This is a genomic window from Fictibacillus barbaricus, from assembly GCF_031457135.1.
Taxonomy (GTDB): Bacteria; Bacillota; Bacilli; order Bacillales; family Fictibacillaceae; genus Fictibacillus; species Fictibacillus barbaricus_A.
Map to the genome: position 1 here is coordinate 346,029 of NZ_JAVDWA010000003.1, position 57,671 is coordinate 403,699.

48 protein-coding genes (2 of these 48 cut by a window edge) are annotated in these 57,671 nt (G+C 41.4%); 14 read left to right on the forward strand and 34 right to left on the reverse strand.

Features of this window, described 5'->3' with window-relative positions; translation table 11 throughout:
* Positions 1 to 1,192, reverse strand: partial view of a peptidoglycan-binding protein gene (locus tag J2X07_RS10770; protein ID WP_310258711.1) — the 5' portion only. Its footprint begins 77 nt before the window's first position; only the first 1,192 of its 1,269 coding nucleotides appear in the window; it begins with the start codon at positions 1,190 to 1,192; the stop codon falls past the left edge of the window.
* Between the two features lie 196 nt (positions 1,193 to 1,388).
* On the opposite strand from J2X07_RS10770, the gene J2X07_RS10775 reads away from it, so the two are divergent.
* A complete protein-coding gene (locus J2X07_RS10775; RefSeq protein ID WP_310258712.1) occupies positions 1,389 to 2,153 on the forward strand; it encodes a C39 family peptidase in 765 nt (254 codons plus the stop codon).
* A 14-nt stretch (positions 2,154 to 2,167) separates the two neighbouring features.
* A complete protein-coding gene (locus J2X07_RS10780) occupies positions 2,168 to 2,341 on the forward strand; it encodes a hypothetical protein (RefSeq protein WP_310258713.1) in 174 nt (57 codons plus the stop codon).
* Positions 2,342 to 2,364: 23 nt separating this feature from the next.
* On the opposite strand, the gene J2X07_RS10785 is transcribed toward J2X07_RS10780, so the two are convergent.
* From J2X07_RS10785 to J2X07_RS10800, 4 genes are all read right to left on the reverse strand, one after another.
* Positions 2,365 to 2,538 (reverse strand): hypothetical protein, encoded by a 174-nt coding sequence (locus J2X07_RS10785; protein WP_310258714.1) that lies wholly within the window; start codon positions 2,536 to 2,538, stop codon positions 2,365 to 2,367.
* Entirely contained in the window at positions 2,538 to 2,780 is a 243-nt protein-coding gene (locus tag J2X07_RS10790; RefSeq protein WP_310258715.1) for a DUF2584 family protein, read from the reverse strand. Before J2X07_RS10790 ends, J2X07_RS10785 begins: the two co-directional genes overlap by 1 nt.
* A gap of 257 nt (positions 2,781 to 3,037) precedes the next feature.
* Positions 3,038 to 3,550, reverse strand: coding sequence for a VanZ family protein (locus tag J2X07_RS10795; RefSeq protein ID WP_310258716.1), 513 nt, complete (start codon positions 3,548 to 3,550; stop codon positions 3,038 to 3,040).
* Positions 3,551 to 3,640: 90 nt separating this feature from the next.
* Positions 3,641 to 4,423, reverse strand: a complete 783-nt coding sequence (locus tag J2X07_RS10800) for an SGNH/GDSL hydrolase family protein (protein ID WP_310258717.1) — start codon at positions 4,421 to 4,423, stop codon at positions 3,641 to 3,643.
* A gap of 181 nt (positions 4,424 to 4,604) precedes the next feature.
* Here J2X07_RS10800 and J2X07_RS10805 point away from each other — a divergent pair, with 181 nt between their 5' ends.
* On the forward strand, positions 4,605 to 5,024 hold the full coding sequence (locus tag J2X07_RS10805) for an organic hydroperoxide resistance protein (RefSeq protein ID WP_310258718.1): 420 nt from the start codon (positions 4,605 to 4,607) through the stop codon (positions 5,022 to 5,024).
* Positions 5,025 to 5,060: 36 nt separating this feature from the next.
* On the opposite strand, the gene argH is transcribed toward J2X07_RS10805, so the two are convergent.
* From argH to mtnK, 7 genes are all read right to left on the reverse strand, one after another.
* Complete coding sequence (gene argH, locus J2X07_RS10810) at positions 5,061 to 6,575, reverse strand: argininosuccinate lyase (RefSeq protein WP_310259033.1); 1,515 nt, start codon at positions 6,573 to 6,575, stop codon at positions 5,061 to 5,063.
* A 168-nt stretch (positions 6,576 to 6,743) separates the two neighbouring features.
* On the reverse strand, positions 6,744 to 7,166 hold the full coding sequence (locus tag J2X07_RS10815) for a YxiG family protein (protein WP_310258719.1): 423 nt from the start codon (positions 7,164 to 7,166) through the stop codon (positions 6,744 to 6,746).
* A 311-nt stretch (positions 7,167 to 7,477) separates the two neighbouring features.
* Complete coding sequence (locus J2X07_RS10820) at positions 7,478 to 8,002, reverse strand: type 1 glutamine amidotransferase domain-containing protein (RefSeq protein ID WP_310258720.1); 525 nt, start codon at positions 8,000 to 8,002, stop codon at positions 7,478 to 7,480.
* 240 nt (positions 8,003 to 8,242) lie between these two features.
* Positions 8,243 to 8,503 (reverse strand): hypothetical protein, encoded by a 261-nt coding sequence (locus J2X07_RS10825; protein ID WP_310258721.1) that lies wholly within the window; start codon positions 8,501 to 8,503, stop codon positions 8,243 to 8,245.
* 88 nt (positions 8,504 to 8,591) lie between these two features.
* On the reverse strand, positions 8,592 to 9,242 hold the full coding sequence (locus J2X07_RS10830; RefSeq protein WP_310258722.1) for an L-fuculose-phosphate aldolase: 651 nt from the start codon (positions 9,240 to 9,242) through the stop codon (positions 8,592 to 8,594).
* On the reverse strand, positions 9,226 to 10,293 hold the full coding sequence (gene mtnA, locus J2X07_RS10835; RefSeq protein WP_310258723.1) for an S-methyl-5-thioribose-1-phosphate isomerase: 1,068 nt from the start codon (positions 10,291 to 10,293) through the stop codon (positions 9,226 to 9,228). The genes J2X07_RS10830 and mtnA overlap by 17 nt, the downstream gene beginning before the upstream one ends.
* Positions 10,294 to 11,520 (reverse strand): S-methyl-5-thioribose kinase, encoded by a 1,227-nt coding sequence (mtnK, locus tag J2X07_RS10840; RefSeq protein ID WP_310258724.1) that lies wholly within the window; start codon positions 11,518 to 11,520, stop codon positions 10,294 to 10,296. It abuts the gene before it with no gap.
* Between the two features lie 229 nt (positions 11,521 to 11,749).
* Here mtnK and J2X07_RS10845 point away from each other — a divergent pair, with 229 nt between their 5' ends.
* Both J2X07_RS10845 and J2X07_RS10850 read left to right on the forward strand, forming a co-directional pair.
* The gene (locus tag J2X07_RS10845; RefSeq protein ID WP_310258725.1) at positions 11,750 to 12,955 is read left to right on the forward strand and encodes an MFS transporter; all 1,206 of its coding nucleotides are present in this window, start codon (positions 11,750 to 11,752) and stop codon (positions 12,953 to 12,955) included.
* Positions 12,956 to 12,978: 23 nt separating this feature from the next.
* Positions 12,979 to 13,203, forward strand: coding sequence for a hypothetical protein (locus J2X07_RS10850; protein WP_310258726.1), 225 nt, complete (start codon positions 12,979 to 12,981; stop codon positions 13,201 to 13,203).
* Positions 13,204 to 14,295: 1,092 nt separating this feature from the next.
* On the opposite strand, the gene J2X07_RS10855 is transcribed toward J2X07_RS10850, so the two are convergent.
* A complete protein-coding gene (locus J2X07_RS10855; RefSeq protein WP_310258727.1) occupies positions 14,296 to 21,066 on the reverse strand; it encodes an OmpL47-type beta-barrel domain-containing protein in 6,771 nt (2,256 codons plus the stop codon).
* 186 nt (positions 21,067 to 21,252) lie between these two features.
* On the opposite strand from J2X07_RS10855, the gene J2X07_RS10860 reads away from it, so the two are divergent.
* Positions 21,253 to 22,413, forward strand: coding sequence for a HupE/UreJ family protein (locus tag J2X07_RS10860; protein ID WP_310258728.1), 1,161 nt, complete (start codon positions 21,253 to 21,255; stop codon positions 22,411 to 22,413).
* Positions 22,414 to 22,659: 246 nt separating this feature from the next.
* Here J2X07_RS10860 and J2X07_RS10865 read toward each other — a convergent pair whose 3' ends face one another.
* From J2X07_RS10865 to J2X07_RS10915, 11 genes are all read right to left on the reverse strand, one after another.
* A complete protein-coding gene (locus tag J2X07_RS10865) occupies positions 22,660 to 25,086 on the reverse strand; it encodes a beta-galactosidase (protein ID WP_310258729.1) in 2,427 nt (808 codons plus the stop codon).
* A complete protein-coding gene (locus J2X07_RS10870; protein ID WP_310258730.1) occupies positions 25,086 to 26,303 on the reverse strand; it encodes a glucoamylase family protein in 1,218 nt (405 codons plus the stop codon). Before J2X07_RS10870 ends, J2X07_RS10865 begins: the two co-directional genes overlap by 1 nt.
* Before the next feature lie 24 nt (positions 26,304 to 26,327).
* The gene (locus J2X07_RS10875; protein ID WP_310258731.1) at positions 26,328 to 27,275 is read right to left on the reverse strand and encodes a carbohydrate ABC transporter permease; all 948 of its coding nucleotides are present in this window, start codon (positions 27,273 to 27,275) and stop codon (positions 26,328 to 26,330) included.
* 16 nt (positions 27,276 to 27,291) lie between these two features.
* Positions 27,292 to 28,152: a carbohydrate ABC transporter permease gene (locus tag J2X07_RS10880; protein WP_310258732.1), complete on the reverse strand. Its 861-nt coding sequence runs from the start codon at positions 28,150 to 28,152 to the stop codon at positions 27,292 to 27,294.
* Between the two features lie 3 nt (positions 28,153 to 28,155).
* Complete coding sequence (locus tag J2X07_RS10885) at positions 28,156 to 30,423, reverse strand: DUF5696 domain-containing protein (RefSeq protein WP_310258733.1); 2,268 nt, start codon at positions 30,421 to 30,423, stop codon at positions 28,156 to 28,158.
* Positions 30,416 to 32,437 (reverse strand): YIP1 family protein, encoded by a 2,022-nt coding sequence (locus J2X07_RS10890; protein ID WP_310258734.1) that lies wholly within the window; start codon positions 32,435 to 32,437, stop codon positions 30,416 to 30,418. Before J2X07_RS10890 ends, J2X07_RS10885 begins: the two co-directional genes overlap by 8 nt.
* Before the next feature lie 21 nt (positions 32,438 to 32,458).
* Positions 32,459 to 33,337 carry a carbohydrate ABC transporter permease gene (locus tag J2X07_RS10895; protein WP_310258735.1) on the reverse strand — a complete coding sequence of 293 codons (879 nt, stop codon included), beginning with the start codon at positions 33,335 to 33,337 and terminating at the stop codon, positions 32,459 to 32,461.
* An 18-nt stretch (positions 33,338 to 33,355) separates the two neighbouring features.
* The gene (locus tag J2X07_RS10900) at positions 33,356 to 34,246 is read right to left on the reverse strand and encodes a carbohydrate ABC transporter permease (protein ID WP_310258736.1); all 891 of its coding nucleotides are present in this window, start codon (positions 34,244 to 34,246) and stop codon (positions 33,356 to 33,358) included.
* A complete protein-coding gene (locus J2X07_RS10905) occupies positions 34,236 to 37,187 on the reverse strand; it encodes an extracellular solute-binding protein (RefSeq protein ID WP_310258738.1) in 2,952 nt (983 codons plus the stop codon). The genes J2X07_RS10900 and J2X07_RS10905 overlap by 11 nt, the downstream gene beginning before the upstream one ends.
* Positions 37,188 to 37,216: 29 nt before the next feature.
* Positions 37,217 to 38,587 (reverse strand): ABC transporter substrate-binding protein, encoded by a 1,371-nt coding sequence (locus J2X07_RS10910; protein WP_310258739.1) that lies wholly within the window; start codon positions 38,585 to 38,587, stop codon positions 37,217 to 37,219.
* A gap of 279 nt (positions 38,588 to 38,866) precedes the next feature.
* Entirely contained in the window at positions 38,867 to 39,841 is a 975-nt protein-coding gene (locus tag J2X07_RS10915) for a LacI family DNA-binding transcriptional regulator (RefSeq protein WP_310258740.1), read from the reverse strand.
* Positions 39,842 to 40,368: 527 nt separating this feature from the next.
* Between J2X07_RS10915 and J2X07_RS10920 the strand changes: the two genes are divergently transcribed.
* Positions 40,369 to 41,334 (forward strand): nuclease-related domain-containing protein, encoded by a 966-nt coding sequence (locus J2X07_RS10920; RefSeq protein WP_310258741.1) that lies wholly within the window; start codon positions 40,369 to 40,371, stop codon positions 41,332 to 41,334.
* Between the two features lie 60 nt (positions 41,335 to 41,394).
* Here J2X07_RS10920 and J2X07_RS10925 read toward each other — a convergent pair whose 3' ends face one another.
* The 6 genes from J2X07_RS10925 to J2X07_RS10950 all read right to left on the reverse strand — a co-directional run bounded on the left by J2X07_RS10925 (position 41,395) and on the right by J2X07_RS10950 (position 47,533).
* Positions 41,395 to 42,261: an ROK family protein gene (locus tag J2X07_RS10925; protein ID WP_310258742.1), complete on the reverse strand. Its 867-nt coding sequence runs from the start codon at positions 42,259 to 42,261 to the stop codon at positions 41,395 to 41,397.
* Between the two features lie 258 nt (positions 42,262 to 42,519).
* Positions 42,520 to 43,581: a BtaManbiosPhlase gene (locus J2X07_RS10930; protein WP_310258743.1), complete on the reverse strand. Its 1,062-nt coding sequence runs from the start codon at positions 43,579 to 43,581 to the stop codon at positions 42,520 to 42,522.
* 13 nt (positions 43,582 to 43,594) lie between these two features.
* On the reverse strand, positions 43,595 to 44,518 hold the full coding sequence (locus J2X07_RS10935; RefSeq protein ID WP_310258744.1) for an MTP-1 family protein: 924 nt from the start codon (positions 44,516 to 44,518) through the stop codon (positions 43,595 to 43,597).
* 18 nt (positions 44,519 to 44,536) lie between these two features.
* Complete coding sequence (locus tag J2X07_RS10940) at positions 44,537 to 45,364, reverse strand: carbohydrate ABC transporter permease (protein WP_310258745.1); 828 nt, start codon at positions 45,362 to 45,364, stop codon at positions 44,537 to 44,539.
* Entirely contained in the window at positions 45,351 to 46,220 is an 870-nt protein-coding gene (locus tag J2X07_RS10945) for a carbohydrate ABC transporter permease (RefSeq protein ID WP_310259034.1), read from the reverse strand. Before J2X07_RS10945 ends, J2X07_RS10940 begins: the two co-directional genes overlap by 14 nt.
* Complete coding sequence (locus J2X07_RS10950; RefSeq protein WP_310258746.1) at positions 46,220 to 47,533, reverse strand: ABC transporter substrate-binding protein; 1,314 nt, start codon at positions 47,531 to 47,533, stop codon at positions 46,220 to 46,222. The genes J2X07_RS10945 and J2X07_RS10950 overlap by 1 nt, the downstream gene beginning before the upstream one ends.
* A 339-nt stretch (positions 47,534 to 47,872) precedes the next feature.
* Here J2X07_RS10950 and J2X07_RS10955 point away from each other — a divergent pair, with 339 nt between their 5' ends.
* Complete coding sequence (locus J2X07_RS10955; protein WP_310258747.1) at positions 47,873 to 48,886, forward strand: substrate-binding domain-containing protein; 1,014 nt, start codon at positions 47,873 to 47,875, stop codon at positions 48,884 to 48,886.
* A 283-nt stretch (positions 48,887 to 49,169) separates the two neighbouring features.
* Here the strand turns inward: J2X07_RS10955 and manA are convergent, their stop codons facing one another.
* Positions 49,170 to 50,129 carry a mannose-6-phosphate isomerase, class I gene (gene manA / locus J2X07_RS10960; protein WP_310258748.1) on the reverse strand — a complete coding sequence of 320 codons (960 nt, stop codon included), beginning with the start codon at positions 50,127 to 50,129 and terminating at the stop codon, positions 49,170 to 49,172.
* A gap of 400 nt (positions 50,130 to 50,529) precedes the next feature.
* Between manA and pxpB the strand changes: the two genes are divergently transcribed.
* Genes pxpB through J2X07_RS10980 form a run of 4 tightly spaced genes read left to right on the forward strand, consistent with a single transcriptional unit; the run spans position 50,530 to position 54,265 of the window.
* Positions 50,530 to 51,234 carry a 5-oxoprolinase subunit PxpB gene (gene pxpB, locus J2X07_RS10965; RefSeq protein ID WP_310258749.1) on the forward strand — a complete coding sequence of 235 codons (705 nt, stop codon included), beginning with the start codon at positions 50,530 to 50,532 and terminating at the stop codon, positions 51,232 to 51,234.
* Positions 51,227 to 52,240: a biotin-dependent carboxyltransferase family protein gene (locus J2X07_RS10970; RefSeq protein ID WP_310258750.1), complete on the forward strand. Its 1,014-nt coding sequence runs from the start codon at positions 51,227 to 51,229 to the stop codon at positions 52,238 to 52,240. Before pxpB ends, J2X07_RS10970 begins: the two co-directional genes overlap by 8 nt.
* A 24-nt stretch (positions 52,241 to 52,264) precedes the next feature.
* Positions 52,265 to 53,455: an NRAMP family divalent metal transporter gene (locus J2X07_RS10975; RefSeq protein WP_310258751.1), complete on the forward strand. Its 1,191-nt coding sequence runs from the start codon at positions 52,265 to 52,267 to the stop codon at positions 53,453 to 53,455.
* 18 nt (positions 53,456 to 53,473) lie between these two features.
* The gene (locus J2X07_RS10980; protein WP_310258752.1) at positions 53,474 to 54,265 is read left to right on the forward strand and encodes a putative hydro-lyase; all 792 of its coding nucleotides are present in this window, start codon (positions 53,474 to 53,476) and stop codon (positions 54,263 to 54,265) included.
* 1 nt (position 54,266) lies between these two features.
* On the opposite strand, the gene J2X07_RS10985 is transcribed toward J2X07_RS10980, so the two are convergent.
* The 3 genes from J2X07_RS10985 to J2X07_RS10995 form a co-directional block, all read right to left on the reverse strand.
* Positions 54,267 to 54,389 carry a hypothetical protein gene (locus tag J2X07_RS10985; RefSeq protein ID WP_310258753.1) on the reverse strand — a complete coding sequence of 41 codons (123 nt, stop codon included), beginning with the start codon at positions 54,387 to 54,389 and terminating at the stop codon, positions 54,267 to 54,269.
* Between the two features lie 517 nt (positions 54,390 to 54,906).
* Positions 54,907 to 55,611: an LrgB family protein gene (locus tag J2X07_RS10990; RefSeq protein WP_310258754.1), complete on the reverse strand. Its 705-nt coding sequence runs from the start codon at positions 55,609 to 55,611 to the stop codon at positions 54,907 to 54,909.
* Positions 55,595 to 55,975, reverse strand: a complete 381-nt coding sequence (locus J2X07_RS10995) for a CidA/LrgA family protein (RefSeq protein ID WP_310258755.1) — start codon at positions 55,973 to 55,975, stop codon at positions 55,595 to 55,597. Before J2X07_RS10995 ends, J2X07_RS10990 begins: the two co-directional genes overlap by 17 nt.
* Before the next feature lie 233 nt (positions 55,976 to 56,208).
* On the opposite strand from J2X07_RS10995, the gene J2X07_RS11000 reads away from it, so the two are divergent.
* Complete coding sequence (locus J2X07_RS11000; RefSeq protein ID WP_310258756.1) at positions 56,209 to 56,571, forward strand: hypothetical protein; 363 nt, start codon at positions 56,209 to 56,211, stop codon at positions 56,569 to 56,571.
* A gap of 610 nt (positions 56,572 to 57,181) precedes the next feature.
* On the forward strand, positions 57,182 to 57,671 hold the 5' end (the start) of the coding sequence (locus tag J2X07_RS11005) for a DHA2 family efflux MFS transporter permease subunit (protein ID WP_310258757.1). 938 nt of this gene lie beyond the right edge of the window; only the first 490 of its 1,428 coding nucleotides appear in the window; its start codon is at positions 57,182 to 57,184; the stop codon falls past the right edge of the window.

Here is a 57,671-nt window from a genome sequence, read left to right on the forward strand (position 1 = left end):
TGCTTGATCCACTATGAACAAACTGGTTGTTGCCAATATAGATTCCAAGATGTGAAGGACCTGATGTATACGTCTCAAAGAAAACGAGATCTCCTACTGCAGGTTCTTTTACGGAAGTCGTTGCATTCCACATTTGCGCAACGGTTCGAGGCAGCTGTACACCTTCTTTTGCAAAAACATACTGAACGAAGCCGCTGCAGTCAAAACCTTTTGTTGTAGTACCACCCCACTGATATGGTGTACCCATTAATTCAGCAGCGTTCGCAATAACATTGATCGTGATCTGATCCGACGTTTTCGCTGTTTGTCCTTTTTGTTTTTCAACTTCAGTGAGTTTTGTTAGAAACGTATTGTTCACAATTCCTGTTATAGGAAGTCCGTACGTCTTTTGAAACTTCTCAACACTTTCCTCTGTTACAGTGCCAAAATAGTCAGTAATCATCGGATATGTAAAAAAGCCAAGATTCTTAAGCCGTGTTTGCAGCTTAACAACTTCAGCACCTCTCATTCCAAACTTCAAGTCTGGTGTTGAGGACTGTGGAGGTACAGTTTGAGTTGGTGATGCAGGTGCTGGAACTGGTTTCGGTGGTGCAGGATTTTTCTTTGCTGCAACTGCCTTTTGGATAAGATCTAATGTCGTTGCATCAGCAATCCCTGTCGCTTTCAGCTTTTGACTGATTTGGAACTTACGAACCGCTTCGGTCGTAATTGGTCCATAATAATCTGTAATTTTATAAAATGTAAAAAAGCCAAGGTATTTTAAATCTGTTTGAAGATTCACCACATCTTGCCCGGTAGATTCTAACTTTAATACTTTAGTAGTTGCTTCTGTAACTTTAACTGGAGGCTTTGGTACAGTCACAGTCGGTGCTGGTTTTTCTTCTTGATATGATTTTTCTAGCAGCTTTCCATACGTTTGTTTTCCAACAATACCGTCAACTACTAGACCGTTCGCTTTCTGAAAATCCATTACAGCTTGCTTTGTAACGGGACCAAAATACGTAGTTGTTTGTGGATCCTTGAAATACCCTTTTTCTTTTAATAATGCTTGCAGTTCTTGTACATCACTATGGGTAATTCCCTGTTTGAGTGTCGTATCTCCCAGAGAGGCTTCACCTACTAGAGGAACAGCTAAAAAAGCACCAGCAAACGCAGAAGTCATGACTAACTTTTTTACAATTGTGTTTTCCATTTCTTCCTCCTTTTTCTAATTACTTTCTCTTTCGTTTTATATCGACAATATCCTCCTTCATCTATATAAAAAAGACAATAAAAAAGTGGAGAATAATAATATTTAGGACAAAAGTGTGAGAAATTCCATAATCTACTTAAAATTACACTAGTTTTGGTAATATAGAGATAAACAGTAAATATCGAAGGAGCTTATCTTGAAAAAACTACTGCTCATTTTAGTCATCGCATTTATGTTTGGAGCCTTCTACGGTTATTACCAAGACAGAAAAACGGATGCTCAAGAAGAAAACAAGATTGTTACACTACATACAAAATCAAATTCAAATCAGTACAAAGAGAATGTGACTAGGGATAAGGGCAAAACATTAATTAAAAATGTCCCATTGATTATGCAGATGCCGGAACTGGATCGCGGCTGTGAAGTTACTTCTTTAGCCATGCTTCTGCAATACGCAAAAGTCGATGTTGATAAAATGGAGTTAGCCAAAAAGATAAAGAAGCTGGACATGCCGTATGAACACAAAAATGGAATCTATTATTACGGAAACCCGAATGACGGATTTGTTGGGGACATTTATACGTTTGATAACATGGGATATGGCGTCTACCATAAACCAGTAGCGGCTTTAGCGAAGAAATACTTACCAGGTAGAATTAAAGATATTAGCGGAAAGTCATTTGAAGATGTACTTCGTAATGTGGAAGAAGGCAAACCAGTTTGGATTATAACGAATGCTACATTTAATAAACTGCCAAAAAGTGAGTTTCGAACGTGGAACACACCTTCTGGAAAAGTTCAGATTACATGGAAAGAGCATTCGGTTGTAATTACAGGATTTGATGAGGAAAATATTTATATCAATGATCCTTTAGTGAAAGAACCCAATCGTAAATTACCTCGAGAAGCCTTCCAAAAAGCGTGGGAGCAGATGGGGTCACAAGCGATAACCATTCATTAATGGGGGGAGATAGTTTGAGCAGATCCACTGCATTTTTAGGTCTTTTAGGGGGACTATTTATTTTTTCAATACTGTCCTGGTTTATTTCATTTAATGATGTTACAAAAGACATCGTTTATTTTACTGGCTTATTAGTTGCTATTAGTATACGACTATTTTATAAAAGAAAGTCTGAAATGAACGATTAAAAGCACTGAAACGGTCCAGTGCTCTAATCAAAGATGACCTTAACTAAACGTAATAGTAATCGGGGAATAAATGATAGGATCGCCCATACGATTTCAAAAATAATTTCAAATATGGTATGGTTTCTTAGATCCAAAAAAAACTCTTTTAAAGCTCCGTCTTCTTTCTTTTTTTCGTATTTCTTTTCCATCGTTCCCATTAGTTAACGCTATGAAGATCAATCAATTCATATATGAGTTGTGTGGTGTTTTCTTTCCACGTTAACTCTTTTACAACAGCTTTCCCGGTTGGAGAGCTGTTTTCGTTTTTTTGCAATGTAAATGGATGATCTAAAATAAAAAGCTGATAGCCGGAAAGTGTAATTTGAAATTTGTTTCCTTCAATGCGTTTTTCTTTTCCACCTGTAACAACATTGGAATGGACCGTAATCGGCATTTGCATAGTATCACCTTCATTTGGGTTTTTTTTATGGCTCTTTTCGTATTCATTGGTGCTTTTGAAAGTAGTTGATTTCCGTTACAGGATGCTCGCTTTCCGCGGGGCAGACGGTGAGCCACATTCGTACGCTTCGCGTATAAGTGTCTCACCTGTCCGCCTGTCCCGCAGGAGTCTCACACCTTACACTCCAATCAATCTGGCATTGGAGTCAAATTACAAAAATACCTCAGAAGCAACAATCTTTTAGAAAAGAGCCTTTTTTATTGTAGCATTCCGCGATTGGAATAAGTTTGATTTCGGCGAAAATTTCTATAAATTAACAGGGCAATGGTTATGCCGACTAGAGCACCTATTGAATCAAGCATAACGTCCTCTACATGTGGTGTGCGGTGAATCGTAAAACTTTGATGAAATTCATCTGAAGCTGCATATAGTATCGCTAAAACAAGCGAAGTTATAAAAGTTAAACCTTTGTTTAAATTTAGTTTTATAGCTCGGAATAATAAAAAGCCTAAACCGAAATAAACAGAAAAATGGGCTCCTTTTCGGATAAAGAACTCAATAAACTGCGCAGGTCCTAACTTTTCAATACTCACTTCATCCCCCGCATAGTTAAAGACGGTCGTGGAAAAGAGCGAGCTTATGAAATCCATGTCTAGAAATTGAGAAATCGTCGGTCTTAAATCTTGTTTTTCATAAGGCTGTGAACTCGCGTAAAAGATCATCCCTGCCCATAGTATGACAGGTAGCCAATAAATGAAGAATTTTTTCAAAGTTAATCACCTGTTTACATTCATAATAATATTATCTTATCACATTCCTATAAAAAAAAGCCTGCCGTAATCAGCAGGGTTTTTCACATTTTATTGAAATAGATTAAACATAAAATCTGCCCAACGCTTGTTGCCTTTTTCATTGGGTTTTAACTTTGTTATGTATTGCTTAATATCTTCTGAATTTACATTTGGCCAAGCTTCCCAATGATCTAAGTAAGGAATCTCGTTTTTAGCAGCAAACGCTTTTAAATCACTAACTTGATCCGCATATACATGTGGCTGAAAGATTGGATTCGGTGGCTGCAGCATAATAGTCGTATCAGGATTTGTATTTTTAATGTCTGTAATCATTTGATCGAGTACATATAAAGTATCTTTCATTGGAATGACCTTATTATTATCATTCAGCAACACAGGTTCAATGAGTACAATATCGGATTTCTTTTTTATTAAATCTTTATAACTCTGTTCTTTTGGGAATTGTAAACTTGTTTGCTCCCCGAAGCTTGTTGTTGAGATCGTGATGTCTTTTCCGTATGAGGCAATCATTTTATCAGTAAAAAGTTTTGCCCATGTTCCTGGTTTTGAGGAAGTTAAGTCTGATCCCACTAGTGAAATAGTTAGCGTTTCTCCAGCAGCAATCTTCTTTTGATACAGTTCAGCGATACCTTTTGGGGCATTTGTAAAATGGTCGCTTGTCTGTCTTTGAATGGTCGCACTTTTCGTTTCCGGCTGCACTTCAGGTTCTTTTTTCATCATTAACTTTGCAGCATGAGCAGTCTTCTCAAGTTTGTAGTTATAGTAAAAATGTCCGCCTATCACACTAAGAAGACATATTAGTATGATGAACACTGTTAAAAAACGTTTCAACCGTCCCACCCCTTATATAATCTACTACTATCATAAAGGGTTAAATTTCCTAATACAAGAAAATGTTGAAAAATGTAGAAGTCTATCGAATGTCGTCATGTTTAAATATATTCAAGGAAGGAATATTAAAAAGGGACATTTAAAACAAATGAAACAATATTTTTGAAGGAGTGATGTTGTAATGGGTAAAGCATTATTTACGGGTACAGCAAAAGCAAAAGGCGGTCGTAATGGGCACGTGACATCTGGTGACGGGCTAATTGATGTCGATCTCGTTATGCCAACTGAAAAGACGGATAAAAAAGGAACGAATCCGGAAGAACTGTTTGCAGCTACCTATTCCTCTTGCTATGATGGTGCGTTGAATTTGGTGGCTAAGAAAATGAAAAAAGACATCGACTCCACGACTACTGCTGAAATTAGTTTCATGAAAGACGAAGCAGATGGAGGATTTAAAATTGCGGCTGTCTTAAATATTGAGATCAATGGCGTTACACAGGAAGAAGCAGAGGAATTGGCTAAGGAAGCTCATAAGGTTTGTCCTTATTCAAAAGCCACTCGCGGAAATATTGATGTGGAACTAAAACCGAAAGCAATCTAATAAGTGGTGAAACCAGGCTGTGATGGCCTGGTTTTTTTATTTGTTATGAGTTATTAACCTATGAATAATTTCATTTAATTGATTCTCCGCTCCGTTTAGTCGTTCCGTTTCCTTTTCAAGCTGTTCTTTAGAATTTATCCATTCTTTGCCTCTTTCTTTCGCCATTCTTCTTACTTCATCTGGATTTGGTCCACCCTGAACGTTTCTACGTTTCACAAACTCTATTGGACAAACCGCCACATCCCATTCTTGTTGTGTGAGTGTAACGTTAACATGCTTGCGGATTCGTTCGTTTACACGTTTAAGCGGAAGTTGGTTCACCTCGATGCTGTTGAGAGTGCATTCTTTTGCTATTGTACTGGCGATTTGATGTGCCAGCCGGAAAGGAACTTGTTTTTCTCTTGTAAGTACATCCGCAAGCTCGGTTATCGTGATGCATCCGGTGTTTGCCCGGGTTAAAGCTGTTTCTTTATCGACTTCCATTGTTCGAATGACGGCATGCATCAGGTTAACCACTCGGTTTGCTTTTTCAAAACTGCGATATAAATGCGGCTGCAAATCATCTTCCGTATCGACGATGTCTCCAAATGGCGTGTTGTGAATCATCTGAATGGCAGAAAGAGCCTCTCCGGCTGAACTGCTAGCTAGTGACCGCGAATGCTCGATGGATACAGGATTTCTTTTTTGCGGCATGATGCTGCTGATTTGGACATAAGGATCGGCTACTCGAATCAAGTCAAATTCACGAGTCGCAAGCTGCAGAAAGTCTTGAATCCACCTGCCGAAATTGATCATCATCGTTAATACAGATGTCGCTGATTCCAAGAGATAATCAGCACCTGCAATGCTATCATACGAATTTTCCACGAGCTCATGGAAACCGAGAAGCTCACAAACTCGTTTTCTGTTAATCGGAAATCCCGTAGTGGACAAAGCCGCTGCACCTAAAGGGGATCGATTCACAATATCATAAGCATTCCACAATCTTTTTACGTCACGCATAAGCACATCAAAAATGGCAGTTAAATAATGGCCAAGAGTGATTGGCTGTGCCGGCTGCGTATGGGTGTATGCTGTTATGATGGTTTCAGCGTGTTCTTGAATTTGTTTGAGTAAGGCGTCTGCTAACTGAAGAGAGCTTTGAATGAGGGTGAGAATGTGATCTCGCAGGACTAGTCTGTACATGGCTACGCCCATGTCGTTTCGGCTTCTAGCGATATGAATGTTCCCAGCAAGTTCTGGACCAATTTCGGTACTGATTTTATGTTCCATCATGAAAAACAAATCCTCAAATTGAGGATCGTATTGTAGTGTACGGTAGTCGATTTGGGCGACCTTCTCCACGGCTTCTAAAATTTGTCCTGCTTCTTTTTTATTGAGGATCGATTGCTCTGTAAGCATGACCACATGAGCACGATGAATGTTAAACATTTGTTTAAATAAAAAGTCACGCTGATCATTAAAAACGGGACGAAGCAAGTTTTCAACGTACGTTTTACCAGGAAAACATGTACCTTCGCTTTTTATAAATGAATCCTTATCAGGCATGATTTTCTCTCCTTATTGAAAGGCGATTCGGATGTAAAACAAATTAATATATAGTTTATGTATGGGTTTGGGATTGGGTACTCAAGTCTCTTTTTAGTAAATGAAATTGCACTTTGATCGGATTTGTAAATAACAAAAACAAAGACCAGATCAATGTCTGGTCGTTTCCTTCTAATTCAATTGTGGGTATCCTACATCAAAAGTTTTTTCATTTATTACTATTCGTTTAGCTTCAATAAATAACATTGAGTTCCATATTTCAATAGAAAAATTAGAATTTGAAACATATTGCTTTACCCAATTTTCAGACTTTGAATCAATTGAAATTATCCCTATCCCTTTAGGGTGAAATTCAATTGATGTTAATTCTAAATAATTGTCTTGATCTCTTCCGATTAAGTTATAACGATTCTCACCACTGTCTTCAAGAAAATAGAACGATGATACTTCCTCAAATCCAACTATGTATTTAGTAATTTTTTCACCATCAATAGCTTTGGTTTTAAACAGAATGCTATGGCTAACAACATCAATTTTCATATCATCAATAACATTTGCCCATAAATCATTTAAATACTCTTTTAATGTGTTCACCCATCACCTTTGCAATTAGACTTGTTAAATAAATTGCTAATACCCTGTTCACCAGTCCTGCCCGTAGTTGGATTAACATTATTATACATTCAATTAAGGAGACGAATAATTGTTATTGTCATGGTGCTAAAATGGGGCGAATCGGGACGGCAGTTAAAGTTATAAAATTAGTGTAAAATTAATGAAAAACCGCAACGAACTTCGCTGCGATTTATTTTGCTTCTTACTATAGATTTAGGGTGTTATCTGATGTTTTCCCCTCAAAAAAGAACCCGTTATTGATTATTGTTGCGTCTTTATTTCGCTTAATATTACTTGTTTGCTAAAACTTTAATAAATTCTCTCATATAATCAGGCAAATCTGGAGGGCGGCGGCTCGAAACGAGATGGCCGTCGACGACAACGGGTTCATCGATCCACTCTGATCCTGCATTCTCCATGTCATCTTTAATCCCCGGTGTACTCGTTACTTTTTTCCCTTGCAGCACTTTTGCCGAGATCAGCACCCAGCCGGCGTGACAGATTTGGCCGATTGGTTTCTTGTTATTCTCCATATGCTGCACTAACTCTAACACTTCCGGAAAACGGCGCAGCTTGTCCGGCGCCCAGCCTCCTGGAACCAAGATTGCATCATAATCTGACGGGTTCACATCGCCAAATGCAAAGTCAGCCTCAGCTGGAACACCGTATTTTCCAATGTATGTTTCCCCAGCCTTTTCGCCAGCAAGTTCGACGATTGCCCCCTCTTCACGCAATCGAAGAATCGGATACCACAGCTCCAAATCTTCAAAGTCATGATGAACGAGACTAATCACTTTTCTATCTTTTAAACGCATGTTTAATAGCACCTCCAATATCTAACTTAACTGATTACATACACTCTATCACTTTTCCCATAAAAGCGTTTTACAAACTTCTGTCAACAAAAATCAAAATATATGGTTAATAGACGGAATTTAAACAAATGTTTAAAAGATAAAAAGTTAAAACCCGGATCTCATAGTCCGGGTTCTCTACTGATTTTATGAAATTCTAACCCGGTTTTTGTGGGATAAACCTGAAGTTTTCTTGTGGAGTTAATTTTGCTTCAATTGGAAGATTTCACGGTCATGCTCGGCAATTTTGAATTCATAATACTTAAGGTCATTTTTCCTAACCATGTTCTCTTCGATGTTTGTTGCTCTCTCTTCGATGTTGCATACTCTCTCTTCAATTTTTATTACTCGTTTTTTTAAATCGGCTACATCAGTTTTTATTACGTTCACATCGTCTCTAAGTTCTAGCACACTCTGTTGAACCTTGATCAAAACGTCCATCATCTTATCGCTCATTTCCAACTCATTCACCTCCTTTAATGTGATTATATCAAATTACCTGCTTTAATTCTCCTGCTAAAGTTAAACATCTGTTAAAAAAACCACACCTTTAAGATGTGGTTTTCTGCCCGTATTCTTTAAATTTTTCAGTCATGAGTTCCATTTCTTCATCATCTAAAATGATAGGTTCGCCGACACATTTCGTTCGGTAATAAATTTCACAGCAGAACTCGATTTCTTCTGCGATGTTAAATGCGTTCGCTATGTCCTGTGCGCCAGAAAGGAAACCATGGTTGGCCAACAACACCGCTTTTCGGTTTTCCATCGCTTTAAATGCATTTTCCGCAAGTTCAGGCGTTCCAAAACTCGCATATTCCGCACATCGAACATCTCTTCCGGCGTGTGCCACAAGATAAGAAACGGCTGGAAGATCCCAGCGCATAGCAGAAATCGTTGTGGCAAACGGTGAATGTGTATGAACGACCGCATTGATATCATCTCTTCTTTTATAATAAATGGCATGCATCGAAAGTTCGCTCGAAGGTTTACAATTCCCATCCACCACTTCACCATCTAAATTCACAACAACCACATCTTCAGCTGTCATCACATCATAATCGATGCCGCTGGGGCTGATCGCAATTAACCTACTCTCACGATTAAAAATACTAATGTTTCCGCCCGTTCCTTTTGTGAGACCGCGTTTAACCATTTGCTGACAGTAATAGACAACTTGTTCACGCTCATTTTGTAATAGCATCTGGTGCTCCTTTTAATAGCTTTTGCAGATTTTCTTCATATGGTGCCTGCACGATTCCCTGTTCTGTCACGATTGCTGTAATGAATTCATTCGGTGTCACATCAAACGCTGGGTTATACACTTTGACGCCTTTTGGTGCTGTTGGAACGCCAAAGCGGTTCGTCACTTCTTCCTCACCACGCTCTTCAATCGGAATCTCCTTGCCTGTCGGTGTCCGGAGGTCGATCGTTGGTGTTGGAGCGGCAACATAAAACGGAATATTAAAGTTTTTCGCTAAAATTGCCACACCCATTGTACCGATTTTATTCGCAACATCACCATTCGCAGCCACTCGGTCACACCCTACTATTACTGCCTGGATTTTCCCTTGTGACATGACCATCGCCGCCATGTTATCTGTTATAACGGTAACATCGATCCCCGCTCGGTGGAGTTCCAGTGCAGTCAGTGTAGAACCTTGTAGTCTCGGACGTGTTTCATCGGCATAAACCTTAATGTCCCATCCTTTTTCTTTTGCAAGATACATAGGAGAAGTGGCTGTACCGTACTTCGTAGTGGCTAGCGCTCCCGCATTGCAATGTGTTAAGATGCCCATTCCATCTGATAAAAGGGTTAATAAATTTTCACCAATCAATCGATTGATCTCTTCGTCTTCTTGATGGATGGCGATTGCTTCTTGAAGAAGTTCGGTTTTGATTTCGGAAACTTCTAAATGTGCAAGTGATTTTGCCTTCTTTTCCATGCGTTCCAGCGCCCAGAAAAGGTTGACCGCTGTTGGTCTTGAAGTGGCTAAATAATCGGATTTTTCTTTGAGGATTTCGAAAAATTTATCGTAGTAGTTTTCTGGCGCATCTTTTACCCCTAAATAAAGTCCGTATGCGGCTGAAACGCCGATTGCCGGAGCTCCGCGCACTTTCATCGTTACAATTGCGTCCCACACTCTTTCGATGGTTTGGTAAGAATCATATCGTATTTCATTTGGAAGAGTCGTTTGGTCGAGCAATACGAGCTCGCCATCTTTCCACTGAATCGGTATTAATTGATCTGTCATTTACATCACCTTTGAGCCTTTCACCATTTTTTCCGCTTCCTTTATCGTTGCAATAAAATCTTTCCCATTTTTAAAAGCTGAACGTTTTTTTATAAACGAAATCGCTGCTGTTAAACAAATTCGTTCGGCTTCGATTCGCAGATCTGAGTCTGTAATAGACGTAATATCTTTCACTTTTGCTAACCCTACGATTCTTCTAATGAGTTCAAGACCTGTTACCGCGGCTGTATCAGATAAAACTTCTTGTAAGTACCACTCTTTAAATGCTTGTTGTTTGGCAGTCAGTTCTGTCACATGCTTGTCCCATTGAGCGAGGAATTTTTCCTGAAAGAGATCGATCACTTGTTCAATCGTTTTTTCTATCCAAGCCCTAAATTCAGAATTACCGTGAGCTCGTCCGTTTGCCCAAGCAAAGAATAGGTTGGCCACAACGTTTCCAATGTCATATCCCATCGGACCGTAGAATGCAAACTCAGGATCGATCACTTTCGTACTGTTCTTCGTGATAAAAATAGAACCTGTATGAAGATCGCCATGCAGCAAAGCTTGCGCATGGTTCATAAAACTGAATTTGAGCTTTGCCGTTTCTAATTTTAATTCTTCATCGTTATAAATGGTAGACCGAATCCACTCTTCATTGCCTGAAGTTAGCTCGTTTCTATTATTTTGATCATAGAAAGGCTCTGTGTACACGAGGTCTTCGGTAATCTCACAAAGCTCCGTGTTTATGTAATTTTGTACTAGTCGTTTTTTTTCTTTATGCTCCATAACAACGTCAGAAGTGAGAAGCAGATTTTGCACCATAAATGTTGTGATGTGATCCGCAAATGCCGGGAATTTTTCATTATTGAGAAGAGCTGTGCGCATGATTGTATGATCGGAGAGATCCTCCATTACACAGCAGCCCATGACTTCATCGAACAAATATACCGTCGGAACCAAGCCCGGCGACAATTGATCTTGCAGCTGAAGAACATTTGATTCGATACGGATGCGCTCTGTGGAAAGCTTGAACTCATCCGAAATTCTGGCGGTGTGTCCCGCTTGTTTTACAATGACGGAGTTTCCGTATTTCGCGTCCACGACACGGAACACGTAGTTCAGGTTTCCATCGCCAATCTCTTTGCATGTCAGCTCGGCATCACTTTTGAAAATAGTAAGTTTCTCCTTCACAAATTCTATAACATCAGATGAACTCATTAAAAAATATGCAGAAAAACGCGACATCCAGCATCCCCCTCTATCTTTTGCGCTTAAACTCTTAAAGAAAGCGCTTTCAATATACATTATCAAGATATAACTTGGACAGCAGGAAGTCAATGGAAAAACATAAGCAACTATCTTCTCTTTCCTGCCTTATTATGTTAGTATTTTTGAGTTAAAGACTATCTAATAATTAACTAAATGAATCATTCAAATAGTTTCCAACATTACAGCATAAGGAAGTGTGAGCGTTATGGCGATTTGGAAGCGAAATTTATGGGTGCTATGGGTCGGCGTTTTCTTGACTTCAGCCAGCTACTCCATGGTTGTGCCTTTCTTACCTCTTTTTCTTCTTCAAATTGGTGTTCATGAGCATACCGAGATCTGGTCTGGTCTCATATTCAGTTCAGCGTTTTTAGCAGGTGCGATTGCCTCACCGTATTGGGGCATGATGGCTGATAAATATGGAAGAAAGCCAATGATCATTCGCGCTGGAACTTTTCTTTTTATCATCTATACATTAACCGCCTTTGTGACGAACGCCTACCAATTGATCGGATTGCGGATCGCGCAAGGTTTATTAACAGGATACATTCCGGGAGCGATCGCCTTGATCGGAACGAATACTCCGAAAAAGAACGTCGGTTATGCGATGGCGATGATTTCAACTGCCGGTGCGTCTGGCGGGATCATGGGTCCTCTTTTAGGCGGCGGTTTGGCTGAATTATTCGGCAACAGATGGGCGTTTGCGAGCGGGGGTTTCTTTTCTCTGATTTCTACATTGTTGGTTATCTTTTGGGTAACCGAGGAAAAATTCACTCCAAGTACGGAAAAAGGCTCAGTGCTTAAAGACTTGCAAGCAGCAGCGGCGAACAAACCATTCATGAATGTCTTGTTCTTATCAATCATAACAGGGACTGCTGTTTTAACGATTGAACCTGTATTGCCTCTTCATATTTTAAGAATCAGCGGGTCTAATGATAATACCGCACTCTTAGCCGGTATCGTATTCTCGTTGCCAGGTATCGCGAGCATCCTTTTTGCAGCCTATTGGGGAAGGATGTCTGATCGGATTGGTTTCCAAACGGTGCTGATGATCGGGCTGCTCGGCGGGGGTATCGGTACAATCGCTCAAGCATGGTTTGACGGAATTTGGGGCTTTTCATCTGTTCGATTCATTTATGGCATTTTCTTTTGCGGCGTTTTCCCTGCGTTGAACGGACTCATTGTCCAGACCACTGCTGATGAATTTAGAGGCCGCGCATTCGGATTGCAGCAGACGGCGACTCAGATTGGGGCGATGCTCGGGCCGTTGATCGGCGGAGTCATCGGAGGATTCTTCCCTGTTTCAATGGTGTTTATCATTACTGGCTTAATGCTATTAATAGCGATGTTCACGGCTTATAAATTCAGGACAAATAGTGAAAATGCAGAGCTTCGGAAAGCTTCTGGAGCTTAGATCTAATTAAGAGGAGTGATTTTATGGAAACATGCAACATTGATCATCCATTGGAAGATGTTAAGAAAAAATTAGCCGATCAAGCGGAGTTCATGCCGAGTGAATTGGTGAAGCAAGTTGATGTAGCTTTGAGCGAAAAGACAGATCACGAATTTCTGAACGAAGTCTTTCATTTGTTGAAAAAGTATGATTTAGCTGATGAGGAAGAAAAGTTATCGCGTAATGAGAAATTGATTGCGTTAGTATAGTAAAAACCCGGACCGGCTCCGGGTTTTTCACTCTATCAGCATTCATGTTGCATGCAAAAAAGCATCCAGTTTGGGTGCTTTTTTGTGTGTTTACGGTACGTGATCTTTGCGCTGTTACACGTTTAGCTGTTTTTGATCATAGAATTGTACTTTTCGCTCATAGAATCTTGTTTTTGCTCAGTCATTTGTACTTTTTGCTCATACAATTCCTACTTTTGCTCATAGAGCTCTTTCTCCATCAAAAAGCAGGAACGATATCCCATCGTTCCTACCTATTTTAGTTCTTTAAACTCATTTCAAGCTCCAGTACGAGCTGATCATCTATTTTTGAGTGTTTTCTGCTTAGAATTTGTGTGTATCCATCTCTTTTTCCACAGAATAGTCTTGCTCGCTGCAAAATTAGATTCACCATCATAATCAAAAGCTTATATTGGATACTAGTTTATGCAAATTTTGAACGGTGATACCTCTCGTGTTACACGTTTACTCATAGAATGGTTGTTTTTGATCATAGAATTGTACTTTTCGCTCATAGAATCTTGTTTTTGCTCAGTCATTTGTACTTTTTGCTCATACAAATCACACTTTTGCTCATAGAGCACTTTCTCCATCAAAAAGCAGGAACGATATCCCATCGTTCCTACCTATTTTAGTTCTTTAAGCTCATTTCAAGCTCTAGTACGAGCTTGATCAACCACTTTTGTGTGTTTTTTGCTCTTCATTTTTGTAAAACCATCTCGTTTTTTAACAGAATAGTCTTGCTCGCTGCAAAATTAGATTCACCTTCATAATCATAAGTTTGCGATAGCTTATATTGGATGCTTGCTTATGCAATTCCTCAACGGTGTTTCACGTTTACTCATAGAATGATTGGTTTTGCTCATAGAATTGTACTTTTCATTCATAGAATCATTCATGTTTTTGCTCAGTAACTTATGCTTTTGGCTCATACAAATCACACTTTTGCTCATAGAGTTCTTTCTCCATCAAAAACGTAAGGATGATATCTAATTGTTTTGCATTTTTTCGTCATTTTCAGAAAAAAAAGACTGACGCCAAAAATCTCTTTTGGGCCAGCCTTTTAATCCTTATTTATTTCTTTTTTGCTTTCTCTTTTTCTTTCTTTTTCATTTCATCAGAGATTTTTTGAAGTTCTATTACATCAACTTTCTTTTCTTTTACCTTTTTAATCATCTCATCCATTTGTTTGGATGTTTTAATATTGAACTTTACAAGATCCAGAAGAGACTCTCTGCATACATTATCTTTGCTTAGGTTTGTATACAATCTTACATATGTTTCTGTCACTGTATTGAAGCTGTCCTGAGATTTCTTAGCTTTGTTAAGCTCATTGATAACAGCTTGATATTGCCCAAGGACTATAGCCACTTTATCTTGGCTTACTTTACCGTTTTTATCCGGTTTGATAGCTGAAGCATCTTTATTAATCTGCTCAAGGGCTTTTTTAGCGTCCTTTTCATTCTTTAATTTCTCGTCTAAATCCGATTGTGCTTTAGAAGCTTTTTTCTGTAACGCTTCTTGTTCTTTCTTCTCTCTTGCTTTACGAGCTTCCTCAGATTCTTTTATCGTTAATTTGAGGGATTTTGTTTTTTCGATATTTCCTGCTTTATCCGTACTGCGGTACTCAATCTTGTATTCTCCGATTTCTTTTACCTTAAAGGCAGCACTGTACGTTTTCCAAGATTGTCCGTTAATGCTGTACTGAATGGATTTCACACCGGATAAATCATCTTTAGCAGTGAGTGTGATTGAAACCGGCTCCGTATAGATATTATCTTTTTTTACAGGCGATAGTTTAGCTGTCGTCTCTGCCGCTTTAGTATCAATCGTAAGCACCAATGATTTTGTACTTTCAACATTACCTGCTTTATCTGTACTGCGGTACTCAACCTTATATTTCCCTGCTGCTTTCAGTGTGAATGATGCCGTATATGTTTTCCATTCTTTTCCGTCAATACGGTATTGAGTTAATTTCACTCCTGATAATTTATCCGTTGCAGATAATTTAACAGTTACAATCTGATTAAAAATATTTCCGGATTTTTCAGGCGTTGTTTTCGAAGTTGTTACAGGTGCTTCTGTATCTACTATAACAGAGATTGATTTCGTACTTTCAACATTACCTGCTTTATCCGTACTGCGGTACTCAATAGTGAATTTCCCTGACTCTAGTTTGAATGGCGTACTATACGTTTTCCATTCTTTCCCGTCAATACGATATTGCGTTGATTTCACACCTGATAAAATATCTTTTGCTGACAAGCTAATCGTTACAGGTTTCGCAAAAATGTTTCCTTCTGAAACTGGCGTTGTTTTCGCTGAAGTTACAGGGGCATCCATATCAATCGTAAATTGAATTGTTTTAGTTGCTTCTATATTACCTGCTTGGTCCGTACTGCGGTATTCTATTTTGTAAATATCAGACTTATTTACTGTATATGGTGCATTGTACGTGCTCCAAGCCTGCCCGTTAACTCGATATTCAGTAGTTTTTACTCCTGACTTATCATCTTGAGCCGTTAAAGTAACTGTTACTGGTTTTGTAAACGGTTTATCAGTCTGTGCCGGTGTTAATTTAACGGTAGTCGTTGGTGCTGTTGTATCTGGAATCACTGGACTCTTAATTTCAAATTCTAGCACTTTACTATCTTCTATATTGTTCGCTAAATCTGAGCTGCGGTACTCAATCTTGTAAGAACCAATATCGCTTACCGTGAAAGGTGCTGTGTAATCAATCCACTCTTGTTCGTTAATGCGATATTGCGTTGATTTCACTCCAGAATTTTCATCTTCAGCAGACAGCGTTATCGTTACTGGTCCTGTAAACGGTTTATCTGTTAGCTCTGGTAATGTTTTCAGTGTTGTAACTGGTGCTGTGGTGTCTGGAATCACTGGACTCTTAACCTCAAACTCTAGTGACTTGTTATCTTCCACATTTCCTGCAAAATCTGTGCTGCGGTACTCGATTTTGTAAGACCCTGCATCACTCAATGTGTATGGTGCTGTGTAATCGATCCACTCTTGTTCGTTAATTCGGTATTGTGTTGATTTTACGCCAGAATTATCGTCTGTGGCTGTCAATGTAACAGTCACCGGTTCTGTAAACGGGTTGCCTGCTATGTCTGGTGTTGTCGCAGCTTCTGTCACCGGTTTTACGGAGTCAGCCGTTCCTTTTAATTCTTTTGTATCACGGACACGGATACGGTTACCGCCCGCATATTTACCTGTTAATCCTACAGCTTCAATCAGATCTCCTGAATTTAATGCAGGCACCGGACCTGTTTGATTGACAATATATCCATCTGTAAATACGAGGATATCTCCTGAACCGTCATTCACGATATACGAATTTTCATCAAACTTAGAAACGACTCTTCCTTTTACTTTTACTAACAATCCTTGATTTTCTTCAGAAGAAGCATCATTCGTTGAAATCGATTTAGGTTCAACTGGTGCCGTTTCCCCTATTTTAATAACATCCGTTGCGAACTTATCAAATTCAAGCTCTTTGTTGTTTTCAAATGTTTTAATATGGCCATAAATTCGTACTTTATCGCCTAGTTTCAGGCTGCCGTCCGGCACTTCATTAAATGCCATAATTCCGCCTGTTTCATCTTCAATATAAAATGCATCATAGAACGATCCTGCTGCAGTCGTAACTGTACCCTCTACAACTGTAGGCGTTCCATCCGTAAGCTTGCGAGCATCATTAATAGAAATGACTTGGTTGATCTCTCTTTTAGCAAGCCAATTCATGATGTTCATCCCTAGTTCATCATTTCCTTTAGGACTGAAGGATTCATCCATCTGCTTATCGTTTACAAAGTTCATACCAGAAACAACGATACGTCCTTGTCCAACTGTTTCAGCGGCAATCGCCGGTATTGCTGATCCGCCTGTTGAATCTGAAACTGTGTCGTACACATTAAATCCGGTTGTGACAGTTGTTTGATAAGTTGTTTCATTTCCTTTTGTAACAATCGTGACAGTTTCACTATCAGTCAGAGGCAGATGCCCTACCTTTTCCAAGCTCGTTCCTGAATAATATTCTACAGTTGATACACGGTCTGTAAGGTTATTCTTAACAAGTCCCGGGTGGAGTCTTACAGCAAACTTAGATGTCTGGTTCGTCCAGAAGTTTCCATCTTTGCTGTCATCATTAATTTGGTCACTGTTGATCTGAATGGTCGCACCCATTTGCGCTAACATATCGTTATTTATTGCAGGATCATTTTTATAGTTACTTTTATCTGTAAGGAAAAGCGATCCCCCAGCTTTAACGTAATCTCCAACAGCTGTTTTTTCTTCAGCTGTCAACGCTACAAAAGGGTGTGTGATAACAAGCACACTGATATTTGCTAATGATTCAGCTGTTAGTGGTGTTTTATTTTCGGCAACTGTGTATCCTTCTTTTTGTACCATTTTCGTGAAGGCTTTAAAGTTGTCTTTGTAAGTCCCTGTATCAGTTGTTGTGTTTTCATTTTTATGAGCAGCATCAATTAGAATGGTTTTTCCTAACGATTCTTTAACTTTCAAATCTAGTGTTTCTTTATTATCAGCAGGATCATCTCCATCAGGAGTATCTACCACTGCAATCATTTTGTGGTCACCAACAATCGGACTTTGCCATGTTACAGAGGCTTCTTGAACGCCCTTAGCAGGAATAGCTGCAATGGATTTCGTACCGATTAAGTGTGTATCGTCTTCTAGATCATAATAAAACTTAACATTTAAATTTGATAGATCCTTAGTGCCAAGGTTGGATATTCCTGCAGATAATGTTGCAGGATTACCTGCGATCGCAACTCCGTCTTTCACATTTAAGCCACTTACTCGTACATCAACCTCTTTTTCCTGAGACCAGATCGGCGCACTATAAATACGTTCGCCATCTTTTTGGGTAACTTTCACGACAAACCATTGCTGACCGCCGTTTACAGTTACTTCAGGCTTCCATGTAAATTCTTTTCCGTCAGGAGTAATTGAATCTACAACTTTTGCTCCATTTGTTAAAAGCTCTACTTTTTCGATATTATCGTTCGATTGATAGGAAGCTGGTAAATATTCAAATCCTTTTACACTGCGAGCTTCAGCCACGTTATCCGATCCTTTAATATCAAAAGAAATGGTATTTCCGTCTACTACTGAACCCATGTATTTTCCGTTTGCTAACATGTCGAGTGTAAAGTTCGGATCTTCCTCCATGTAAACACGGCGGTTTTTCATTGCATGCAATAATGAAGCTTGGGCATTGTTATCTGTTACGATAACCGTTCGTTTCATCGTTTGACCCCAAGTTCCATCATGGTTGTCTTCACCAAATGTAGGTGCTACATGCCACCCAAGATCTAATGCACTGTAAAACTTTTTCTCTGCATTTGCATAGCCATAGTTTCCAGAGCCATTTCCTACCTCTAGCATCGTAAATAGTCTATCTACGTTTTTATCGTATGGCATGAAGTTGTTAAAAGCATTCGCTGACATATCTGGATGATTAAACTGTGCAGCAATGTCATCGTAAGTCAATACCCATGCGTAATAGCTGTTCAAATCTTGGTACATTTTATTATTTAAGTTACGATCAATAAAATTATCAGTACCAAAAACGTTCGAATGTCCCCATGTTGTAGAAGTCATCTCAAACGCGGGGAATACAGTAAAGTTATCGTTGGAGTATTGCTTAGCAAGATCTTTTGTCAGTTGCCATTCAGTACCACCCGTTCTTTCGGGTTTTCCCTTATGATCAACCGTATCCGACCCTAGTTTTTCTGGATCGATATCATGAGAGTGATCTGAAAAAGCAAACCAGTCATAACCATGTGCAATCGCTGCTTTTAGTGCATCCTCAGGAGATCCCGTACCATCATGTGAAATATTTGTATGGTTATGAGTCGTACCTCTTAAATGGTTACCGCCTGTAAAAGGAGCTTTTACAGTAAATGACCAAGTATATTCACTCGGATTGCCTAGTTTATCGGATCCCGTTACTTTCACAGTATGAGTTCCAACTTGTAGGTCATTGCTTAGTGATAATAATACTTGTTTATCGTCAATGACAGCTTGAGCAGTAACATCTTCACTGTCTAAAAAAACTTTTCCTTTTGTTGCATCCACTTCGCTTGGATCGTTCCACTTTACAGAAATCGCTGGTTTATAGTTTTCAACAATCGAACCATTAGCTGGTGATTCACCAATGAATGCTGGTCCTTCTTTATCATCAACTACTGATACGGTTTGTGTTTCTGTTTTTTTCGTTTCTGTTTGATTTTTGGCTTCAATATAATAGACAAATGAACCTGCAGGCATTTGATCAGAAGCTAATACAGCTGTATATTGATGATTGCCTTTGTCAGTCATTGAGATTGTTTGGTAATCAGCTGCATCTGACTTTTTATAATAAAAAGTTACAGAATCTGCTCCCTGCACATCAGCTGTAAATGTAAAATCAGCGTTTGTGTACACTTTTGTTACAGGTGTATGGGAAATCGAAAGTGGGAAAAATTCTTTTAGGTCTCCTTTGCTTCTAGGTAAAATTTGATAACCCGATAAATAAGGAGCTGTAGATTTGTATTGGCTTAACAGACCTGTAAATTCGTAGCTGCTGTTGAGTTTGATGTCTGTTACGGCAGTAATGCCTGTGTTAGGCAGAAGACGAACGGTAACTGTTTTTCCTGTTTCATCCGTAACAGTAACGTTTGTTCCACCTGAAGTATCTGGTGCAGCAGGAATATTAGTAACTTTCCCTTTAACTGCTATCAGCTTCCCTTCTTGTAGTTCAGCTTTACTTCCATCGTTCAGATCAATAATGGTCATAGCTGTTGAAGCAGGTACTTCTTCCGTTCCGATTTTTTCAATCAACGTTGGTTTCAATTCCGTTAATCCATTATAGAAATCGATTGTTCCTGTAATCTTAAGCTTGTCCCCTTTAACAATATCAGGGGTAGTGCTGCCAAATACATTAATTCCGCCCGTATCATCTTGAACGTAAAAACTGCTATTCTTTGAATCAACAATTTTATCATCTACCGTTACAACTGCTTCAATTGTAGCAGTTTGCCCAATTCGTTTTGGTTTTCCAGTCGCGTCCATTTCTCTCACTGCACTAATTTTAGCAGTGCCTGTTAAAGGAGGAAGCTGCTCACCGGGTTCCGAAGGCGTTGATGATTGGTTAGCAGAGTTCAGCGGATTTGGAACCGCTTTCAAAAAATCACCAGCATTATCATTTGTGTCCCATCCATTACCTTTGCTCCCGTCTAGTGCAGGATCAGATCCGTCATTCGCTTTTCGCACGACGCTTTCTGTGTTTGTTGGCGGAACAGTTGGCGCAGTCCCTTCAAAAGCATTTGCTGTTGGACCAAACCCTACAAAATCAATAATTGAAGCATCATTTGATTTAGAGGTTTTAGGCAATGCGGTTGTACTATTTACAAGAGCTACTTTCCCAGCACCTCCTGCCATGTTTATATTCCCTGTTTGATCAGGAGTTGGCAGATCTGCAGTTCCCCCAGTTCCCTTTCCCTGCTGTACGAGATAATATCCATGGGGCTTTATGCTGTTTACCAGGTTGGTAACCTGATAATATCCTGTACCTGTTCCTGTTGCTGAATCGTATTGCACAGACCATCCCGTTAAATCTACTGCTGTATCTGTAGGGTTATAGAGTTCTATAAAATCATTTTTATAGTTTGCCCCGCTATTTCCTCCCCCACCGTAAACTTCACTAATTACCACATGGCTAGCTGCTTCTGCATGTACAGAAGGCAATTTCGCGAATGGTACTAAAGTATTAGAAAGCAATACTCCAGTTAGGGTGATCCCTAGCCATTTTTTCCTTATTTTCATTAAAACCTGTACCCCCAATTGGTTTAATATGCCTAGCTTAAATAGAATAGCAAATAATTTGACAAAAATAATCATTTATTTCTAAAAAATAATAAAGTTTACATTTATTTTAAAATTCACTTTACATCGAAAAAAAATTTCGCCATGATAATGTTTGGAATCAATTTTTCCTAGGGGGATTTTGTGTTGAAAAACAATCCATTCATCATCGTTTTATTAGCTGTCATCCTGCTCTTCCTGCAGAGGCAAAACATTGCAGTTGCCCATCCATTAAGTGCGGCGTTTACAAATATTAAAATCAGCAATAACGTAACAGAATTAACCTATTCGATCGATTCATTATCTGTCATAGAAGGAATAGGCGGAGACAAGAATGAAGATGGAGAACTGACTGAAAAAGAGTTAAAACCCATTGCCAATCGTGTTGAAGAATGGGTTGAAGACAGTTTGGTTCTAGAAATGAACGATCAGCAGCAAACGGCTGAACTAGATAAGCTTTACTTGGAAAAGAGAGCAGACAAAGCAGTCGTGACCCTGCAATTTAAACTGCCAGGTTTTGAGGATGGCCAGACAGTTCGCTTATTAGATGGCATTTTTACATCCGGAAACACAGCTTCTTCATATACTAACTTTTTAACGATTAATTATGATGGTCAAATCAGCGAGTCCGTCATTCAAGGAAAAAATCGTGAATGGACGATGCTGTTAACAGCAAACCAGCAGGAACAGCAATCACAATCTGCTTCTTCTGACAGCACAACCCAAACTATACCAAATCAACATCCTGATTCTGATGCTAATCATGATTCCTGGACGTCATTTTTTGTTTTAGGAATGAATCATATTTTAACAGGCTACGATCACCTATTATTTTTGCTAGCCTTATTAATTAGAAAGCAAAGCTTCAAGCAATATGCCGCTTTAATTACGGCTTTTACTTTGGCACATAGTGTGACGTTAACACTTTCCGTTCTCGGTCTTATCAATCTGCCTTCAAATATTGTAGAGCCGCTGATCGCATTAAGTATATGTTATGTAGCACTTGAAAATATTTTTAGAAAAGAAATCAAATTCAGGTGGATCATTACCTTCTTATTTGGACTCATTCACGGAATGGGGTTTGCGAGTTTATTAAAAGAAATGACATTGCCCAAAGAAGCTTTAGCCTCTTCATTAATTAGCTTTAATGCTGGCATAGAAATTGTTCAGCTAGCGATCGTACTGCTCTTGCTTCCCCTGCTTGCTTGGTTTCAAAGAAGTCCTTCTTACAAAAAAGGCATGGTGGCAGGCTCTATCTTGATCTTAGTTATGGGTGGATTTTGGCTGATTCAGAGATTAATAGCTTAATAGAAAACCTAAACAAAAGCATCCATTTTGGGTGCTTTTTTGTGTGTTTACGGTACGTGATCTTTGCGCTTTTACACGTTTACTCGTAGATTCGAAGGTTTTGCTCATAGAATTGTACTTTTCGCTCATAGAATCTTGTTTTTGCTCAGTAAATTGTACTTTTTGCTCATACAATTCACACTTTTGCTCATAGCGTTCTTTCTCTATAAAAAAAGCAGGAACGATATCCCATCGTTCCTACCTATTTCAGTTCTTTAAGCTCATTTCAAGCTCTAGTACGAGCTGATCATCCACTTTTGCGTGCTTTTTGCTCTTAATTTTTGTAAATCCATCTCGCTTTTCAACAAAATAGTCTTGATTCTCTGCAATTCCAACATCGCCTTCAAAAACGATTACGTCCTGGGGCTGGGTTAATCGGAATTCGATGTGCCCATCGAAAACTCCTGCGATTTCAGCAGTAGAATAGGCAATCTTATGCCCATCTAAATCAACATTCACAGGCAGCATCACAGCATCTTTGCTTTGCAAGAGAATCTCCCTGCCGTTAAACAACGCTTCACCATTTTCATACACCTTAAATGTTTTATCCAGACCGTCCAGGTTCAATAGGTGCAAGAATCTCTCACCTTCCGCATTAGAAGTGGATGTCATAAAAATCCCGTGGTGTTTGAAATCGTGCGTTAATCCAGCATTTGCGCCGAGCTTTTTAAACACTTGTTTAAAAAAGTCGAGGTCACATGCATAAGCTGCCGCGATCACAACTGCGCGTCCATTCCCAACATGCGCATCAAATCCGCAAATGTCATCTGTTCCATATACTTTTAAAATTGGCAGAACAGCGCCATCCGTCTCAAACACTTGTGCAAAGTGAGTTCTTACTTCAGGTCGCGGTGCAGCCCAGTTTTCTGCATACAATGATAGGAAATGACGGTGGCTGTCACGCTCAACGCCTTTTACCTTAACCGCCAATGCATCTGCAAGAATCGTACACGGCTTTCCTTCCATATCATAAAGTGGCACTTCACCATATAATAAGACTTTTCCGCCTTCGTTCAAATAATCAACCAGTTTGCTCTGAATCGCACTGTCCATATAACGAGCAGACGGCAGTACCAGCACTGGTGTTTTTTCAACTGGCAGCGGTTGGTTTTGCACATCTGTTGCGCTAAACCGGTACCCTAATAAAAGCATAGCTCGAGCGACGATTTCCCAAGCCCCGGCACCACGGTTCGCTTCGATATTGCTCACGATTTCTTTCATCACATCGCTGTTCGGGTATTTATATTCGGTCATGTAGTAATCGGGGATGAACGCGAATGAGATGATATCCCTCTCTTCATCCATCGCCGCAACTTTATCTGCAACCGCCATGACGTTCTTAATTCCGCGGGCCATGCGAGGGAACGTGTAGTTGTACTCGCCTTCAGGACTGATCGGAGCAGCGAAGCCGTGACGTTCACCTGTAAATGCAATGCGGTCATTTCCGTCGCCTACACTTGAATCCAAACGATAGTTTCGCCCGCCCGTAAATAAATAATAGTTGATGAGGCGATTGCCTTGCGCAAGGCACATTCTCATCTTAAAATCGGCGGCCGATGGATCTAATCGTCCTCCGTAATTGTTGCCGAAGTTAGCGTCACCACAATTAAATTCTACAGATGTTAATGGCTGATCAGGATTGTGAACGGCTTCCATTAGGCCGTTGATCACATATAAATCTTGGAACGTCGTCATGTCGAGATCGCCAAAATAAATGTCTGATCCTGATAGATAACCAGATTCCTGTGTGTAAGATTCATAGAGCTGGCTAATGCCGATCGGATACGTTAATCCGCGTCCTCCGCCTGTTCCGTGAATGTTCACGACGAACGGAATGTCACGCACTCCGAATTCTTCTGCAAATTTTCGCAAAGTATCGATATATCTAGCAAATCGGTTACGCATGTAATATCCGAGATCCTTCATCAATTCTGCCGCGTACTCTTCTTTCGGAGATCGGATCGCCGAATTGCGAGATTCAGAGTCCTCAAAATCAAGCGGATATCGTTTGCACAATTCCGTACCATACTTTGAAGTCAGCCACACCGATAAATCAGCCAGCATAAAGTCTGTCAGATCAGGTGTGTTGCTGCACCACGATAGCATACCCACTTCGTTATCAAGCTGAAATGCGATAACGTTTCCGCCGTTTGTATATAAACGAGGCGTGACGAACTCCATCAATGCTTCATACCAATTCCGGACTGCACTCAAAAAGTTCGGAGCTAAATAATCAACAGTTGAAGTCGACGCCGGATTCCCATCCCAACCGACTGGAACGATCTCTGGATGTTTTTCATACACCCAATAAGGAAGTCCTTCATTTTTCATTTCCGCCATAATAAAAGGTCCTGGACGGACGAAAAAATAAAAGTCGTTCTCTTTACATAGATCGATAAAGGAAACCAAGTCCAATTCTGGACGTGTTTTTCCTGTAAAATCAAACTTACCTTCAACCGGTTCATGGATCAGCCATGGAACGTAAGTCGCTACAGCGTTGCAGCCCGCTTCTTTAAGCTTGTCCAGACGATCTTGCCACTCACTGCGGTCGAGACGGTAGTAGTGAATCTCTCCGCACATGATCAACTGAGGTTTACCGTCGATCAGAATTTGTTTTTTTTTAATCTCAATCATTAGATCCGGCTCTCCTCTTTCTTTTTCCAGCCGAGCATTTCGATCCCGCGCTGAACGTATTTGTTTTTCATATACAGATCCCACACGAGTCCTGTTTGGTAGTTTTCGATCATCAACAATGTGATGCCTTTGTCGATGCCGATTACGTGATCGGAATACCAAGGCGGGCTAACGTCTAAATTATACGAATCCCAAAAACCGTATTCGCCCCAAAGCTGTGGGTGGTTTTCATAAAAATACTTCATGGCAGCGATTGATTCTTCCGGAGTGAAAACGATCGAACCTGTTGCTCCAGTCGGTGCCACCGTTCCTTCTAATTCCGGTGCACAGTTCGGATGATAAGGTGGCGCACCTGGAACGCGGTAGCCGGTAGGGCTCGCACTCGCTGTCAGTCCCCATGAATTTTCATGATACGTTTTGAATTCACTCGATTTATCGATGCAAAATTGACGGTTCGCGAGTGTTGCTTTTACAGAGTTCTCGAACCATTCGTTTCCGTCGCCGTCTACCACACCTCGGAAATCGATAAACGCGTGTGAATATTGATGAACGAACAGAGCTCCGCCAGGGGAATTCACGTACTCATAGTCGCCGTACGTTCCTTTTCGGCGGTCAAAGCCTTCATAAATTTTCGCAGGAACAGGGTGTGTTGGTGAAGCGACACCTAGCACGTACTGCATCATCTGTTCAGCGTACATATCCCAATGGCCGAACCCGCCACGCTCAGGTGTGTAGCCCATATAGTATTGGTTCACTTTTTCGTCGTAATAAAGATTCCAGTCGACACGAGCGAAGATTTTATCAAAAAGCGCTGCGATCTCACCGCCAAAATACTCAGCAGAAGTAATTGCCCCGCTTAAGAACAATGTCGTATCTATGATCGAAGCACAGTCATAAAATGCTTCATTTTTCTTTCCAGTCTGCATGTCTAAAAAGTGATAGAAAAAACCGCTCTCGTGCTCTACATTGTTTAAAAATGTTTCCAGTGTTCCTTTTGTTCGCTCATAGGCTTGTTCGCGCGTGATCCAGCCGCGTTCGATCCCGATGATGATCGCGGTTAATCCGAATCCGACAGATGCGATGCTGGCTACTTTTTTATTTTTCGATTGATCGAGGATCAGTCCGTAGCCTGGGCTATTTTTATCCGAGTTCGCCTCGTTCCAGAAAAAATCAAAACACCCTTTTGCTTCTGCTTCCAAAAGTTGTTGAGTATCCATCAAATTTCTCCTCCTATTTATATGTTATTCTCCAGTGATTCCAGATCGGTCAACACCTTCGACAAACCAGCGCTGTGTAATAAAATACACAATTAATAACGGTAAAATCGATAAAACGGTTCCTGCCATCTTGATGCCTTCGTTCAGCTGGTTCTTGCCCAGTCCCATTTCGGCCGGGAACATCTTTTGATACGTGGCAACGAACTTTTGCAGCTGAAGCGGCAGTGTTGTGAGTGCGTCTCCAAAGTAGATCGATGCAAGATACGTTTCATTCCAATACCATACGAATGAGAATAAAAATGAGATGATGATCGCAGGAACGGCCATCGGCAGTGCGATCGTAAAGAAAATGCGGAAGTGGCCTGCTCCGTCCAGCTGTGCCGCTTCTTCCAGTGCTTTGGGCACCGCTCTAAAAAACTGATAAAAGATCAAGATAAAAATCGCGCTGTTCAATCCTTGTCCAAACGTTGCCGGAAGCATGAAAGCCTTTAAGCTGCCAAGGATGTTGAGCTCATTGAAAAAGATGTACCTCGGAATGAGCGTCACTTGCGGCGGGATGATAAAAGTCGTCAGCACCAGCACAAAGATGATTTTCTTTCCTTTAAATTCAAAACGGGCAAGTCCATAGCCTACAACCGCAGCGACTGCTGTTTGCGCCAATGCGGGAAGGACCGTAACATACAGCGTTTCAAGCAAGGTGGAAAAGAAATTGAGCACTTGGTTCGCCTGCTCATAATTTCCGGTATAAAACTGTGTTGGAATCCAGTTCACGAGCGGATTCAATAGATCATCGAGACTCTTAAAACTGTAAACACTCATATAAAGAAGCGGAAACAGATACACGAAACCAATACCGACTAACAGTCCGTAAATCAGGATTTTATAGAGCAGACCGTCTGTACCTTGCATACCTAAAAATATTCTTTTGGACTTGAAATAATATTTCTCCAGCTGCTGTGTTTTTGTTTGCATCTTCCACACCTCCTTTTTACGTGTAGTTTTTCTTGCCCTTCAGCGTCATGGCACCGACTGTGATCACAAGTGTGAGCGCGATAATCAAGAAATAAATCCATGAAAGTGCGGATGCGTAGCCGAAGCCCGTATCCACTTTGAACATGTTTTTTTGGATATGCTCGATGATTGGGTTCAATGAAAAGATTGAATACGTAACGATTGTATAGATCAAGTTGACGATGATCATTGGAACTAGGCTTGGCAGCGTAATTTTCCAGAAAAACTCCCAGTTGCTGGCTCCATCGATCTTTGCCGCTTCAAAAATCTGTTTATCCATCTTTTGAAGTGCGGCGAGAAAGATTAAAATCTGTACGCCTGAATACCAAAGGATGACGATGAGATTTTTGATTAAATAGAGAAGGATTCCGTTAAAGAAGCCATCTGGATTTTCGTTCAACGCTTGATAGATTGCATATTGTTCGATCGATGGAATCGTCGTGATTCCTTGATCGATCAGTTCTTTAATAACAGGTCCGCTCGCGATGATGACCGGCAGGAAAAAGATCGTCCGAAACACGCCGCGGAATTTGATCTTTTGGTTGAGCAGCAGTGCAATAATCAGCGAAAAAACGATGATGATCGGAACGGAAATGACCATTTCTCTCAAGTAAGTAGTCACTTTTTCTACAAATGTTCCGTCGACTGTAAATGCATATTGATAGTTTTGAAATTTAACGAACGTCGTCTGAATCCCGCTCGTCGTGATTTTCACCTTTTGAAAACTTAAATAAAGCGAATACAGAAGAGGAAAAGCGGTAAAGATCAAGAAACCGATGATCCATGGCGAAACAAAAAGCAGACCTGCGATGCTGTTCTTATTTTTCAATCGTTTCATCCGCTAGTTCCCCCTCTCGATGACTTCAAAATCCTTTGCAGCAACTTCAGCACCGTTTGATTGATACGCAGAATCCGTATAATTGACGATGATTTTTGTTCCGTTCGAATACGTGACTTCAACGACTCCAGTTTTCGGTACACTGCGGCTTTCGATTGTTTCTCCTTCAACAGTGCCAAGGCTTTTCTTCACTTTTTTATATTGCTCCGCGATGTCGTCTTTCCAAATGCTGAATTCAGATGTGTAAACGTCTTTTGACGGTGTCTTCATCAGCAGGTGTGAAGGCTCTTTTGTTAATAAAAACGAAGGATACGCGCCATACTCGATCATGCGCAGTACTTGATCTTTTGGATCGCTATAAAAGTTAGAAAATGGTGCGTAATACGGCATGTAGCCTTTTAGAACGATCTGCATGAACGGTACAGTGTCTGTCTCGTACACATAGTTGGACGAATACATCGGGATGTCCAAATAGCGGTCAGCCGTATTCCAGAGATACGTATTCGGTTCGTAAAGCGCAACGTTTCCTAATCGTTTATTGAAGTTTTGAAACACTTTTTCATAAGTCTCGATCGTGCTATTTCGCTGTGACGATTTTTTATCGCTAAAATCTGAGAACAGCGTATACCCGCTCGTATCAACAGCCAAGTTTGAGATGCCATAATCTTTGTAATCGGCTACATCATTCTTTGCAGCATCAAGCGTTTTTTGCGGTGACAAATAAAAGACTTTGTTTTCATTTTCCGTGTTTGAGATCGTTTCAGAGCTTGCCTTTTTCGCGACGTCCTTACTTCCCGAAAATCCGGATGCTCCCTCAAACGCTTTTGTATAATCCGTATGGAAATACATCGGAATGTTATCTTTTTTAAGCTTAGTGATCGTGTCTTGTACGTCGCCTTTACTTCCTAGTTTCTTTTCAAACGGAAACCTCGCTGGAAGAGTTCCAGTAAGACCGCCTTTTGACCAGCCTTTATATACGACGAATAGGTTGTTTACGCCATTTTTTTTCAGTTCATCCGTCATTTTCGGAATGCTTGTGATTGGTGTCATCGGAAGAACAGAATCCCATAACAACCCTTCTTTCACTTCGCCTCCTAATAATTCAAGACGTACACCTGTTTTGTCTTTTTGTTTCTTGAGCTGATCGGTTTTCACTAAATAATCTTGATATGCTCGTGCCATTCCCACGTAATCGGCATCATTCTGTCGTAAGAACATGTAACGCAGCTTGATATTAAAGGGATTGGCGTTTTTTTGATACACATTGATGCCTTGCATGTTCTTGCTCGTCGGCTGATAGTATTCATGTCTGTAATGAAACTGTGACGATATCCAGTTAAAATCGGTGGAAACGCCTGCTGGATATGCCGTGATATTACTGTATGAATATCCTTCTTCAACGACCGTCAGGAAAGCGTTTTGCTTTACGCCATGAACGGCACCGAAAACAGGCATTTTGATCGGTTCGACTGGAGAAACTTTTTCATCTCTTTCTTCCGTTTTCTTAAAAGCCTCATCATCTCCGTAAATCGCGCCTGTAAACGGAGCATCTGCGGTTTTGCCGCTCTTGTTGTAGCGGATCAGCGCACCGCTTCCGTCAGGTATGAACATATAGCCGTTTATATCGTCTTCGTTCACCGCACCTAAAAACGGATATACTTTCAGTGAGATGAGCTTTGTTCGTCTGCCGTCATCCACTTTGTTGTAAGGAATGGAAACGACTAAACTATCCTGATCAAGTTCGACATTCATCTGAAACTCGATTTTTGCCTGATTAAAATCGACCTTGGCGGTAAAACCTTTTGCAGTCGTTCTTACTTGTGGTCTTGTTTTGTTAGAGGTGATACTTTCCGTTCTCAATTTCCCTCTTCGGTCCGTATATTCAACCGTTAACGCAGACTGTGCCATCTGTTCCCACGTTTGGTTCAAGCGGTATTTTTCAGGATGATCGAGTCCCGAGTTCCATACATACTTTGTTTTCTTGTCTTGAATCTTAATCGCGAGTGACTCTTTGTTCACATAAAGAACAAGATTTTCGTTCTCTGCCGCTTTTTCGAACCCTTCAAACGAGGTTTCTTGTTTAGGGGTCTGTCCCGGGGTCAGACCCCCTGTTTCTGGTTTTGTGAATTGTGAGGTTGTGTATTTCATTTCATTTTGACTTTTTTCAGTCCTAACAGGAGGTTTGTCTGCTGTTTTCTTGTCATTTTGTGCGGCTAAAGCGGTAATCGGCAAAAGCAGCACAGCAAGTATGATAAAGAGTTTTTTAAACACGCAAAACAACCTCCTTTATGATGGAATAAACAAAGTCATACACTTGATCAATCAAGACGAACACGATGAACACAACGAGCAGCATGATCGCCATTCCGAACAGTGTGATTAAAATATTGCGGATCGTATCTGAAACTGAATAGTTGTGGATTTCCTTAATCATGATGAACAGAATGATTAAGCACCACGCATAGATGATTCGGATTGAGAATACATACAAAAATGATTCATTGTACGTCAATATGTTTGAGATTAGCACGATAGGAAGACTGAACACAACATAAGGCGCGAGCGCATAAATCGTTCCGATGTAGATGTCTTTAAATCTTCCTTCACCGTCATTAATCGTACTGACTAAATAGTTGATCGTAATAAACAGGAATAACGGAACCGCTATTTTCAGAAGCTCGGTTAATAGACTAGTACCATCACTTGCTGGCGGCATAAAGATAAATCCTGTATAAAACCGGCTCACAATAAATTCGATCAATAAAAGAACGTAAAGGATCGTGGCAGATGTGACAGATGCGTAACGCTTTCGTTTTAAATAATAAAAACTATCAATCGGGTGTCTGAAAAACTGGAACAAAAATAATAGTTCTCCAAGTAGCTTCCGTTTCTTAAACGACGCCCACGTTACCCTTGGACTAGCCAATATGTTTCTCTTTTTATCCAGCCATTTCAGCACGTAATAGAGAACGATAAGGCCGATGATGATGAACAGAACCATTTCCAGGTTTTCCTGCATCCATGCATGGCGCACTTCCCAGAAGGAATCGGAATAGCCGTACACATCATTAGCAAACTCGAATTCTTTTAATGCTTTGTCATAGTCTTGTTGTTTGTAATAAGCAGATCCCATTGCGGAATGTGCGAGTCCAAAAGAAGAGTTCAGCTCCAGTACTGATTCCCAGTACTTTCGGCTTTCGATGTACTTCCCTTCTTTAAAAAGTGCGATCCCTTTATGCACTTGGTTGGAAAAGGAAGTAGATTCAAAAACCTGAATCAATCCACGTTCTTTGTCGGTTACGTAAAGACGCCCGTTCGGGTCGATCGCGATTCCAGTAGGCTGTTTGAACAGTCCAAGACGATTCGTTCCATCGTCTTTTCCGCCAAAAATAAATAATAGATTTCCGAAGCTGTCAAATTCGTTGATTTCACCTGAACTGGTGACGGCGAGCATGTTGCCATCGTGATCAACTGTGATGTCCTGATAGGATGTTTCTGGTGAAATATCTTCATCAAGCATATTCTTTCCGGCAACATTCAGCTTCTTAATGACTTCATTTTTCGTTCCTTCTGTTACGGAGTAGATAAGCCCTTTGCTGTCGATCGCGATGTTATCCGGAGCTGGCGGAAGCTTCATAAACATTCGTGCTTTCTGGCTCTCGGACGTCAGCAGCTTCGAAACAAAATTTTTAAAACTGGCTTCCGTGCTGTTTACACCGTAATATCCGAGAAACGTTCCTTCACGGCTGAGCTGTATGATTCCGTTCGTCGATCCTTCAGAGATAACAAATAAGTTGCCGCGGCGGTCTACTCCCACCTTTTGCGGTTTAAACGAAGAACTTTTTCCGAAAAGCGGTGAATCCGGCTTTCCGTATTCTTTTTCAAGCTTTCCTTCATTAGAAAAACGGAATACTTTTTCTTTTTCATAATCGGCAACATAGACCGAACCATCCTTATCGACGTACACCCCTGTTGGGTCTTGTAGAATACCCGCGCCGATTTCAGCTGCCTTTTTTCCGTTCTGATCGGCAACGAATACTTTTTTTGCACCGGAATCAGCAACATAAATCTTGCCGTCCGTATCCACAAAGATGTCTTCCGGACTTGTGATATCAGCGTCCTCCAGCAAGTTTCCGAGCGGTGTATAAGCGGTTTGCGTTTCGATTATTTTTCCATCGGCTGACAATGTCTCTGTCTGATAAGGGACAGAAGCGGAAGCAATGGACTGTAACGGAACCAGTATGAATACAATAGCGGCTAAAATGATTCTTGCGTAATGCTTCATTTCTCCCCCCTCCTTAACGATTTACTTAATTCCAGAATGCGCCATTGTGTTCATAACCTGGCTCTGCAGAATGATAAAGATGATTAAGTTCGGAACAAACATGATTAGTGAAGCTGCTGCAGCCAACCCCTGACCTGCCACATTGTTCCCCGTTACTTGTGATGTGAGTGTCGACATATAGAACGAGAAAGTTTTGAGTGTTTCATCGTTCACATAAAGGGATGAACTTTCGATGCTGTTCCATACGAGCTGAAACGACAGGATCGCAATCGTTGCAATCGCCGGTTTGACGAGAGGGACGATGATCTTTGTAAATATTTTAAAATCAGACGCTCCATCAAGCCTCGCTGCCTCTAACAATTCATCCGGAATCTGGTCGATGAACTGCTTCACTAAAAACAGCCCGATCGGCATCGCCAAAAGCGGCAGAATGTGAACGGTAAACGTGTTGATGAGATGTAATTTTTCGATTAACAAGTATCTTGGAATCGCAACGGCTGCCGGAACGAACATCAGCGCCAGCGTATTGATCTCGAAGATTGCTTTTTTCATTTTGAAATTTTTCTTTGATAGGGCGTACCCCGCCATCGTGCTGATGACGACGGTTAAAAACACAACGATTATCGTGATGACAACGCTATTGAATAAGAAGCGTGACATCGGAACACCTGTATCATTTGTTTTTGTAAACAGATCGGTAAAGTTTTGCAGTGTCGGCTTGTCCACAAAGAACCTTGGCGGATAGGCGAACAGTTCATCGATCGGTTTGAACGCATGGAAAAAAATAAAAACAATCGGCAAAGCCATAAACACAGCCAACGGGATCAAAAAGAGCAGGAACTTGATCTGGCTTTTATGAAACTTTGACGGATTCATCTTTGTTCCTTGAAAGGATGACATGTCGTTCACTCCTTGTTGTTAGTCTTTTTCTCCAAACAGTCTCCAAGCTACTTTCGAAAACGCGTAGACAACGATTAAGAGAACAACGGAAATCGCTGCCGCGTAGCCCATTTCATAGCGGATGAAACCATAGTCTTCCAGGTGGTTTACCATGAGCTGGCCTGCGTTTTGCGGAGTCGGATTTGCGCCCGATAGAGCGACACCGATCGCACCTGCCTGAAACGTTCCAACGACCGCCATCACGGCGCCGAAAAGCATTTGTGGCTTCATGGACGGGATCGTAATATAAATGATTTCTTGAAAACGGTTGTTGATTCCGTCAATATAACCGGCTTCATAAATTTCGGTATTGATGTTCAGCACACCCGAGAGCATGGCAAGAAATCCAACACCCATGCTTCCCCAGAGTGTGACAAAAATCATGATCTTCATTAAATATTCAGGAGACTGCAGCCATTGAACCGGCTCAAGCAGAACGCCTAACGTGATCAATATACTGTTCAAATATCCTGTTTCATCACCGCTGAAAATGATCGTCCAAACAACTGCCATCGCAACACCCGCTGTCATTGACGGTGAATAGATGATCAGCGCCAGAACCGTCCTCATTTTACTCGGAATTTGAGCAAGTGCCCAAGCGAGGATAAAGGAAAGAATGTACCCGCCAGGACCTACGATCAGCGCGAAGGTAAGCGTATTCGGCAATACCTTCTGCATAAAGACCTCATCTTGTGTGATAAGTCCCACATAGTTGCTAAGTCCGATGAACGTCGGCTTCTCGATTGCATTAAAATACGTAAACGATAAACAGATTGCTGCTGCAACAGGTATGATGATAAACGTCGTAAAAAAAATAATGTAAGGACTTAGAAAGATCCAATGTGAATGGTCTCGTTTTTTATTTCTCATCTTTATCGCCTGCCCAACTTTTCACTTCTTCTATAGTAGGAATCGGATACGGCTTGACCATTTTTCCGTCTTTCATATATCCAAACTCCTCCATCTTCCGGCTGATCTCCCGGTTGATCGAGATTACAGAATCGTCCACTGCCGATCGTGTATTCACACCGTCAAATACGATTCGGTTCCAAATGTTGCTCAGCTCCCGCTCGATCATATAAGAACCTGGATTTTTCGGTACTTCGTGCAAATACTCCCACTGCTTTAAGATTGTCTTTTTATCTTCCTCCGGCCATGGAAGCTTCTTAAATGCTTCGATGTTTGACGTGTTCCACATGTATTCTGGTCCGTACATCGTCTGCAGAGATGTCGCGAACTCGGTTTGTGTATCCTCAGAAAGCCACCACTTTAAAAGCTTCCACGATTTTTCCTTATCCTTCGTGCCTTTAAAGATCATCGCTGACTGCCCAGATCCCGGTGACCATCTCTCAACCGTTCCATCTTTTTGCTTAACACCTGGCTGCGGCGAAATATTCCACCACCCCGCGATTTCTGGAGCGGCTGATTTTAACTGTATATAGGTCGTAAAATTCGCGATCCCGATCGGAAGCGTCGAATACCTGAAATGATTGTAAAAATTCGGTACTTGAAGCGGCATGCTGTAGATCGTGTTCAAATCTGTCATGAACTGAATCCCTTTTAACGACGCTTCGCTTCCGATCGCAGTACTCATTCCGTTCTTTCCATACAGGTCACCATGAAACTGGTAGATGAAAGGCGTCGTTGCCTGGAACGGCTTAAACCCTGTAGCACCCGCCATCGGTGTGTAATAGTTCATTCCATAGCGCTGCAGCTCCGGCAAAATGCTGATCACGTCGTCCCACGTATCTGGAACAGGGATATTTAACGCTTCTAAAATATCTCTTCTGTAAAATTGAACAAAAAAGTCTTGTGTTTCAGGCATCGCATACACCTTATCTCCAACCATCATCGGCAGAAATGATCCCGGTGAAAACTGCTTGCTGAACGCTTCAAAATCATCAAATTGATGAAGATCAACGGAAGCTCCTCGAATCGATAGCTCGTAAGGCAGCCAGTTGCTTATGCTTAGTGCAAGGTCCGGCTGTTTATGTGCCGCACTTGCTAAAATCAGCTTCTGCTCTTCTGGCATGATCGAGTATTTTACTTTTATCCCAGTTTTCGGCGTGAAGTTTTGATCCGATAAATTTTGAAGAAGCTCCACATATTGACGCGGCCGGTTTACCCATACCTCCAGCGTTTGGTCGTCCGTTTCTTTCGCCGAATAATTATCGGAAAAGAAAGAAAGGAAGAATTTTTTCACGCTGTCGAATAATTTTTCCCAAAATCCTGCTTCTGCGTCCGGCAGATCTTTGTCTCCGCCGTGCACATAAAACCGGTCGATCTGCAGCGGCTGTTTTGGCAGTTCCTCTAATATGTTTCCGAGCATTTGAGCGGCAGATGATGATCCTTCTGACAGCTCAGTAAGCCTGCTTGGTATTTCATTTGGCTTTTTGCTTAACGCTCTTAGCTTTTTAATCGCCATCTGGAGAGACACAATATCCTTTGAATCCTCTTTCGATGAATCGAGATTTCTGAGGTAGTCACGTTCTTTTTCGAGACGATCCGCCCAGCCTGCTAACTTTTTATCAATACCTGGAATGAACTCGCTGATCTTCCACCCACGAGAAGCATCTGTTTGGTTGCCCGTAAGCTTTCGAATCTCAAGTGTGAGCTCTTCTATCTCTCTCATAATGTCGTTTGTCGTATGAATCACTGGTTCAACAGGTGAAGCATCTGCTTCTAATCCGATTTCGTGCTGTCCTTTTGTCAGGTAAAACAAATAAGGCTTCTCTTTTTTATTTGATAATGTAATGTTTGACCATTTTTTGTTGAAATCAAAGGAAATCGGTGCCACTTCTGAAAAAGGAATCTCTCCATCGATCAGCAGTTTTCTGAACACGGGTCCGCCTGTTTCCTTGTTTTGGAGAACCTTGAACGTCAGCTTGTAAAGGCCGTCCTTTTTAACATTTACTCTCCAGTTCACCGACTGTCCGCTCGAATCCCACGAATCCCCTCCGAGTACATTGAGCAGCAAGTTTTTCGTGTTTTTCGGAAAAGCGGATGAATCATTGGCCGCTTCAGGCCGTATGTAAGAGCTATTTTTCGTATAATTTTTTTCCGCTTCTTGTGTTACGACTGTACTTACTTGTTTTTGGGTTTTATAGTTTTCTAGATACTCGTTATACGTTGGCAGTTTAATAGGCGAATGAACGGACACTTTGCCGAGCAGCATCTCACCGCTAAGGTTTGCGAGCTCAATCGTGTTTTTTCCTTTTTTCAGTCTGTACTTTAAAGGCCCAGACTGCAGCTGGCTCGCGTCTTCTGCACTCACATGCATCCATTTCGGAACCGTGATTTGCTTCGGAATCATGTCATTTCCAAACCGGTCTTTCTGAAATTTATCGCGGTCATTTTTCCACTCGGAAGGAAAGACGATTCTTCTGCTCTCGTAAAATGGATACTTTCCGTTCACCTGGATTGCGCCCTCTATTGGAACAACCTCTTTGTTCAATGGATAATAATCAAATGAAAGTTCATACAATCCGTCTTTTGGTGCATCGATTTCGTATGCAGCGGATTCTTGGTTATGCCAATAGAAAACACGATCATCATATCCCATGCTCTCTGTTTCAGGCAGGAGATTTTTCTCGTTTACCTTTAGGAATTGGGAAGGAGAGATGGACGTCTCAAAATCTGAGACGCCCTTTACTCCTTCTTTTTCCCACGTTTTGAGGACAGTATGATAGTTTTCCTCCACGACTTGTTTGACAGGCTTATCATTACTGTTATTTTCAGCAGATGCGAAACCATATGGAAAGATCAAGAACAGCATAATAACCGACAAAACGAATCTTTTAAAAAACTTCATACTTTTTTAACCTCCCCTAAACGTTGGCTTTATTTATCTTTTAAAGCCTCTTTTGCTTCTTTGCTTTTTTGGTCTGCTAATTGATCAAGCTGTTTTGCATAATCTTCAATCTTCAAGTCGCCTTTTACGATGTTGTCCATTAATACAGCAACTTTCGCGTTAGGTTCTTCTCCAACTTTCACACCAGTTGGCGCTTCCCATCTTGCATCTACATAGCCTGGTACTGTTTTAACTGGCTCAACAAGCGCGTTATCGAGATTGTCATACGCTGTTTTGATCCCTGGCACTTCTAGCATGTCAAAGTATTGATCAAGAATTTCTTTGTCCGCATTGATCGGAAGTGTGTTTAGCGCTTTTCCTTCTTTGTCTGCGATATTCATACGTTTCGTGAAGCCTTCTTTACCGAAAGACATCCATTTAGAGAACAGGTAAGCTTCCTTTGCGTGTTTCGTTGTTTTAGAGATTCCAACAAAGTCATTTGTCAGACCCGTTGTTCCGCCTGGCAATCCGATATAATCCCAATCAAAGCTTGCGTTCTCAACTAAATTTGTCGTTCCCCATGTTCCGTCAAATTTAAGTGCGATTCCGCCATTCATCCATACTTCTTCCGGATTTTCACCTTTGAAGTTTGCTTTTTGATCGTCTTTCAATGTTTCATAAGCGTATCCGTTTGTTGCGAATTCTTTAGCAAGGTTTATACCTGTAATGAACTCTTTGCTGTCTAATGAATATTGGCCATCTTTCAATGTGTACCAGCCCATGTCTTTGTTCACAGCTGCAGGGTACCAATCTTCAACTGAGAACGGCTGATTAAGTCCTACAACACCTTTGTTTACGTTTGTTACATCCTTAACTGCTTTTGTGAACTCATCAACTGACATCCCGTATTCCGGATAATCCAAGTTCGCTGCATTGAATAGATCCTTGTTTACAAAATAACCTAAGAAATGCTGTGCGTAAGGAATCGCGTACACTTTACCGTTGTACATCTCAGATTCTTGAACAGCCTTTGGCACGTTCGCAAAATCTTTGTCATCCTTCGTCATTTTTGTAACATCCATCAGCCAGTCATTGGATAATGAAAGTGGAATTTGCGGTAATGCAAAAACGTCTGGCATTTTCCCAGCACTCGCTGCTGCCGATAGTGTTCCATTCCAATCTGTCGTACTGATCGACTCATCAATTTTTACTGTGATGTTCGGATATTTCTTTTCGAACGCTTTGATCATCTGACGGTCCAGATTGTTTTCTTTTTCTGTTCCAAGTGTCCAGCTCGCAAACTTAATCGTTACCTTTTCTTTGCCAGCTTCCCCATCTGAGCTTGCTTTCTTGTCTGAGCTGCACGCAGCCATCGAGAGAACAAGTCCTAAAACTACTAAAAGCGATAAAATCTTTTTCATTGCTATCACTCCCCAATTAATTTTTATTTTATTTAGGCTGTTTTCTTAAGCTTTGTTGCTCTTGAAAGTAGTTGATTTACATTACAGGATGCTCGCTTTCCGCGGGGCGCGCGGTGAGCCACATTGGCGCTGCGCACCTTTAAGTGTCTCTCTTGTCCCGCTGATCCCGCAGGAGTCTCGCACCTTGCACTCCAATCAACTTTTCAATGATGAGAATGAACAAGCAAAAAGCAACAATCTTTTAGATAATAGCCTTTTATTAAAATGAATCTCAGGTCATCACCCGGAAGTCCGCTGCATCCATTCCACCTGGATCGGACTTGGTTCGGATTCTTGAGGCTGACCGAGCATTTTAAACAAAGTTTGTGCAGCGGCAATTCCCCACTCTTTTCGAGGTACTTTGATCGTCGTTAATGACGGGTTGAAGTACTGTGAAACATAGATATCGTCAAATCCAATAATCGCAATATCGTCTGGCACTTTGAGATTTTTCTCCTGAATCGCCCTGACCGCGCCCATCGCCATCTCGTCATTCGCGCAAATAAAAGCGGTCGGTATGCGGCTTGAATGGCCATTTATGTAATCGCGCATCTCGGTATATCCGCTCGACTCCGTAAATTCAGCACGCAGAAGGTGGTCTTCAGGCGAAAAGGACAGACCGTGCTGTTGGAGCGCTTTTTTGAAACCTTTTAACCGCGCCTCGCCATCATACGATTCTTCTGATCCTGCCATGTAACCGATCGTAAGGTGTCCTTTTTCTACGAGATGATCGACTGCCATAGCGGAACCTAGCTCATTTGGAAGGAGCACTGGCTTAATGTGCTCGTTTTGAAGATCTCGATCGAGTACTACACAAGGAAGTTTCTCGTTCGCGAGCGATATTAGGAACTCATCATCCATGTGGTAGTTGAGTATGATTGCCCCATCTACATAACGCTCAACGAGGAGCCGGTGCGTGTCATCGGACGCATACACGACAAGCTCATAACCATTCTGTATGACGACATCCTGAATGCCCTCCATCATGTCGGTGAAAAATGGACCCGTAAAACCACTCAAAAACAATCCGATGATGTTTGTCTTGTTTTCTTTCAGGTTTTTGGCCAACCCGTTCGTGCGGTACCCGATTTCCTTGGCCGCATCGAGAACTCTCTGTTTCGTGTCTGATGTTATAAGAGGGCTTCCGTTCATTGAGTAGGATGCGGTTGAAACGCTGACACCTGCGCGTTTCGCAACATCTTTTAAAGTAACCAACTACCACCCTCCCTTTAGGACCGAGATTACTAGAGTTTAAACAGCAGGATGCACACGTGCGAGCGCCTGTAGAAACGTTTCGAAAAATAAGTAAAAAAATGTATTCAAGTACTCGTTGAAACGTTTCAATTAACAAGAAAAAAATAAAAACCTTTACAAATTATTGAAACGTTTCAATAAAATTATTATAATCATAATTGAAAACGGTTTCAATAGTACTTTTTGAATATTTTGATATTATTCTCGATATTTAGGCCTTGTTTACTAGCTGGATTTAGACTATGAATCATTTTACGGTACGTGTTCTGCTAGCTGTTACAACATTACTCATAGAATGATGGTTTTTGCTCGTAGAACTGCTGTTTTTGCTCATAGAATTCCACTTTTGCTCCTAGAAATTCACTTTTTACTCATAGAATCCTAATTATGCACACAGATGTCTTCCTCAAGTTATTTTTTACTAAAATAGAAAGGGAAATGACTTATTAAAGGAGAAAAAGTTATAAAAATCAGTAAGGAGTGATGCAATGATTGTAAAAGAAGCAACAGAATCGATAAAAATTAAGAAGTTAAGAGAAATTCTTAAGCGTACAGCGATGGTTTCTCCAATAAGAAAGGGTGTTGAAGATGAATTGGCGATCAGTCTTGCCGGTTATCGTGGTGAAAAATCGTTAGACTTCCATTTAGAAATGCTCCCCGAAGATGACTGCTTTATTTTCCATGACCTCCGCATTCCACGAAAATCTAGTTATTTTCAACTCGACATTCTCATTCTGACATCCAACTTTTTTCTAATTATAGAAGTGAAAAATATGGCTGGCACCTTAATTTTCGACCGGATTTTCCACCAGCTCATACGCATACTGAACGGTGTTGAGGAAACGTTCCCGGATCCGATCTCGCAGCTTTATCGTCAAACCTTTCTTTTCAAAGAATGGCTGAAACGCCATCGAATTACTGATATCCCCATCGAATCGCTCGTGATTATTAGCAACCCTCATACACGCATAAAGACCATTCCTGAAAAAGCAAACATCTCCAAAATCGTTACTCACAGCTCAAACCTCCTTGCCAGATTCCATCAATATCAAAATAAGTATAAGGAAGAAAAAATATCAAAAAAAGAGATCAAAAAGCTATATCGCCAGCTATTGAAGCAGCATACTCAAAATAGCTCTGACCTGTTTCAGCTATTTTCTTATTCAGAAAAAGATTTGTTAAAAGGTGTCGCTTGCCCAAAATGTGAATCTCTCCCGATGGATCGAATGAGACATCAGTGGTTTTGCAAGAAATGTCTTTATTTTAGTAAAGATGCTCATATAGAGGCTTTAAAGGGGTATGCACTGTTGCTAAGTTCGAGTATCACCAATCGTGAATGCTGCGATTTTCTCCAGATTTCCTCCCGTCATTCTGCTAAATATCTCCTAAAGGCACTTAACCTTCCTGTTTCTAGTTCTGGAAGACATACAAAATATGATCTCGATAGTCTGTAAGTTAAACAATTGTTTAATAGGAAAAAGCCCCTCGAGCTAATTAAGGGGCTTTTAAACATTTCATAATCTTTTCGCAAGCGCTAACGCTCCGCACAATCCCGCATTATCACCTAGTACAGGTGGAACAATGTACTCATCTATTTTTCCAAAAATGTTTTCATGTTTAATATAGCCGTTTAATAGTTTGGCAACATTTTCCCTGATGAGCGGAAAAAGGTGCTCTTGTTTCATGACTCCTCCACCTAAAATTAGACGCTTTGGCGATAAAATCAAAATATAGTTTACGAGTGCTTGCGCCAGGTAATAGGCTTCGAGCTCCCATACTTTAGGATTCGATTCTAATTCGCTTCCCTTTTGACCCCATCGGGATTCGATTGCAGGACCCGCCGCCATTCCTTCTAAACAATCCCCATGATATGGACAGCATCCTTGAAAAGAATCATCTTCATGACGCCGGACGAGGATATGCCCCATCTCTGGGTGCAGCATCCCATGGATAAGCCGTCCTTCTGCTATCGCACCGACTCCGACCCCAGTGCCAACCGTCATATAAAGGCAGCTATCAAGTCCATTCGCCGCTCCCCACTCCATCTCACCGAGAGCAGCCGCGTTCACATCTGTATCGAATCCAATCGGAACGTTTATATGTTTTTTGAGCTCACCAATAAGGTTAAAGGAATTCCAGTTCTTTTTCGGAGTACTCGTGATGAACCCGTATGTAGGGCTGACTGGATTAAGATCTACCGGACCAAATGAACCGACGCCGAGCGCATCGATTTGCTTTCCTTGAAAGAATTCTATTACCTGTTTAAGTGTTTCTGCAGGAGTCGTCGTTGGAATGGTGATTCTCTCTAGAATCTCTCCATTCTGGTTGCCGATTCCGCATACGAATTTTGTGCCTCCTGCTTCAATCGCGCCTAAGATCATAAGGATCGCTCCTTTCGTTAAAGGAATTTTATCATTATTTGCTTCATTGTTGGTTATTTTACGGTACGTGATTTTTTTCTGTTACATGTTTGCTCATAGGAACGCTGGTTTTGCTCATAGAATTGTTGTTTCGCTCATAGAAAATGCTGTTTTGCTCATAGAATTGTTGTTTTGCTCATAGAATGACAGTTTTTGCTCATAGACGGCTTCAAACCACAAAAAAGAAGCCAAAACCGCCGTTTTGGCATCCACTTTATCCTATAAATACGTCAAAGAGTCCAAAATCTCCTGTAAACTGAGCTCCGCGCATGCCATCGATGTATCTGCAACCCCGTAATACATTTTCACAGTGTCTCCTTCTACCAAAACACCGCATGAAAACACGACATTGCCGAAAAATCCTTCTACTTCATAATCGGCTTCCGGCTCGAGTACCGGTTTTTCCGATCTGGCAATCACTTTTGACGGATCCTCTAAATCTAGTAAAACAGCGCCCATGCAATACCGGTCTTCTTTTGAAGCACCATGGTACAGTTCCAGCCAGCCTTTTTCCGTTTTAATCGGAACGGCCCCTCCGCCAATGCGGCCGTTATCCCACATCCCCTCACGCAATCCGATCAGATGCTTGTGATTGCCCCAGTGCAACAGGTTCGTAGATTCCGCGATCCAGATTTCCGGTCTGCCCGTGCTTTTCGGAACAGGACGGTGAAGCGCGTAGTAATTTCCGTTAATTTTTTCAGAAAAAATTAACACGTCTTTGTTTTCCGGGCAAAAGATCATTCCGTGGTGCTCGACGTTCACAAAATCCTTTGTCGACACGAGTGACTCGCCAACTCCATACGGAGAAACGGCGCTGTAATAAATATAGTACGTGTCGCCCATTTGCGTTACACGCGGGTCCTCGATGCCGAACGTCTCGAGTTCGCTCGATGGATAAATGAATGGTTTATCATCAATCGAGAAATTACGCCCGTCCTTACTGCGCGCAAGACGAATGTACGAAAGAGAAGTTAAATAAGAAAAGCTCTTACCATTTTTCTTTTCACAGATCACACGCGGATCCGAAAAATCATACTGTTCATCATCTAAGTTAAAATCATGAATCACCAGTTCATCCGTTTCATGATTATAGACCGGAGCTTTCACGACGTTAGAGTCATTACTAATTGGTCGTTCAGCAACGCGCAAAAGCATAATAACTTCGTCTTCAAATTTGGCGATCCCGGCATTGAACGCGCCGATCACTTCAAAATCGTCACGGTGCGGCTTTACGTCAACAGGCGTAACGAGAGGATTTTCTTCATATCGATATACATTCATGCTGCATGTCCCCTTATTTTTCAAATTGGTTAAACGGATCGGAAATCGTGATTCGATGTGCTTCTGCGTCACTTATTCCGGCATAAAAGTCAGCTGTGCCGTCGTCTTTTCGTACCAGACCACCGCTAAAAACGACATCCACTAAATCAGGACGTTTTGATGCGCCTTCTAAAAAATCATCACGTATCGCAATCAACTGAATTTCAGAATGCTCGCCTGTCTCAGGATTTAACAAAAAGACCATCGGATAATAATGACGATTTTCTTCTTCATCAAAGCTCGCGATGTGTCCGAGGACGCCGATCATTCCATTTTCTAAAATGTGCAGCTCGTTTGCACCGCCCCATTCACCTTCTCCAAACTGACCTTCCAGTAATGGTGCTTCTTCAACCACTTCCACACTGAACTCTTTTAATGAAGGTATTCGGGCAAATCCGATCTTCCCTCTGCCGCCTTTTTCGCCTTGAGGTCTTGTCAGCACAGCAACGCTTCCGTCTTTTAGCTCGGCAACGCGTAGGTCCTTCATTCCGTCTGGTCCTTTGAAAAAAGGTTTTAGTTCGGAAATGGACGCTCCCTTATAAAATGATGTACGCCAGCTCAGTGCGTCTGCATTCGTCGGGTGCGGAAAAATCTCCACACCGCCAAGTACCAACTCTCCAGCAATCCGCGTCACAAACGGGTCCTGAAGTTCTAATATTGGAGCACCTTCTCTCGGTGTCCAAACACTATCTCGGTTCACGAAAAAATACACTTTTGAATGTTCACTGTCACGTGATTCTACACGTCCGGCGATGACAGGTTCACCATCGTCTTCAAATGGAGCTGTAATGTTATAAACATCACGCTCGCCAACACCCGTAAACTTCAATTTTGTTGGATTCACTGGCTGACTTTTCTCCAAAAATTCTTCCACTAATACCGCACACGTTTTCGTCATATCACTTTCTCCTTCATTCTATTTAAGCGTGAATTGCATGCCTTCTTTGAATTGTTTTGAAAAGCATAGAAATAAGATGATGATCGGAACCGTCAGTAAGACGGATGCTGCGTACATCGGACCTGGATAACCACCGTAAGGACCGAACATTTGTGATAACAAAACATTCAGCGTCAGCATGCTGTCACTTCGGACGACAATCATATCCCACAATAATTCCGTCCATCTTTCCATGAACAAAAACAGGAAAACAACGGTCGTGATTGATTTTGACATCGGAAGCACGATTTTATATAAAATTTGAAAGTTCGACGCACCATCCAGCTTTGCTGCTTCAATAAACGTGTCCGGAATCGCCCGAAAAAAGTTCGTGTACATGAAAACAGCCCATAGACTAAGCGCTTTCGGCAAAATCATCGCCATGTAAGTGTCATATAATCCAGCGTTCTGGACGATCAAAAATGTCGGGATCAGCAATATGATCGCCGGGAAAAACATTTGAAACAGTACCGCATTGTTAATAAAATTCCGGCCTTTGAATTCCATCTTGGCGAGAGCAAATGCCACCATCGCACCGGTTGCCATCATGAGTGCTGTCGAAAGGGTCGACACGATCACACTGTTAAAGAATGCGTGCAGCCAAGGTCTTGCGATTCCAGCCTCTCCGCCAGAAAACAGCCATTCATACGATCGAAGGGTGAAATTTGCAGGAACTATTTTTTTATCAACCTGCGTCCAGTCTGCGAACGAATTGAGTACCATATAGAGATACGGAAAGACCATAACAATGAGCAGCGCGAACGCGATGATATAGCGAAAAGTTAAATTTTTCTTAGACCCAACCATTACGTTTCCCCCATATCTCTAATAATTTTCTAATGATCAATATCGCAGCGAACGTCACGATTGAAGCGATTATGGCAACAGCTGACGCGTAGCCTGCACTTAAGTTCGTAAACGCTTGTTTAAAAATTTCCATCTGCCATGTGTTTGTCGCATAGTTCGGACCGCCGCCCGTTAACTGATAAACCTCGGTGAAAATACCGAAAGAGACACCGATCGATAAAATCAAAACGGTAAAAAGAGCAGGATACAGCAATGGCAACGTTATTTTCCAAAAACGTTGTGAAGATGAAACGCCATCGATCGCCGCTGCTTCGTACACATCCTTACTGATGCTCTCAAAGCCAGCCGTCAGAATGAGCGCGTAATAACCGGTAAATTTCCACGCGATGATCGCCGCAACGACTAATAATGCGGATAGTGGCGTACTCAGCCAGTCGATATCTATTCCAATACCTCGTAAGAAGACGTTAAGTGCACTGTTTTGTGATAACAATCCTTTTACAATTAGCGACGAAACAACACCTGACGCCAAATAAGGAAGGAAAAATCCGATTAAAAACAGCCCTTTGAATTTAGGAAGCCCGTGAATCACGAGCGCTACTAAAGTTGATGAAACAATGACCATCGGAACGAAAGCTGCCATGAACTTGAACGTTACGAAAAACGCAGCCTGAACACCTGGATGTTTCACTGCTTCTATAAAATTATCAATCCCTTTAAAGTTGTAAACCGGAGAGATCAAGTTCCAGTCGGTCATTGACAAATAGAGGGACCATATCAACGGTACCGCGAAAAAAATGATCCCATATAAAAGGTAAGGACTGGCGAATAGCCAGCCCGTCCCGTTCTTTTTCATCATTTTTTAAGTTCCTCCTTTATGGCCTTCTTCATCTCTTTCCAGCCTTTTTCAGGATCGACTTCTCCCTTCACGACAGGGTTTACTGCCAAACGGCCAATATGTGTTTGGAGCTCATTGAATTTTGCGTTATCAATCGCCGGAATCGCATTCGGAACAGCTTCAGCATATGGCTTCAACTCCGGATTTTTATCAAAGAACGCTTTAAACGATTCATTGCTTGAAAGATCATCACGTGCTGGCGGAAGCTTCGTCGTTTCAAGCCACTTCAGATCGTTTTCAGGATTCGAATACACGAAATTCATAAACTTCATAGCTGCTTTTCGCTCGTCTTCAGTTGCCGATGCGTATACAACAATTCCTTTCGTATCAGCAAACGTGTTCACATTTTTTGTACTCTGACCGTCTGGAACAGGCGGTAATGATAATGCGAAGTTCTTGTTATACTTCATCTCAGGGAACTTTTCTTCCCAATAGCTGAATGTCCATGGACCAAGGTCAGTGAAAATGCCAAGTGCACTCTCGAACGGATCAGTTGCTTGCTTCGTTAATAAACCATCTTCTTTTCTGAGATCATCCATAAACTTCAGGACTTCTTCTCCTGCTTTATCTTTTGCGACGAACTTGTCACCTTCGATAAAATTGTTGCCATTTGATGCTGCGTCATACAGCATAAAGAAGTCAAACCAGCGCTTCCAAGCCGTAGGATCTGCAAGATCACCTTTTGCCCATAAATATTTATCAGGGTATTTCGCTTTCAGCTTTTTCGTGACATCGATTACTTCACTGTACGTTTTCGGCGGCTCGTTATACCCGAGCTCTTTTAAAACATCGATTCTCCAGCCGAAAAGCATTGGATTTGAATAGATCGGCATGACATATTGATTGTCATCTGAGAATTTCCACGTTTTGATCGTGTCTGTCATGTTACGTTTTTTGATTAGCTTGTCCCAGCCTTCGATCTCGTTAAGTGGAACGAGCGCTTTACTTTCAGCGAGCTGTGCCGCAAAACCACGGTTGATATTTTCAGACATCGTCGGAGCACTCTTGCCGGCAATCGCCGATTGGATGCTAGCTTCTGATGTCGGGCTCTCTTTAATAGGACTCACTTTAACGTCGATCTTCGGATTCTTTTTCTCAAATTCCTTCGCCATCTCTTTCCAATACACTTGCTGTGTCGGGTTTGGAGCTGCCCAGAATTCGATGGTCGTTTTTCCGTCAGCAGATTTACCGTCCCCTTTTGAACAACCAGCAAGCGCTGATGCTGCAAGTAATGCGGTTAAAATCAGTGACGCGGTTTTTTTAAACTTCATCCTTATTTCCCCCTTGACGGTTATGATAGCGCTATCATTTCTTGCAAAAAAAATAAACCAGTAACATTACAAATTCCGCAATTTGTAACTATTGTAATTAATTTTTGTAACTTTGCGTAATGCGATTATTACATGAATCGATAATGCTGTCAAATTATTTTTCTGACAATTTCATAAGATGATACACAGAGAAAATATCGGATGAACTTGCCTCTAACAGATGTTCCGCTTTATATTAGGTTGTCACCTTACACTTCACTTGTTTACTTTATCTGCCTTTTACAGTATATTTATTTTGTAACGTGACAAAAACATTATTTCGGAAGGTTTGTATACACTATGGCTAAAAAAATATCGATGCAGGACATTGCCGATAAGCTGAACATCTCAAAAAACTCTGTATCTCAAGCATTATCAGGAAAACCAGGTGTTAGCCCTGCAACACGAAAAAAAATAGAAGAAACGGCTAGAGAGCTAGGCTACGCCTATCAAAATCAACAAGCGTCATCAAAATCATTATTAACTGGAAATATTGGTCTGATCGCATCAGATTTGGCGTTTTCCTTACAAAGTTTTTTCGGAAAGATCTACTTAAGTATTGAAAAAGAAGCCGCCAGCCAAGGTCTTAATGTGCTGATCCAATCGATCAGTAATGAAGCGAAGGACAGTCTGACACTTCCATCTTTTATAAAAAACAAACAGGTCGATGGCGTGCTCGTTTTGTCGCACATCAGTACGGATTATATTAATAAAATTATCGCAACTGGCATTCCAACCGTGACAATTGACCACCATCACCCGCTCATTCAAGCCGATGCGATTTTGACGAACAACCGATTCGGAGCCTATACGGCAGTTAAGCATTTAATCGATATGGGACACGAAAAAATAGCATTCGTAGGCAATGCCAAACTTTCGCCGAGTTATCAAGAGCGTTTGGAAGGGTATTTACTCGCCCTTCAGGAACACAATCTATCAGTAGTAAATGAGATTATTTTCTCTTCTGTTACGGAAAGGGAAGATACGGTGCGTGACCTTGTTGATTCTGCTGTCGGGGAGCCGACCGCGTGGTTTTGTGTGAACGACGGTCTTGGATTTTTCGTACAGTCTGCTCTTCAGCAAAAAGAATTGAATGTTCCGGGGGATGTTTCGGTAAGCAGCTTTGATAACGGTCAGCTTTCAAGACTCGCGAACCCGAAAATGACGACGATGGATATCGATCTAGAGCTTTATGGAAGAAAAGGGGTCGAACAGCTCATCTGGCGTCTTGATCATCCAGGTGAACCGATGACAGAACTGCTGTTGCCTGCCAAGCTAATAAAACGTGAATCAACGGCGGAAGTTCAGAAGTAAAATGAGGAAGCCCCTTGCGATTAAGGGGCTTTTCATTATGGAATGGCCGGTTTTTTACGGTACGTGTTTTTTTATTTATTACACGTTTGCTCATAGAAATGAAGGTTTTGATCATAGAATTTGTTTTTTGCTCATAGATTTCAGTTTTTGCTCATAGAATGATCGTTTTTGCTCAAAAAAACTCCATTTTGCTCATAGAGAACATAAAGTCACTAAACTGAGACCTTAAATCAACAAAAAAGAAGCCAAAACCGCAGTTTTGGTTTACCTCTTAAACCTATTTTCATAAAACCGTCGGATGGGACGCGATAAATCGTGCGTTTCCGCGCAATCCAAACCGGCTCACTGTCGATGGCACGATAAAATGGTCACCTTTTTCAAAAGAAAAAGTCTCATCACCCACATTTATTTCGCCTTGCCCTTCAATAACACTCACGAGCAAGTAATGAGGGTTGTCGATCTTACCGGCAGTCCCTTCTAAAGTCCAGCGATAAACGGTAAAGTAATTTTCTTGAACCAGTTTTCTGACGTTCAAATCACTGACTGCGGTGCGCACTGGGCTGAAGCTTGCGTCCTCATGCGGAATCATCGCGACTTTAATCGATTTTTCAATATGAAGCTCGCGCGGATTTCCTTCGTCATCGCGGCGATCGTAGTCATACACACGATACGTCACATCTGAACTCTGCTGTGTTTCAAGGATCATCGTCCCCGCACCGATCGCGTGGATCGTTCCGTTTGGTACATATACAAAGTCTCCTGGCTGGATTTCAACTGTACGAAGCAGTTCGTCCCACTTGTTTTCCTCAACCATCTGCTTAAATTCTTCCTTCGTATCAGCGTGATGACCGTATACGAGTTTCGCACCAGGATCACAGTCGATGACATACCAGCATTCTGTTTTGCCGAACGCCTCCCCTTCAACTTCGCGCGCGTACGCATCGTCAGGGTGAACTTGAACAGAAAGGTCCGTTTTAGCATCTAAAATTTTTACCAATAATGGAAAGTCATTACCCTCTTGATTACCGAACAATTCTCGGTGCTCGTTCCACAAGACATCCAGCGTTTTGCCCGCTAATGGACCGTTCATGACCGTACTCGGACCATTCGGATGAGCGGAAATTCCCCAGCACTCGCCAGTCGTTTCAGTCGGAATCTCATAGCCAAATTCTTCGCGAAGCTTTGTGCCGCCCCAGATTCGGTCTTTGAAAACAGGTTTTAAAAATATCGGCTCATTATACATGATGTCACACTCCCCATTTAGGATAGTTACTATTTCTACTAAATAAAACCGCAAAATAACAAGGATTCTTCTTATTAGTTTAAACGCTTGTTTAAATTTAAGCTACCTGTATGTACGTATGAGCCGAAACATGAGCAAAGAGTTTTAGGAGAAAAGCTTCATTAAAAAGCATAAAGTAACGCCCACGATTAAAAATTAGGGCTTACGATTCGAAACCTTTTAAATCGGGAATAAATAAAAATGTGGAAAAACAAGATTTTTCGGACTAGCAATAATTGCATGTGAGATTATCAGAGTTTGCATTGAATTTTTATACAGCCTTCTTTATACTTCTATAACATATACAAAATTAAATAAACATTCTGAATTATTGACATATATAGACAGGAGCTTTGCATTTATGGATTTTACTTTGGAACCTTTAGGCGATACAGCCGTCATTATTGAACTCGGAACAGATATTAACCTCGACACACACCAAAAAGTGAAAACGGTCTCAAAAGCACTCGATGAAAATCTATACGACTGGATGATCGAATACGTGCCAGGATTCACAACGGTTTCTGTATTTTATGATCCTATGAAAATCAATTCTGAGAAATTGCCATACGAAAATGTTGCGAAACAGCTTATTTCCTTGTTAAAGAATCTAAACGCTGGAGAAGACACAGAAGCAAGAGTTGTCACCATTCCCGTCTGCTATGGCGGAGAGTTTGGTCCTGACTTGGAGGAAGTTGCTGAACATAACGGTTTGACGCCTGAAGAAGTGATCGAGATCCACTCAAACGGCGATTACCTCGTCTACATGATTGGTTTTGCGCCAGGATTCCCTTATATCGGCGGAATGTCAGAAAAAATTGCGGCTCCGAGAAGAAAGGATCCGCGCCTGAAGATTCCAGCTGGTTCAGTCGGTATCGCAGGAAAACAAACTGGCGTCTATCCTATCGAAACGCCTGGCGGCTGGCAGCTGATCGGCAAAACGCCTAGAGCCCTTTTTCTCCCAAACGGCGAATCGCCAAGTTTGTTAAAAGCAGGAGACAAAATCAAATTCGAACCCATCACCATAGAAGAATTTCAGAATTGGGAGGAGAACGAGAATGATTAAAATTACAAAACCTGGACTCCTCACAAGTGTGCAGGATTTAGGACGTTACGGTTATCAAAAATTCGGCGTGATCGCAAGCGGTGTAATGGATCAAACCGCACACCGGATAGCAAACCTGTTAGTTGGCAATGATGAAAATGCAGCCACATTGGAACTGACATTGCTCGGTCCTGATATGGAATTTGAAAAAGATGCGCTCATTTCCATTTGCGGTGGAGACCTATCCCCTAAAATCGACGGTAATTCTGTGAAACTATGGAGACCTGTGTTCGTTCGTGCCGGCAGCAAGCTGAAATTCGGCGGCTGCAAAACCGGTTGCCGCGCTTACTTGGCCGTGGCAGGCGGATATACAGTGAACGATGTGATGGAAAGCAAATCCACATATGTCCGTGCTGGAATTGGCGGTTTTAATGGACGAGCCTTGTTAGCCGACGATGTCTTGGAGATTGGGAAATCGAGCGAACTTTCTCAGCAAATTGCAAGTCTATTGGCTGATCAAAGTGAAGAAGAAAAATTTGCCCAAGTAACATGGTCAATCGCCTCAGAGTTTATGACACTTTCTGAATCTAAGCCGAAAGCGCGGGTCATAAAAGGCAGACAATATGATTGGTTTACAAAAGAAAGCCAGATAAAATTTTTCTCTGAACCCTTTGAAATCACATCCAAGTCAGACCGTATGGGGTACCGTTTGAAAGGTTCGAAGCTCGAACTTGAAAACGAACAAGAGATGCTCTCTGAAGCAGTAACTTTTGGGACGGTCCAAGTGCCTTCAGAAGGAAACCCGATCATCCTTTTAGCTGACCGGCAAACAACAGGCGGCTATCCAAAAATCGGACAGATCGCAAGCGTCGATCATTCCCTCATGGCGCAGCTGAAACCTGGCGACAAAGTAAGTTTTGTTGAAATTACACATGAAGAAGCACAGAAACTATATTTACATCGAGAAGATCAGATCCAGCAGCTCAAACAAGGAATCGCACTTAAAATTAAACAACAATCGAAGTAATCAGATGATACTAGGAGGATTTACATGAAAAAAGAATCAAAAGCAAGTATACTTCTCGGCGCCGCTTTCCTAATGGCCACTTCTGCCATCGGCCCAGGATTTTTAACACAGACGACGCACTTTACATCTCTGCTCGCTGCAAGTTTTGGTTTTGTTATTTTAGTTTCCATCCTTTTTGATATTGGCGCGCAGATGAATGTATGGCGAATTATCGCTGTTTCTGAAAAAAGGGCGCAGGACATCGCGAATGGTGTTTTGCCCGGCCTCGGCATCTTTCTCGCCATTTTAGTCGTAATCGGCGGCCTTGCCTTTAACATCGGCAATGTTGGCGGAGCTGGACTTGGACTGAACGTATTGTTCGGTATATCACCAAAAATGGGGGCATTGCTGAGCGGTATTATTGCCATTCTTGTATTTGTTGTCCGTGAAGCAGGTAAAGCCATGGACCGCTTTGCGCAGATCGCTGGATTTGTCATGATCGGACTTACTGTCTATGTCATGTTTACCGCAAGTCCTCCTGTGGGAGAAGCGGTAGCAAAAACGTTTGCGCCTGACAAGATTGATATCATCGCTATCGTAACACTCGTCGGTGGTACAGTCGGAGGCTACATCACATTTGCTGGTGCACATAGACTGCTTGATGCAGGAATTAAAGGCAAAGAAAATCTAGCAGAAGTAACAAGAAGCTCTGTATCTGCAATCGGAATCGCATCAATCATGCGTATTTTCCTATTCTTAGCAGCACTCGGAATTGTTTCACAAGGCTTGAAGCTTAATCCAGCTAACCCGCCAGCGTCTGTTTTTCAGCTAGCTGCCGGTAATATTGGCTATAAAATGTTCGGTGTTATCATGTGGTCTGCAGCCCTCACTTCTGTAATTGGCGCAGCTTATACTTCTGTATCATTCATCCGTACGTTTAATGCGACATTAGAAAAGTATCACAAGTGGATCATTATCGGATTCATTGCCTTTTCTACACTTGTTCTTGTCATCATTGGACAGCCTGTTAAAGTTCTTATTTTTGTAGGTGCATTGAACGGACTGATCCTGCCGATCTCACTAGGTGTCATGCTGATTGCGGCACATAAGAAAAAGATTGTTGGAGATTACAAACACCCTGTCTGGATGACCATTTTCGGTGTCCTCATCGTGGTTATCATGGCAGGCATGAGCATTTATACGATTGGTCAAGAAATTCCGAAGCTTTTTGCGTAAAACAATAAAGGGGATACCATGCAATCTTTTGACAGAATAAACCCATTCGAAGCGCGCGAATTGATCAGACGCGGTGACTGGGTGAAACCGACAAGCGGACTTGCAGGCGGCTATACACAAGCAAACTTAGCTGTCTTGCCGAAAGAATTAGCATTTGAGTTTCTATTGTTTTGCCAGCGAAATCCGAAACCATGTCCGGTATTGGATGTAACGGAACCGGGTTCAGCGATTCCTGCGATTGTCGCCCCTCATGCGGATTTGCGCGTTGATATTCCGAAATATCGGGTATACAGACATGGCGAACTCGTTGAGGAACGAACAGACATTAAAGATTTATGGGACGATTCCATGGTCGGATTTCTCCTCGGATGCAGCTTCACGTTTGAACACGCGCTTCTGAACAATGATATTTCGGTTCGGCACATCGAACAGGACTGTAATGTTCCGATGTTTAAGACGAATATGGAATGTATAAAAGCCGGTCGATTCGAAGGTCCGATGGTCGTAAGCATGCGCCCCATTCCTGAAAAAGACGTCGTGAGAGCTGTCCAAGTAACGAGCCGCTTCCCTTCTGTTCATGGCGCACCCGTTCACATCGGAAATCCAGAGAGCATCGGGATTCGTGATATTGCGAATCCTGACTTCGGTGATCCAGTTGAGGTTCGTGATGGGGAAGTTCCTGTTTTTTGGGCATGCGGCGTCACACCACAAGCGGTCGCCATGCATGTAAAGCCCGAGATCATGATAACGCATGCGCCAGGCCACATGTTCATAACAGATGTTCGGGACGAGAAGTTTGGAGTTTTATAGATTAGAGAGCACCTTCCTGCGAGGAGGTGCTTTTTTGTTTGCCTCCAGTCTCTTCCGCCATGTTTTTGGGTTTCCCGCCCGCATTTTCTCGGTTATCGCCCGTATTTTTTTGTTTCGCGCTCATGTTTTTTCTCTTTCCGCCCGCATATTTATCAAACCCGCCCATGTCCTTAATCTAAAGTAGATTTCAAAGTTCTGAAACCCTTCCTTTTCTACCGTGTCTCATAAAGGCACTTTTCTAAAAGATTGTTGCTTTTTACTTGTTTTTGTTCATTTTCAACATTGAAAAGTTGATCGGAGTGAAAGGTGCGAGACTCCTGCGGGAACAGGGTTACAGTCCGAAAAGCTGATGCGGTTATATCAGCCCCGACAAGCAAAAGGGTAATGGTCTAAGAAGGCGCTTTTTGCCTTCATGACCATTAAATTTTTGACCTCGAGGGGCTAACCGCTGAAGCTGGACAGGTGAGACCCCATAGGTGCAAAGCTCCAGGGAGGCTCACCGCACCCCCCGCGGAAAGCGAGCATCCTGTAACGGAAATCAACCACTTACAAAAGCGGCAAAGTATGCGAAAACAGCCTACATAAAAAAACAACCCAGAAGATCGGTTTCTTAGCATCTTTTGGGTCATTCTATGAAAGTTTTATCGTTGCAGAAGATCTGACTGCAAGACAGGAAAAATGGTGAACGCGAGGATGATCGTAATTACTGCTGCGACAATCATAGCGAGACTTGCAAAAGTACCTTCTAGCTCCCCAATTTCAAACGCTCTCGAAGTTCCTGTTCCATGAGCTCCCATCCCTAGCATTAGACCTTTGGAGGTTGATTTTTTTATCGAAAGAATCCGAATAAGCAGTGGTCCGATGACTGTTCCCGTCAGTCCCGTCACAATAACAAAAACTGCTGTCATCGTTGGAATGCCTCCGATCGTTTTTGAAATATCCATAGCAATGGGTGTCGTGATGGAACGCGGCACTAAGCTGTTAATTAACGAAGGACTTAACTGAAGCCAGAGCGCAAACAGAAAGGTCGAGACAATTGCAACGGACGAGCCGGTAAGCAAACTAAGTATAATTTCAACGATATGTTTTTTTAGAAGATGAAAATGTTTATACATCGGAACAGCAAACGCAACTGTTGCTGGCCCTAATAAATTGGTCAGCCATTTCGTCCCTTCCGCGTATGCAGTATAAGGTGTATGCGAAACGAGCAGAAGCACAACAAGAAGGAATGGCGTAATTAATATAGGAGATAAAAGTACAAAGGTCCAGCGGGCATAAAGTTTTTTACACATATAAAAAATGAAGATAGTCAGACAAAAACTAAGAATTTCAAGAGTGAGAATCATGTTTTGCATCCTTTCTAAGCTTCGCGAAAAAATCGGATGATAGCCCCGTACAACTCATAACAGCAATGGTGCTCAACACGATGACAAGGACCAGCTTAATGCCATATAAACTCAAAATCTTTTCATATTGAATAATCCCAACTGCTGAAGGGACAAAGAAAAGAAGGAGTTCAGACAAAAGAAAAGTCGCTCCTAATTCGACCCATTCTAATTTTACGATCTTAAATTGAAGCAAACAAAACAAAAGAATTAATCCAACGATGCTGCCTGGAATAGGAAGGTGCAGATATTTGGTTATTTCATTTCCGATGAGATACAGGATGATCAGGATGCCGACCTGTACAATTCTTTTTAGGACACTCATGCTTCAGCTTCCTTCCCGTTATAAGTCAATTTGTGAAATAAATCACATAACATAGTTTGAGCTGGTTTTATTAAATTAGATTGTACTTACTTTAACTCAGTTTCTGGCATTCGTAAAATACAAATCGTTTATTAAAACTATTCCTTTTATCTATATAAAATATTATTATATAGTTTCAACGCTTTATTTGGATTATTATGGGATTAATGTTATTTATGGTGGGAGGCAAAGTTATGTCCAAGTTCGATCTCATTTTCCTTATCCTCTTATGGAGTATACCTGCGGCAACTTTTATTAGAAGATACGTTAAGCTCCCTAAGAATGAGCAAACGGAGTTTTGGAACAGCATCAAAAAGCCTTCAGTTTTTTTTGAAGATGTGTTTAGACATCTTGGTATGCTGCTGCTTTTCACTGGAATTATAGAGGATTTTCCTGTTCTGAAAAAAATCGGTATTTTCATGATATTGACGAGTGTGTTTGCGCTCGGGGTTAATACGTGGGAATTGAACAAAAAGAAAAGTATGATCGTCATGTTCATCCCTTTGATTTTTGCTGTATTTTACATCTTTTTTTCATTTAAGGAATATCTATTTTAGAAAAACAATGAGGTGTCTATATGGATTGGTCGATGTTCATCGGACTGGGTATCGCACTAGCATTCCTGAGATGGGAAAAAAATGAGCGTAATGTATTCCCTTTTCTAAAAGAATTGATTGTCTTTAGTGTTTTTATGGTCGCTTTTAGCTTGATAAGCGATTTTGTTATAAGTAAAATGACTTTCCCCTTTTCCATTAAGAATCCATTTTCTGAAGCAGCTCAATTATGGATCGGAGGAAGCCTATTTTTTTGCGTTAACATGTTTTCTTGCTTTTAGGGGCTGGAAAAACAATGGTTCAAAATCAGGAGATTCAAAGAGTGGAAGATAAAGCAGAAAAGGTGTCCGTAAAAATACGGATAGCCTTTTTTGTTTTTTAATAAATCTTAAACATTTGTTTAAACCGTGCATGACTATGTTGATATTAAACCATTTTTATTTTGATCGTTTTACCCTGTGTAATTATCCTTCTCCCCTAAGATCGAGTTAATGTTATTTTTGTGGGAAAACGTGTAAGCTTGTAAGCATCCTATTTATTTAGTTGTTTAGAAGTAACTAAATAATCACAATACCTGAATTAACTTAAAATACTTAGGGGAATGGGGAGACAAATGACAGAAACTACACCAAACTATAAACAGTCCACGATTGCTGCCCTCCTGCTTGCAGGAACGTTTATCGCAATATTGAATCAGACACTCATGATAACCGCCATACCACCAATTATGGATGAAATGCATATTACTGCAAACAGCGCGCAATGGCTGACGACTGTATTTATGCTTGTAAATGGCATCATGATTCCTGTTAGCGCCTTTTTGCTAGAACGTTTTACCACAAGGCAGCTTTTTATATCGGCTATGAGTATATTCGCTTTCGGTACACTAGTGGCAGGATTAGCTCCAAATTTCGAAATGCTTCTACTTGGAAGAGTCATTCAATCCAGTGGGGCAGGTGTTATGCTTCCACTCATGCAAACCGTCTTTTTAATGATTTTCCCGGTTAACAAACGAGGATCTGCGATGGGGCTTGTCGGCCTCGTTATTTCATTTGCACCAGCAATCGGTCCAGCGCTATCAGGCTGGGTGACCTCTCATTATT

What these genes read in the sequence shown, in the direction of transcription:
- J2X07_RS10905 (WP_310258738.1), bottom strand. Translation starts at nt 37,187, where the DNA reads ATGAAGTTTTTTAAAAGATTCGTTTTGTCGGTTATTATGCTGTTCTTG.
- J2X07_RS10930 (WP_310258743.1), bottom strand. Translation starts at nt 43,581, where the DNA reads ATGAATGTATATCGATATGAAGAAAATCCTCTCGTTACGCCTGTTGAC.
- manA (WP_310258748.1), bottom strand. Translation starts at nt 50,129, where the DNA reads ATGTATAATGAGCCGATATTTTTAAAACCTGTTTTCAAAGACCGAATC.
- J2X07_RS10790 (WP_310258715.1), bottom strand. Translation starts at nt 2,780, where the DNA reads ATGCAAATGCCGATTACGGTCCATTCCAATGTTGTTACAGGTGGAAAA.
- J2X07_RS10855 (WP_310258727.1), bottom strand. Translation starts at nt 21,066, where the DNA reads ATGAAAATAAGGAAAAAATGGCTAGGGATCACCCTAACTGGAGTATTG.
- J2X07_RS10820 (WP_310258720.1), bottom strand. Translation starts at nt 8,002, where the DNA reads ATGCGTTTAAAAGATAGAAAAGTGATTAGTCTCGTTCATCATGACTTT.
- J2X07_RS10805 (WP_310258718.1), top strand. Translation starts at nt 4,605, where the DNA reads ATGGGTAAAGCATTATTTACGGGTACAGCAAAAGCAAAAGGCGGTCGT.
- J2X07_RS10895 (WP_310258735.1), bottom strand. Translation starts at nt 33,337, where the DNA reads ATGTCATCCTTTCAAGGAACAAAGATGAATCCGTCAAAGTTTCATAAA.
- J2X07_RS10845 (WP_310258725.1), top strand. Translation starts at nt 11,750, where the DNA reads ATGGCGATTTGGAAGCGAAATTTATGGGTGCTATGGGTCGGCGTTTTC.
- J2X07_RS10995 (WP_310258755.1), bottom strand. Translation starts at nt 55,975, where the DNA reads ATGAGTGTCCTAAAAAGAATTGTACAGGTCGGCATCCTGATCATCCTG.
- J2X07_RS10870 (WP_310258730.1), bottom strand. Translation starts at nt 26,303, where the DNA reads ATGGATACTCAACAACTTTTGGAAGCAGAAGCAAAAGGGTGTTTTGAT.
- mtnK (WP_310258724.1), bottom strand. Translation starts at nt 11,520, where the DNA reads ATGTCGCGTTTTTCTGCATATTTTTTAATGAGTTCATCTGATGTTATA.
- J2X07_RS10910 (WP_310258739.1), bottom strand. Translation starts at nt 38,587, where the DNA reads ATGAAAAAGATTTTATCGCTTTTAGTAGTTTTAGGACTTGTTCTCTCG.
- J2X07_RS10785 (WP_310258714.1), bottom strand. Translation starts at nt 2,538, where the DNA reads ATGGGAACGATGGAAAAGAAATACGAAAAAAAGAAAGAAGACGGAGCT.
- J2X07_RS10875 (WP_310258731.1), bottom strand. Translation starts at nt 27,275, where the DNA reads ATGCAAACAAAAACACAGCAGCTGGAGAAATATTATTTCAAGTCCAAA.
- J2X07_RS10900 (WP_310258736.1), bottom strand. Translation starts at nt 34,246, where the DNA reads ATGAGAAATAAAAAACGAGACCATTCACATTGGATCTTTCTAAGTCCT.
- J2X07_RS10990 (WP_310258754.1), bottom strand. Translation starts at nt 55,611, where the DNA reads ATGATTCTCACTCTTGAAATTCTTAGTTTTTGTCTGACTATCTTCATT.
- J2X07_RS10950 (WP_310258746.1), bottom strand. Translation starts at nt 47,533, where the DNA reads ATGAAGTTTAAAAAAACCGCGTCACTGATTTTAACCGCATTACTTGCA.
- J2X07_RS10980 (WP_310258752.1), top strand. Translation starts at nt 53,474, where the DNA reads ATGCAATCTTTTGACAGAATAAACCCATTCGAAGCGCGCGAATTGATC.
- mtnA (WP_310258723.1), bottom strand. Translation starts at nt 10,293, where the DNA reads ATGACAGATCAATTAATACCGATTCAGTGGAAAGATGGCGAGCTCGTA.
- J2X07_RS11000 (WP_310258756.1), top strand. Translation starts at nt 56,209, where the DNA reads ATGTCCAAGTTCGATCTCATTTTCCTTATCCTCTTATGGAGTATACCT.
- J2X07_RS10975 (WP_310258751.1), top strand. Translation starts at nt 52,265, where the DNA reads ATGAAAAAAGAATCAAAAGCAAGTATACTTCTCGGCGCCGCTTTCCTA.
- J2X07_RS10865 (WP_310258729.1), bottom strand. Translation starts at nt 25,086, where the DNA reads ATGATTGAGATTAAAAAAAAACAAATTCTGATCGACGGTAAACCTCAG.
- J2X07_RS10970 (WP_310258750.1), top strand. Translation starts at nt 51,227, where the DNA reads ATGATTAAAATTACAAAACCTGGACTCCTCACAAGTGTGCAGGATTTA.
- J2X07_RS10880 (WP_310258732.1), bottom strand. Translation starts at nt 28,152, where the DNA reads ATGAAACGATTGAAAAATAAGAACAGCATCGCAGGTCTGCTTTTTGTT.
- J2X07_RS10985 (WP_310258753.1), bottom strand. Translation starts at nt 54,389, where the DNA reads ATGAGCGCGAAACAAAAAAATACGGGCGATAACCGAGAAAATGCGGGC.
- J2X07_RS10935 (WP_310258744.1), bottom strand. Translation starts at nt 44,518, where the DNA reads ATGACGAAAACGTGTGCGGTATTAGTGGAAGAATTTTTGGAGAAAAGT.
- J2X07_RS10850 (WP_310258726.1), top strand. Translation starts at nt 12,979, where the DNA reads ATGGAAACATGCAACATTGATCATCCATTGGAAGATGTTAAGAAAAAA.
- J2X07_RS10955 (WP_310258747.1), top strand. Translation starts at nt 47,873, where the DNA reads ATGGCTAAAAAAATATCGATGCAGGACATTGCCGATAAGCTGAACATC.
- J2X07_RS10925 (WP_310258742.1), bottom strand. Translation starts at nt 42,261, where the DNA reads ATGATCTTAGGCGCGATTGAAGCAGGAGGCACAAAATTCGTATGCGGA.
- J2X07_RS10890 (WP_310258734.1), bottom strand. Translation starts at nt 32,437, where the DNA reads ATGAAGCATTACGCAAGAATCATTTTAGCCGCTATTGTATTCATACTG.
- J2X07_RS10920 (WP_310258741.1), top strand. Translation starts at nt 40,369, where the DNA reads ATGATTGTAAAAGAAGCAACAGAATCGATAAAAATTAAGAAGTTAAGA.
- J2X07_RS10940 (WP_310258745.1), bottom strand. Translation starts at nt 45,364, where the DNA reads ATGGTTGGGTCTAAGAAAAATTTAACTTTTCGCTATATCATCGCGTTC.
- J2X07_RS10945 (WP_310259034.1), bottom strand. Translation starts at nt 46,220, where the DNA reads ATGAAAAAGAACGGGACGGGCTGGCTATTCGCCAGTCCTTACCTTTTA.
- pxpB (WP_310258749.1), top strand. Translation starts at nt 50,530, where the DNA reads ATGGATTTTACTTTGGAACCTTTAGGCGATACAGCCGTCATTATTGAA.
- J2X07_RS10830 (WP_310258722.1), bottom strand. Translation starts at nt 9,242, where the DNA reads ATGCTATTACAAAATGAGCGTGAACAAGTTGTCTATTACTGTCAGCAA.